58 protein-coding genes, 1 pseudogene and 1 CRISPR repeat array (1 of these 60 running past the window's edge) are annotated in these 57,671 nt (G+C 44.5%); of the genes and pseudogenes, 51 read left to right on the top strand and 8 right to left on the bottom strand.

Annotated features, from left to right (window positions below):
* On the top strand, positions 1 to 112 hold the final stretch of the coding sequence (locus BUA78_RS12715; protein WP_072915136.1) for a PolC-type DNA polymerase III. Its footprint begins 4,175 nt before the window's first position; the window shows 112 of its 4,287 coding nt (coding positions 4,176-4,287); its start codon lies beyond the left edge, outside the window; its stop codon occupies positions 110 to 112.
* Between the two features lie 119 nt (positions 113 to 231).
* Here BUA78_RS12715 and BUA78_RS12710 read toward each other — a convergent pair whose 3' ends face one another.
* Complete coding sequence (locus BUA78_RS12710; RefSeq protein WP_072915133.1) at positions 232 to 1,488, bottom strand: hypothetical protein; 1,257 nt, start codon at positions 1,486 to 1,488, stop codon at positions 232 to 234.
* Positions 1,489 to 1,642: 154 nt separating this feature from the next.
* On the opposite strand from BUA78_RS12710, the gene pdaA reads away from it, so the two are divergent.
* The 37 genes from pdaA (at position 1,643) to BUA78_RS12525 (ending at position 39,331) form a co-directional block, all read left to right on the top strand.
* Positions 1,643 to 2,602: a delta-lactam-biosynthetic de-N-acetylase gene (gene pdaA / locus BUA78_RS12705; RefSeq protein WP_072915131.1), complete on the top strand. Its 960-nt coding sequence runs from the start codon at positions 1,643 to 1,645 to the stop codon at positions 2,600 to 2,602.
* A 537-nt stretch (positions 2,603 to 3,139) separates the two neighbouring features.
* On the top strand, positions 3,140 to 4,171 hold the full coding sequence (locus BUA78_RS12700) for a CehA/McbA family metallohydrolase (RefSeq protein WP_072915128.1): 1,032 nt from the start codon (positions 3,140 to 3,142) through the stop codon (positions 4,169 to 4,171).
* 178 nt (positions 4,172 to 4,349) lie between these two features.
* On the top strand, positions 4,350 to 4,637 hold the full coding sequence (locus BUA78_RS12695) for a LapA family protein (RefSeq protein ID WP_072915126.1): 288 nt from the start codon (positions 4,350 to 4,352) through the stop codon (positions 4,635 to 4,637).
* Positions 4,638 to 4,872: 235 nt separating this feature from the next.
* On the top strand, positions 4,873 to 5,334 hold the full coding sequence (gene rimP, locus BUA78_RS12690) for a ribosome maturation factor RimP (RefSeq protein WP_072915124.1): 462 nt from the start codon (positions 4,873 to 4,875) through the stop codon (positions 5,332 to 5,334).
* Between the two features lie 23 nt (positions 5,335 to 5,357).
* Complete coding sequence (nusA, locus tag BUA78_RS12685) at positions 5,358 to 6,506, top strand: transcription termination factor NusA (protein ID WP_072915120.1); 1,149 nt, start codon at positions 5,358 to 5,360, stop codon at positions 6,504 to 6,506.
* A 14-nt stretch (positions 6,507 to 6,520) separates the two neighbouring features.
* Complete coding sequence (gene rnpM, locus BUA78_RS12680) at positions 6,521 to 6,787, top strand: RNase P modulator RnpM (RefSeq protein WP_072915119.1); 267 nt, start codon at positions 6,521 to 6,523, stop codon at positions 6,785 to 6,787.
* Between the two features lies 1 nt (position 6,788).
* The gene (locus BUA78_RS12675; RefSeq protein WP_072915116.1) at positions 6,789 to 7,100 is read left to right on the top strand and encodes a L7Ae/L30e/S12e/Gadd45 family ribosomal protein; all 312 of its coding nucleotides are present in this window, start codon (positions 6,789 to 6,791) and stop codon (positions 7,098 to 7,100) included.
* A 38-nt stretch (positions 7,101 to 7,138) separates the two neighbouring features.
* On the top strand, positions 7,139 to 9,982 hold the full coding sequence (gene infB / locus BUA78_RS12670) for a translation initiation factor IF-2 (protein ID WP_072915114.1): 2,844 nt from the start codon (positions 7,139 to 7,141) through the stop codon (positions 9,980 to 9,982).
* A gap of 26 nt (positions 9,983 to 10,008) precedes the next feature.
* Positions 10,009 to 10,365, top strand: coding sequence for a 30S ribosome-binding factor RbfA (rbfA, locus tag BUA78_RS12665; RefSeq protein WP_072915111.1), 357 nt, complete (start codon positions 10,009 to 10,011; stop codon positions 10,363 to 10,365).
* Entirely contained in the window at positions 10,365 to 11,336 is a 972-nt protein-coding gene (locus BUA78_RS12660; RefSeq protein WP_072915109.1) for a DHH family phosphoesterase, read from the top strand. Before rbfA ends, BUA78_RS12660 begins: the two co-directional genes overlap by 1 nt.
* Position 11,337: 1 nt before the next feature.
* Positions 11,338 to 12,270, top strand: a complete 933-nt coding sequence (gene truB, locus BUA78_RS12655; protein WP_072915106.1) for a tRNA pseudouridine(55) synthase TruB — start codon at positions 11,338 to 11,340, stop codon at positions 12,268 to 12,270.
* 82 nt (positions 12,271 to 12,352) lie between these two features.
* A complete protein-coding gene (locus BUA78_RS12650; protein ID WP_072915105.1) occupies positions 12,353 to 13,285 on the top strand; it encodes a bifunctional riboflavin kinase/FAD synthetase in 933 nt (310 codons plus the stop codon).
* A gap of 121 nt (positions 13,286 to 13,406) precedes the next feature.
* Positions 13,407 to 13,637 carry a hypothetical protein gene (locus BUA78_RS12645; protein WP_072915103.1) on the top strand — a complete coding sequence of 77 codons (231 nt, stop codon included), beginning with the start codon at positions 13,407 to 13,409 and terminating at the stop codon, positions 13,635 to 13,637.
* 12 nt (positions 13,638 to 13,649) lie between these two features.
* Positions 13,650 to 13,871 carry a hypothetical protein gene (locus tag BUA78_RS12640; protein WP_072915100.1) on the top strand — a complete coding sequence of 74 codons (222 nt, stop codon included), beginning with the start codon at positions 13,650 to 13,652 and terminating at the stop codon, positions 13,869 to 13,871.
* Positions 13,872 to 13,960: 89 nt separating this feature from the next.
* Positions 13,961 to 14,230 carry a 30S ribosomal protein S15 gene (gene rpsO, locus BUA78_RS12635; RefSeq protein ID WP_072915097.1) on the top strand — a complete coding sequence of 90 codons (270 nt, stop codon included), beginning with the start codon at positions 13,961 to 13,963 and terminating at the stop codon, positions 14,228 to 14,230.
* Between the two features lie 152 nt (positions 14,231 to 14,382).
* The gene (locus BUA78_RS12630) at positions 14,383 to 16,605 is read left to right on the top strand and encodes a polyribonucleotide nucleotidyltransferase (RefSeq protein ID WP_072915094.1); all 2,223 of its coding nucleotides are present in this window, start codon (positions 14,383 to 14,385) and stop codon (positions 16,603 to 16,605) included.
* Between the two features lie 188 nt (positions 16,606 to 16,793).
* Positions 16,794 to 17,516 carry a spore cortex-lytic enzyme gene (gene sleB / locus BUA78_RS12625; protein ID WP_072915093.1) on the top strand — a complete coding sequence of 241 codons (723 nt, stop codon included), beginning with the start codon at positions 16,794 to 16,796 and terminating at the stop codon, positions 17,514 to 17,516.
* 115 nt (positions 17,517 to 17,631) lie between these two features.
* The gene (locus BUA78_RS12620) at positions 17,632 to 18,372 is read left to right on the top strand and encodes a polysaccharide deacetylase family protein (RefSeq protein ID WP_072915092.1); all 741 of its coding nucleotides are present in this window, start codon (positions 17,632 to 17,634) and stop codon (positions 18,370 to 18,372) included.
* A 183-nt stretch (positions 18,373 to 18,555) separates the two neighbouring features.
* Positions 18,556 to 19,824, top strand: coding sequence for a M16 family metallopeptidase (locus tag BUA78_RS12615; RefSeq protein WP_072915089.1), 1,269 nt, complete (start codon positions 18,556 to 18,558; stop codon positions 19,822 to 19,824).
* Between the two features lie 119 nt (positions 19,825 to 19,943).
* The gene (locus tag BUA78_RS12610) at positions 19,944 to 20,291 is read left to right on the top strand and encodes a hypothetical protein (RefSeq protein WP_072915088.1); all 348 of its coding nucleotides are present in this window, start codon (positions 19,944 to 19,946) and stop codon (positions 20,289 to 20,291) included.
* 11 nt (positions 20,292 to 20,302) lie between these two features.
* Complete coding sequence (locus BUA78_RS12605; protein ID WP_072915086.1) at positions 20,303 to 20,572, top strand: YlmC/YmxH family sporulation protein; 270 nt, start codon at positions 20,303 to 20,305, stop codon at positions 20,570 to 20,572.
* A gap of 140 nt (positions 20,573 to 20,712) precedes the next feature.
* Positions 20,713 to 21,510 (top strand): 4-hydroxy-tetrahydrodipicolinate reductase, encoded by a 798-nt coding sequence (gene dapB, locus BUA78_RS12600; protein WP_072915084.1) that lies wholly within the window; start codon positions 20,713 to 20,715, stop codon positions 21,508 to 21,510.
* Positions 21,511 to 21,623: 113 nt separating this feature from the next.
* On the top strand, positions 21,624 to 22,526 hold the full coding sequence (dpsA, locus tag BUA78_RS12595; protein WP_072915082.1) for a dipicolinate synthase subunit DpsA: 903 nt from the start codon (positions 21,624 to 21,626) through the stop codon (positions 22,524 to 22,526).
* A gap of 24 nt (positions 22,527 to 22,550) precedes the next feature.
* Positions 22,551 to 23,135, top strand: a complete 585-nt coding sequence (locus tag BUA78_RS12590; RefSeq protein ID WP_072915080.1) for a dipicolinate synthase subunit B — start codon at positions 22,551 to 22,553, stop codon at positions 23,133 to 23,135.
* A 141-nt stretch (positions 23,136 to 23,276) separates the two neighbouring features.
* Complete coding sequence (locus BUA78_RS12585; RefSeq protein WP_072915078.1) at positions 23,277 to 24,299, top strand: aspartate-semialdehyde dehydrogenase; 1,023 nt, start codon at positions 23,277 to 23,279, stop codon at positions 24,297 to 24,299.
* Between the two features lie 2 nt (positions 24,300 to 24,301).
* On the top strand, positions 24,302 to 25,537 hold the full coding sequence (gene dapG / locus BUA78_RS12580) for an aspartate kinase (RefSeq protein ID WP_072915075.1): 1,236 nt from the start codon (positions 24,302 to 24,304) through the stop codon (positions 25,535 to 25,537).
* A gap of 41 nt (positions 25,538 to 25,578) precedes the next feature.
* Positions 25,579 to 26,469, top strand: coding sequence for a 4-hydroxy-tetrahydrodipicolinate synthase (gene dapA, locus BUA78_RS12575; protein WP_072915073.1), 891 nt, complete (start codon positions 25,579 to 25,581; stop codon positions 26,467 to 26,469).
* 252 nt (positions 26,470 to 26,721) lie between these two features.
* On the top strand, positions 26,722 to 28,386 hold the full coding sequence (locus tag BUA78_RS12570; protein WP_072915070.1) for a ribonuclease J: 1,665 nt from the start codon (positions 26,722 to 26,724) through the stop codon (positions 28,384 to 28,386).
* 172 nt (positions 28,387 to 28,558) lie between these two features.
* A complete protein-coding gene (locus BUA78_RS12565) occupies positions 28,559 to 30,340 on the top strand; it encodes a sigma-54 interaction domain-containing protein (RefSeq protein ID WP_072915068.1) in 1,782 nt (593 codons plus the stop codon).
* A 243-nt stretch (positions 30,341 to 30,583) separates the two neighbouring features.
* On the top strand, positions 30,584 to 31,786 hold the full coding sequence (dpaL, locus tag BUA78_RS12560) for a diaminopropionate ammonia-lyase (protein ID WP_072915065.1): 1,203 nt from the start codon (positions 30,584 to 30,586) through the stop codon (positions 31,784 to 31,786).
* A gap of 35 nt (positions 31,787 to 31,821) precedes the next feature.
* The gene (locus BUA78_RS12555; RefSeq protein WP_072915062.1) at positions 31,822 to 33,006 is read left to right on the top strand and encodes a YgeY family selenium metabolism-linked hydrolase; all 1,185 of its coding nucleotides are present in this window, start codon (positions 31,822 to 31,824) and stop codon (positions 33,004 to 33,006) included.
* Between the two features lie 28 nt (positions 33,007 to 33,034).
* Complete coding sequence (gene hydA / locus BUA78_RS12550; RefSeq protein WP_072915060.1) at positions 33,035 to 34,459, top strand: dihydropyrimidinase; 1,425 nt, start codon at positions 33,035 to 33,037, stop codon at positions 34,457 to 34,459.
* 29 nt (positions 34,460 to 34,488) lie between these two features.
* Positions 34,489 to 35,895, top strand: coding sequence for a cytosine permease (locus BUA78_RS12545; protein ID WP_072915057.1), 1,407 nt, complete (start codon positions 34,489 to 34,491; stop codon positions 35,893 to 35,895).
* A gap of 32 nt (positions 35,896 to 35,927) precedes the next feature.
* The gene (locus BUA78_RS12540) at positions 35,928 to 37,529 is read left to right on the top strand and encodes an N-acyl-D-amino-acid deacylase family protein (RefSeq protein WP_072915056.1); all 1,602 of its coding nucleotides are present in this window, start codon (positions 35,928 to 35,930) and stop codon (positions 37,527 to 37,529) included.
* A gap of 64 nt (positions 37,530 to 37,593) precedes the next feature.
* Positions 37,594 to 37,962: a RidA family protein gene (locus BUA78_RS12535; protein WP_072915053.1), complete on the top strand. Its 369-nt coding sequence runs from the start codon at positions 37,594 to 37,596 to the stop codon at positions 37,960 to 37,962.
* A gap of 335 nt (positions 37,963 to 38,297) precedes the next feature.
* On the top strand, positions 38,298 to 39,128 hold the full coding sequence (locus tag BUA78_RS12530) for a ClpP family protease (protein ID WP_072915052.1): 831 nt from the start codon (positions 38,298 to 38,300) through the stop codon (positions 39,126 to 39,128).
* The gene (locus tag BUA78_RS12525) at positions 39,125 to 39,331 is read left to right on the top strand and encodes a YlzJ-like family protein (RefSeq protein WP_072915051.1); all 207 of its coding nucleotides are present in this window, start codon (positions 39,125 to 39,127) and stop codon (positions 39,329 to 39,331) included. The genes BUA78_RS12530 and BUA78_RS12525 overlap by 4 nt, the downstream gene beginning before the upstream one ends.
* Before the next feature lie 167 nt (positions 39,332 to 39,498).
* Here BUA78_RS12525 and BUA78_RS12520 read toward each other — a convergent pair whose 3' ends face one another.
* Together BUA78_RS12520 and BUA78_RS12515 are read right to left on the bottom strand one after the other, a co-directional pair.
* A complete protein-coding gene (locus tag BUA78_RS12520; protein WP_072915049.1) occupies positions 39,499 to 39,921 on the bottom strand; it encodes a spore coat protein in 423 nt (140 codons plus the stop codon).
* A gap of 21 nt (positions 39,922 to 39,942) precedes the next feature.
* On the bottom strand, positions 39,943 to 40,155 hold the full coding sequence (locus BUA78_RS12515) for a hypothetical protein (protein WP_072915046.1): 213 nt from the start codon (positions 40,153 to 40,155) through the stop codon (positions 39,943 to 39,945).
* Positions 40,156 to 40,287: 132 nt separating this feature from the next.
* Here BUA78_RS12515 and BUA78_RS12510 point away from each other — a divergent pair, with 132 nt between their 5' ends.
* From BUA78_RS12510 to BUA78_RS12500, 3 genes are all read left to right on the top strand, one after another.
* Positions 40,288 to 42,576 carry an FtsK/SpoIIIE family DNA translocase gene (locus BUA78_RS12510; protein WP_072915044.1) on the top strand — a complete coding sequence of 763 codons (2,289 nt, stop codon included), beginning with the start codon at positions 40,288 to 40,290 and terminating at the stop codon, positions 42,574 to 42,576.
* Positions 42,577 to 42,802: 226 nt separating this feature from the next.
* Positions 42,803 to 43,930, top strand: coding sequence for a tRNA 2-selenouridine(34) synthase MnmH (gene mnmH / locus BUA78_RS12505; RefSeq protein WP_072915041.1), 1,128 nt, complete (start codon positions 42,803 to 42,805; stop codon positions 43,928 to 43,930).
* The gene (locus tag BUA78_RS12500; protein WP_072915038.1) at positions 43,875 to 44,627 is read left to right on the top strand and encodes a helix-turn-helix domain-containing protein; all 753 of its coding nucleotides are present in this window, start codon (positions 43,875 to 43,877) and stop codon (positions 44,625 to 44,627) included. Before mnmH ends, BUA78_RS12500 begins: the two co-directional genes overlap by 56 nt.
* A gap of 34 nt (positions 44,628 to 44,661) precedes the next feature.
* Here BUA78_RS12500 and BUA78_RS12495 read toward each other — a convergent pair whose 3' ends face one another.
* The 5 genes from BUA78_RS12495 to BUA78_RS12480 form a co-directional block, all read right to left on the bottom strand.
* Positions 44,662 to 44,967, bottom strand: coding sequence for a hypothetical protein (locus tag BUA78_RS12495; RefSeq protein WP_072915036.1), 306 nt, complete (start codon positions 44,965 to 44,967; stop codon positions 44,662 to 44,664).
* Between the two features lie 119 nt (positions 44,968 to 45,086).
* Positions 45,087 to 45,269 (bottom strand): hypothetical protein, encoded by a 183-nt coding sequence (locus BUA78_RS12490; RefSeq protein WP_072915033.1) that lies wholly within the window; start codon positions 45,267 to 45,269, stop codon positions 45,087 to 45,089.
* Positions 45,270 to 45,395: 126 nt separating this feature from the next.
* Positions 45,396 to 45,551, bottom strand: a complete 156-nt coding sequence (locus tag BUA78_RS20260) for a hypothetical protein (protein WP_175549016.1) — start codon at positions 45,549 to 45,551, stop codon at positions 45,396 to 45,398.
* Positions 45,552 to 45,642: 91 nt separating this feature from the next.
* Complete coding sequence (locus BUA78_RS12485; protein WP_072915031.1) at positions 45,643 to 45,903, bottom strand: hypothetical protein; 261 nt, start codon at positions 45,901 to 45,903, stop codon at positions 45,643 to 45,645.
* Positions 45,904 to 46,055: 152 nt separating this feature from the next.
* On the bottom strand, positions 46,056 to 46,637 hold the full coding sequence (locus BUA78_RS12480) for a DNA-processing protein DprA (protein ID WP_072915028.1): 582 nt from the start codon (positions 46,635 to 46,637) through the stop codon (positions 46,056 to 46,058).
* Between the two features lie 111 nt (positions 46,638 to 46,748).
* On the opposite strand from BUA78_RS12480, the gene BUA78_RS12475 reads away from it, so the two are divergent.
* The 10 genes and pseudogenes from BUA78_RS12475 to BUA78_RS12430 all read left to right on the top strand — a co-directional run.
* Positions 46,749 to 47,249 carry a YajQ family cyclic di-GMP-binding protein gene (locus BUA78_RS12475; protein ID WP_072915025.1) on the top strand — a complete coding sequence of 167 codons (501 nt, stop codon included), beginning with the start codon at positions 46,749 to 46,751 and terminating at the stop codon, positions 47,247 to 47,249.
* Positions 47,250 to 47,360: 111 nt separating this feature from the next.
* Positions 47,361 to 48,695 carry a 30S ribosomal protein S12 methylthiotransferase RimO gene (rimO, locus tag BUA78_RS12470; RefSeq protein WP_072915022.1) on the top strand — a complete coding sequence of 445 codons (1,335 nt, stop codon included), beginning with the start codon at positions 47,361 to 47,363 and terminating at the stop codon, positions 48,693 to 48,695.
* Positions 48,692 to 49,237, top strand: coding sequence for a CDP-diacylglycerol--glycerol-3-phosphate 3-phosphatidyltransferase (pgsA, locus tag BUA78_RS12465; protein ID WP_072915020.1), 546 nt, complete (start codon positions 48,692 to 48,694; stop codon positions 49,235 to 49,237). The genes rimO and pgsA overlap by 4 nt, the downstream gene beginning before the upstream one ends.
* 200 nt (positions 49,238 to 49,437) lie before the next feature.
* Positions 49,438 to 50,004 (top strand): hypothetical protein, encoded by a 567-nt coding sequence (locus tag BUA78_RS12460; protein ID WP_072915017.1) that lies wholly within the window; start codon positions 49,438 to 49,440, stop codon positions 50,002 to 50,004.
* Entirely contained in the window at positions 49,988 to 51,472 is a 1,485-nt protein-coding gene (locus tag BUA78_RS12455) for an AAA family ATPase (protein WP_072915013.1), read from the top strand. Before BUA78_RS12460 ends, BUA78_RS12455 begins: the two co-directional genes overlap by 17 nt.
* Positions 51,473 to 51,604: 132 nt before the next feature.
* On the top strand, positions 51,605 to 52,840 hold the full coding sequence (locus BUA78_RS12450; RefSeq protein WP_072915010.1) for a competence/damage-inducible protein A: 1,236 nt from the start codon (positions 51,605 to 51,607) through the stop codon (positions 52,838 to 52,840).
* Between the two features lie 26 nt (positions 52,841 to 52,866).
* On the top strand, positions 52,867 to 54,468 hold the full coding sequence (locus tag BUA78_RS12445; protein WP_072915008.1) for a DEAD/DEAH box helicase: 1,602 nt from the start codon (positions 52,867 to 52,869) through the stop codon (positions 54,466 to 54,468).
* 157 nt (positions 54,469 to 54,625) lie between these two features.
* A complete protein-coding gene (recA, locus tag BUA78_RS12440; protein WP_072915005.1) occupies positions 54,626 to 55,687 on the top strand; it encodes a recombinase RecA in 1,062 nt (353 codons plus the stop codon).
* Positions 55,688 to 55,916: 229 nt separating this feature from the next.
* Positions 55,917 to 56,748: a CRISPR direct-repeat array (repeat unit 32 nt; unit sequence GTCGCACTCTGCAGGAGTGCGTGGATTTAAAT).
* Positions 56,749 to 56,990: 242 nt separating this feature from the next.
* Positions 56,991 to 57,077: pseudogene (locus tag BUA78_RS21080) on the top strand (phosphoribosylaminoimidazolesuccinocarboxamide synthase); the annotation flags it as partial.
* A gap of 317 nt (positions 57,078 to 57,394) precedes the next feature.
* Positions 57,395 to 57,671: transposase (locus BUA78_RS12430; protein ID WP_139257370.1), on the top strand; the 277-nt coding region annotated here is incomplete at its 3' end.

Raw genomic sequence — 57,671 nt, 5'->3', positions numbered from 1 at the left:
CATTGATGATCTGCGCAGTCGGGCGAAGGTATCCAAGACGGTAATCGAAGTATTGCAAAATCATGGTTCACTACGAAATCTACAAGAATCCGATCAGATGGCTTTATTTTAAAAGAATGCCCTACAGTTCATCCTCATGAGCTGTAGGGCATTTGTTGATTTATGTGTTTTTATGTTACGATGTGGCGGTTTTTCCTGTATACTGGTAATGTAGGTTTGTCTCGAACCTTCTTAACGGGAAGTAAACATGAACCCCGCTGGTAAAGCCTGGAGAAGATCTGTTAAGTCCTGCTCCTTGAGGTAGATGCAGCTATAGGTAGTGGGAAGTCCCAGACTTTTATGATTGTCTACCTTTCCTTCCGGTAAGGCGTGCAACAGAATGTCGGCATTAAGCCTGATCCAGCCAGTATTTCGGTTTTGCTCGTAGAGGGTACCGCTGGGGATTTTTCGTCCGCTTTTCACGGTTACTTTCATTTCTTTCAGTGTTTTGTTACCTTCCATCAGCCATAGAGTAGGGGAAGGAGCTAGCTGAAATTCTAACCATCGGTTATGTCCCAGGTTGGTGGTGGAGAAAGAATACTCGTAATCGAGAGTTTCATTACTAATTGAAACCAGGTGAGCCTTTAGTCGATACGTCTTACCTGGTAGGAGCATGCGTTGGGGTAGGTATTGAATTTTGTTACCTTTAATAACCGACTTACCGGGTAAATCGTTACTAATTAAGGAGCCGTTTTTTAGGGGCTGATTCGTTTCCAAAACAATATCTCTGGAAAGCCATACACCGGTAGAACCTGGGCGGGGATAAACATTCTCAAGTAAGAATTCCGGTGTTGTCTTGAACTGTATCTTAACAGATTTTGTAAGCTTACCCCCATATTGGCCAGGCAATCCTTTTAAGAGCTCGATCTCGTAAGTGCTAAGATTTTTTAATTTTTCCGTAGGCCAATAACGCCAGCGGCTCAGGTCCTTATTGATTGGTTCTAATCTTCCGGGTACGGGCACTTTAAGGTATTTGTTGAGTTCATTAGCCTTCACATGAGTATTAAATTGCAGAATCACCGGGCCTTTGGAAGGTACTGTATTCCCTGCTTCAATGCCAATAAATCTTATTGGCACCTTTGCTTGAAAATTGCCCCCGGCCCAGACGAAAAAGGGCCAGAACATAGAGGGAGCACATTTAAAACGATACTGATAAAGGTTTCCCCGGGGATAATTCTTTTCAGCAATCCTAATTTGCAAGGTATTGGCGGTTTGCCAGGTATATGTAAAAGGAACTTTTTTCTCCTGATTGATCTGATGAATCTCTAGATCTTGGATAGCCGAGGGCTTCATGGGTGCCAGAAAGGTAAAGGTAACTACCACCATACCCTCTTGGCTGTTCTCTACCCGTTCTATTACCAGGCAACCGATGATGAGCCAAAGGGAAAGTAAACAGGTAATTATTACACCACACAAAATGAGACGAGCCCGGCTGATTTGTAGAATCATTTATTCTATCCTCCGGTTTATAGTATAAGAAAGACGGAGCAGTGAAGTGGCTTCGTATGTTATATATTGCCAAAACAGGAGGGATATGACTACCATTTGGCAGTTAGGTAATAATACTAAAAAGATACTATTCTGATGAAGGGAAGCTGGCTCTATGAATAAAAAGCTAATGATTGGTTTAATAGTTATCGTTGTAGTATTTACAACGGGTGTGGGTATGTTGATAGCCAAAAATAAGAGTGGGCTGGAACAGACCGCCCAAACCCCACCCCCTGTGCTAGAGGTACCAAAACAGCCTCAGGTGGAAGCTGAAAGGCCTCAAGAAGAGGAGACCATTTCAACAGAGCAACCCGCTGCCAAGCCTCAAGAGAACCAAGAGAATAAGACTCCCGCCCCAGCTACCAGCACACCAGCAAATGTACAAGCCCCTGCCGGTGAGAAGTTAAGCTGGTATTATAAACCCAATCAGCAGCATACCTTACCGGAAGTAAATGCTAAAGGGAAGGCTTGGTTGGAGAAATATCGTGGTATTTATCATGGGGATGTTAGTGGTAAAAACCTTTATCTAACCTTTGATGAAGGATATGAGAATGGTTATACACCTCAGATTTTAGATACATTAAAAGAAAATAATGTGAAGGTAGCTTTCTTTATCACCGGAGATTACCTGCGCCGGAATTCCGAGTTGGTCAAGCGGATGATTCAGGAAGGCCATATTGTAGGAAATCATACGGATAACCATCCTAGTTTACCGCAGATTAGTGAGGAAAAAATTCGTAAAGAAATCAACACCCTTAGTGAAGCCTATCAAAACACCACCGGCGGCAGTATGACCTATCTGAGACCTCCCATGGGAGAATACAGTGAAAAATCTTTGAAAATCACCAATGAGATGGGTTATCGCAATGTTTTCTGGTCTGTAGCCATCGTAGACTGGCGCCCGGAAGCAGGGACTCCTGAGGAAAATAAAAACAAAGTCATGGAGCGTTTGCATAGTGGTGCTGTTATCCTGCTGCATGCAGTGAATAAGGCGAATGCTGAGATGCTGGGGGATTTTATTAAGGAATGCAGGGAACAGGGGTATCAATTCAGAACATTGGATGAAATTAAATAAGGAAGCCCCAGAAAGAAAATGGTGAAATTCTGATAAATTAACCCCTTGAAAGGATTTAAAAGGGGTTAATTTTTTTGCTGTTTTGTTAAAATTTCAAACATGTAGCTGTCAAGGGGACGGTTCTCTTGACACCCCTCCAAGGGGCACTGGCCGGCAAGTCGCATAGCAGTACTTCCGGAAAATTGCAGTGCCTATCTCAATTGGAGCTACGCACATTAAAAGCTAATTTTTTTACTTTTATTAGCCAAATTATTAAATTTTTTGGGAAATCCTAGGCAGTTTAATTTTATTTGTTGGGGCAATGTATTTCTGCAAACGATTCTTAACCTGCTTTTATTGCAGTTGAAGGATTAAAGGTCAATACTACTTCCGTAGTTTCGGCAGTTCTGGGAAAATTCCCAGGGTGGGTGTCAAGGGAACCGTCCCCTTGACACCCGTGATACTAATAATTTCCTTTATACATATACAATGGTTTGATTTAAAATTAAGCTGTTGTGAACTAATAAACATCAATCAAATTAACTAGCAGAGGTACTTATGCTATACAATTATTCGGGAGTCTTACACATTCATACTAAATATTCCGATGGCTCCGCAGACTTTAAGGGAATAGCTCGGGCAGCTCGGAGGTCCGGAGCGAAATTTATTATCATTAACGATCATGATACTTTACAGGGTTTATATAAGGAAGGTGAGCAATACTTAAACGGGGTCCTGTTTTTGATTGGTTCAGAAGTAACTCCCAAGCGAAATCACTTTCTTTGCTATGACATTCGTTCCGTTCCCGACAAGCACCTGCAGCCTAGTGAATATGCTAAGGATGTGTATAACCAAGGGGGATTTGGCTTTTTGGCCCATCCAGATCAAAAAGAAAATCCTTTATTTCCGGCTAAAATGCATTGGGAAAACTGGGACTTGGATGTGCCTTATGGTGTAGAGTTGTGGAATTATTTTTCCCAATGGATGGGTAGTTTTAGAACAAGAAGAGGCTTATTAAAGAGTTTTCTATTTCCCAAATTTTGTCTTACGCCCCCTGAGTCTCAAACCCTTCTGCGATGGGATGAGCTGGGAAAAACTCGGACAGTTCCGGCTATTGCCGGTGTGGATGCACACGGAGGACGGCAGTTAGGTTGGCTGCCCAATACTTTATGTAGTTATCTTTATCAATTTAAAACTCTGCGTACCCATGTGGTTTGTGAAAATCCCTTAAAAGGAATTTTGAACGAAGATAGAAACACGATTCTCTCGGCCTTAAAAAAGGGCTGTTGTTACCTAGTCAATCATTTAGCAGGGAAGGTAGAGTACTTTTCATTTTATTTGCAAGATAATGAACGTCATTGGCAAATGGGAGATGAGGTATCCCACAAACCCGGTCTGACTTTAAAGGTTAAGCTGCCGGTGAAAGCTCATTTAAAAATCATTAAAGATGGCCGGATAATTAGCCAAAGCACCTCCCGAACTCTCCAATTGACAAATCCCGGACCAGGTGTTTATCGAGTAGAAGTCTATAAAGGTAAATTCTGGCCCCGTCCCTGGATCTTTTCCAACCATATCTACCTGAGAGCATAATAGCTTAGGTAAATCCTTATCGTTTAAGATACACAAGTGCTTACCAAAATTACCATTAGACATGAATATTTAAGGCTAAGGCTACCGGCAATTAGATAATCAACAATCCATTCTAATGTTACCTTTAAATTAAAGGTTTTTCCTGTATTTTCTAGAATAGAAAAGAGGGGGTGTTACTATGCGGCTATATTTTGGGATAGCCACTGTCTTTTCTATTTTAGTAGCCGTCTTTGCTATCCAAAATTCGGAATTAATCAGCATCAAATTTTTACTCTGGCAATTGCCCGGGTTTCCTTTGGCTTTTGTAATTCTGGGGGCTGCTTTAAGTGGCATGGTGGTAGCCTGGCTGTTTAGCATCGCCCGCCAATACAAAATATCCAAGCAATATGGAGAGCTTAAAAATTATACCCATTCTTTGGAACAAGAATTACTAAAATACCGTCCTAATCGCCAAGAGAAGGGATAAATTGGCTTAATCAAAGGTGGGAAAATTTATTTCTTAGGGTATATTTTACTTACCTGGTGATACTATATTGCTAAGTGGTGCTTCAAATGAGGGACCCTTGTCAAGAAATGGTTTACATGGTATACTATTTATGCTTTTAGTGATTTTGCGCTTTTTTCAACTTTTTTGCCGTGAAAGGAGTGGGTATTTCCCACTCTTTCCTATTAGTTTGAGCAAAAAGGCAAGGAGGATACCTTTGACTAAAAAGAACGTTACGGAAAACATTGCAGTTGCAGTTAAGCCAATTGTTGAGGCTGAGAATTTAGAATTGGTTGATGTAGAATATGTCAAAGAAGGCGGTAACTGGTATTTACGGATTTTCATTGATAAGCTTGGGGGGGTTGATCTGGACGACTGCCAGGCGGTGTCTGAGAAAATAGACACCCTGTTGGACGAGTTGGATCCCATTTCCCAAGCCTATTTTTTAGAGGTTTCTTCACCGGGCCTGGAAAGGCCCTTAAAAACACCCGAAGACTTTCAAAGGTTTAAAGGCCATTTGGTGAATATAACCACCTTTGCCCCAGTTGATGGGGCCAAATCCTTTACTGGTACTCTTATGGATTATACAGAAGAGGGTATCCAAGTGGAAGTAAAGGGTAAGTCTGTATTGGTTCCGCATAAGCAGGTGGCGAGTTCACGACTGGCAGTGGAATTTTGATTTAAACATGGGAGGAGCAAAAAGTGAATACTGAGTTTCTAGAAGCCTTAAGGGACTTGGAGAAAGAAAAAGGAATAGCGGTTGACGTATTGTTGGAAGCTATTGAGGCAGCACTGCTGTCTGCCTATAAACGAAATTTTGGCTCACTGCAAAATGCCCGAGTGCATATTGATAGGGAAACCGGCGACTATAAAGTGTATTCTCAGCGCACGGTGGTAGCAGAGGTAGAAGATGATAGGATAGAAATTTCTTTGGCCGATGCACAAAAAATTGATCCTCGTTTTAATCTAGAAGATATTGTGGAGGATGAAGTAACACCACGTAATTTCGGACGTATTGCAGCCCAAACGGCCAAACAAGTGGTAGTACAACGTATTCGCGAAGCGGAACGCAATATTATCTTTGAGGAATTTGCCAACCGGGAAGGAGATATTTTAACCGGTATTGTTCAGCGTGTAGAAAATAAAAATGTCTTTATCGAACTTGGCAAAACCGAGGCTATTCTAACACCCTCTGAACAAATGCCCAGTGAAAGTTATCGCCATGGTGAGCGTCTTAAGACCTACATTGTTGAGGTAAAGAAAACAACTAAGGGTCCCCAGATTCTGGTCTCCCGTACACATCCCGGTTTATTGAAACGTCTATTTGAGATGGAGGTACCCGAATTACAGGAGGGCGTGGTTGAGCTTAAATCCATTGCCCGAGAGGCCGGTTACCGTTCCAAAATTGCTGTTTATTCTAAGGATGAAAACGTAGATCCGGTCGGTGCCTGTGTGGGACCTAAAGGTATGCGGGTACAAAATATTGTTACTGAATTAAACGGTGAAAAAATAGATATTGTCAAATGGAATCAAGACCCTTCAAAATATGTGGCGTCATCCTTAAGTCCGGCCAAGGTTGTGGCTGTGGAGGTTTGGGAAGATGAGAAGGTGGCCAGAGTTATTGTACCGGATTATCAGTTGTCTTTGGCCATTGGCAAAGAGGGTCAAAATGCCCGCTTAGCTGCCAAATTAACCGGCTGGAAAATTGACATTAAGAGTGAGTCGCAGATGGCTGATTTGTATCCAGAATACACTGAGGAAGGCCAGGCAGATCTTGAAGAGTATTCCTATGAAGAGGAGCTAAATCAAATCACGGCCGAGGATTTATCCTTAGATGAGGATAAGAAGTAAGGGGGAGGAGAGCCATGCCCAAAGTCAAAAAGGTTCCGCTCAGGATGTGTATCGGATGTCAGGAAATGAAACCAAAGCGTGAACTGACAAGAGTGGTACGGACCCCCGAAGATACCGTTGAAATTGACCCTACTGGTAAAAAGTCCGGCAGGGGGGCGTATATTTGTCCTGACGCCGAGTGTCTGCAAAAGGCAATAAAAGGCAAAAGATTAGAGCGGTCATTGGAATGCAAGGTTTCACCGGAGTTAGTAGATACCTTGAAGCAGGGAATGGTGAAATAGGGTGCAAAGATCGTTTTTTCATCTGTTAGGTTTATGTCAACGAGCAGGTAAACTGGTTTCCGGAGATTTTGCGGTTCGAGAAAATATGAGTCGGGGTAAAGTTAAATTGCTCCTGATAGCCATGAATACTTCGGAAAGAATTAAAAAAGATTATCTTCGTGCAGCGGAGTTAAGAAGTGTTCCAGTTTCACTGGTCTTTACCAAGGAAGAATTGGGTCAGGCTATGGGTAAATCCCCCCGTGCATCAGTGGCAATATTGGATGATAACTTTGCCCGGGGTATTGCAGGCTTGCTGGAGAAGGGGGAGATGTAGTTTTTGACGGTGGTTTCTGATTTTATGGAGGTGAACATATGGCAAAAAAACGAGTCCATGAGTTGGCTAAAGAGCTTAACATAGATAATAAGGAACTTATTAACAAACTTACTGAAATGGGTATCACCGTTAAGTCACATATGAGTGCTCTAGAAGATAAGGATGTCCAAAACATACAGAAGACATACGGAAAAAAGATAAGTCAGCCGGCAGTTGAACCGGTAGAAGTAGACAAACCGAATGAGCGAGGTAGGGGGCAAGTAATGGAAGGCAAAAAAGAAAAAGATCAGTTTTTTAGGCCCGATAGCACAAAGGGTCCAGGCTTGGTAGACAGAGTTCCGAATCGTCCCCCTGATAGGAGATATGAAGATAAAGCCAAACCACCCCAGCGATTTCCCCAGGAAGCCAGAGGCTCTAAGCCGGCTCCTATAAATAAAGAGACTGCTACTCCCATAAATAATGAAGCAGCAGAACAACCTACCAATGTTCAAAACAGGCAGGGAGGAGGAAACCGTCCTCCCAGAAACAATAATCAAGGCAGACCTCCTTACGGAGATCGTCAAGGCGGCCAAGGTGGTCAAGGTAGACCTCCTTATGGCGGTCAGGGCGGCCAAGGTGGTCAAGGCAGACCTCCTTATGGTGGTCAGGGCGGCCAAGGTGGTCAAGGCAGACCTCCTTACGGTGGTCAGGGCGGCCAAGGTGGCCAGGGCAGACCTCCTTATGGTGGTCAAGGCGGCCAAGGTGGTCAAGGCAGACCTCCTTATGGAGGTCAGGGCGGCCAAGGTGGCCAAGGCAGACCCCCTTATGGAGGTCAAGGCGGCCAAGGTGGTCAAGGCAGACCTCCTTATGGAGGTCAGGGCGGCCAAGGCAGACCGCCACAAGGTGGTCGCGGTCCCGGTGGCCCCAGGGGTTCTGCACCTGTAATTCCGAAGCCACCGGAACAGGTTGCCCAACCCAAACCAACCAAGGCTCCGGATAAAACCAAGGGCGATCGTCGTAAGAGTTACGAAAAAGATGGTAAATGGGCAGACGGTCAAACTGAAAAAACTAAGTTCAATAAACATCGGCAGCCAAAGAACCGGAGAAGACCGGAACCACCGGCACCAGCTCCGGTGGTCATGGATAAAAGACCGGTACCTATTGGGGAAACTGTTACCGTTCAAGAATTGGCCGAAAAATTAAAGAAAACTGCAGCCGAAGTTATTAAAAAGCTTTTGGGTCTGGGTACTCTTGCTACCATCAACCAAGAAGTTGATTATGATACCGCTACTTTAATCGCCGGTGAATTTGGCATAGAAACAGAGCTAAAAGTAGCTGTAGATAAAGAAGCCATTATCATGGCTGAACCGGAAGATGACCTTGATCAAATGATCACTCGTCCACCGGTAGTAACCATTATGGGTCACGTGGATCACGGGAAGACCTCTTTGTTGGATGCCATTCGGGAAGCCAATGTTACAGCCGGTGAGGCTGGAGGTATTACCCAACACATTGGTGCCTATCAGATAGAACACAATGGAAAGAAAATTACCTTTGTGGATACCCCAGGTCACGCAGCTTTTACTGCTATGCGGGCCCGTGGAGCGCAGATCACCGATATTGCCATCTTGGTGGTTGCTGCAGATGACGGCGTCATGCCTCAGACTGTGGAGGCTATTAACCACGCTAAAGCAGCTAATGTGCCCATTATCGTAGCCATTAACAAAATGGATAAACCTGCCGCTAACCCGGATAAAGTGAAACAGGAGCTTACCCAACATGAATTAGTGGTAGAAGATTGGGGCGGCGATGTTATTGCTGTACCGGTCTCTGCCAAAGCACGGATTGGTTTAGAGAACCTGTTGGAAATGATTCTCTTAGTGGCAGAGGTTCATGAATTAAAGGCTAATCCTGACCGCCCTGCCAGAGGTACTGTGGTAGAGGCAGAATTGGATAAGGGAAGAGGTCCCGTGGCCACCGTTTTAGTACAGAATGGAACTCTTCATATAGGAGATACTATTGTAGTGGGTCACGTCATGGGCCGGGTTAGAGCCATGATTGATGACAAAGGCCGCCGTGTGAAAAAGGCGTTGCCGTGTACACCGGTTGAAATCCTTGGACTCTCCGATGTACCGGAGGCTGGAGATATTCTGGTTGCCGTTGAGGATGAAAAACTGGCTAGAGATGTAGCAGAAAAAAGACAGCAGCGGAAAAAGGAAGAGGCTCTTAAGTCCAATAACAAGATTTCACTGGATGATTTATTTAAACACATCCAAGAGGGACAGATTAAAGAACTACCTATCATTGTTAAGGCAGACGTACAGGGTTCTATCGAAGCTTTAGGCCAGGCGCTGGAAAAACTGTCTAATGATGAAGTGAAAGTAAACATGATTCACAGCGGGGTTGGTGCTATCAATGAAACAGATGTTATGCTGGCTTCCGCTTCCAATGCCATCGTTATTGGCTTTAACGTCAGACCCGATAATAATGCCCGTAAGATAGCAGAGACTGAGAATATTGATATTAATCTTTACCGCGTTATCTATGAAGTGATAGATGATGTTAAGAAAGCCATGAGTGGCCTGTTGGATCCTGAATTTAAGGAAGTTATCATTGGCCATGTAGAGGTTCGTAAAACCTTTAAGGCATCCAAGATTGGAACCATTGCCGGTGGTTACATCACCGAAGGTAAAATTACCAGAGACGCTGGTATCAGAGTGATCCGTGACGGCATTGTAGTCCATGAGGGTAAACTGGATTCCTTAAAACGTTTCAAAGATGATGCCAAGGAAGTAGCCCAAGGTTACGAATGTGGGATCACCCTTGAACGGTACAACGATGTTCAGGAAGGCGATATTATTGAAGCCTACATCGTTGAGACCATTAAGAGGGAGCTTAAATAATATAACCCTTTTAGGAGGTGTGTAGTATGTCACACCGACCGGAACGTATGGCGGAAGCAATTAAAAAAGAAATTGCCGACTTGCTAAGAAACGAGATAAAAGATCCCCGAGTGGGGTTTGTTACCATTACCGGAGTAGAAGTGACCAGAGACTTATCCTATGCCAAGGTATTTGTCAGTGTCATGGGAAAAGAAGAGCAGCGAAAGGAAACCCTAGAGGTTCTTCAGAAGGCTGCTGGATATATGCGTTCAGAAATTGGACGCAGAATCAAGGTTCGCCATGCTCCAGAGTTGATTTTTAAACTGGATGTATCCTTAGATCACGGTAGTCGAATCATGGAACTGTTGCATGAGATCAACGACCAGGAGGATAAATCTCCTTGATGAACGATCTAAGTGTAGTAGCTGAAAGTATTAAAAGGTGTCAGCGTCCTATCATTTGTGGACACGTTATGCCCGACGGGGATAGCCTGGGTTCAGTGCTGGCTTTGGGCCTGGGTTTACACCTGTTAGGTAAACAGGTTACCATGGCTAGCTCTGACCCACTACCGGAGCTTTATAGTTTTCTCCCTGGCATTAACGAAATGATTGTTGGTGAAGTATCCCCGGAGGCTTTTGACTTGCTTATTGTGGTAGACTGCTCAGTGCCGGATCGTTTAGGTTCGGCTCTGTTGCCTTTATATGAAAGCGGTTTAACCACCGTGGTGCTTGACCACCATGTGAATGACCAACCCTTTGGAGATTTTAATTATGTGCGGTCATCTGCTGCGGCCACCGGTGAGATTATTATGGATTTGCTGGAAGCCTTGGGGATTCCATTAAATACTGATTTGGCTATCAATCTTTACACAGCCATTGTTACCGATACCGGATCTTTCCGTTACGAAAATACTACCTCAGAAACTCATCGGAGAGTCGCTAGGCTGCTGGAATATGACATTCCTGTGGCCCGGTTATCTAATTTGATTTTTAGTGAGCAGCCGATATCTCAAATTCGTTTATTGGAAGCCGTATTGAGCACTTTAGAAGTCAGTGAGAATGGTCAGCTAGCCACTATCAGCCTTTCCCGACAAACGCAGGAAAGTGTTGGTGCTAATGACCAGCAGATTGAAGGTATGATCAACTATGCCCGCAATATTCAAAATGTGGAAGTTGCTATGTTCTTCCGCGAGCTAGATGAGCAACGGATTAAGATAAGCTTTCGCTCAAAATATTATATTGATGTCAACCTTTTCGCCAAAAAATTTGGCGGTGGGGGCCATGTAAGGGCTTCGGGTTGTACTGTGGAGGGTACGCTGTCAGAGGTAAAGGATAGAGTGGTTAAAGAGGCCCAAGGCCTTTTTAGGGGGTGTTAATTTGGACGGTATTATTACGATCTTAAAACCCCCCGGCATGACATCCCATGACGTCGTTTCCTATGTAAAGCGGTTAAGCGGTGTTAAGAAATGTGGACACACCGGTACCCTCGATCCTGGAGCTGCCGGTGTACTGCCCATCTGTCTGGGAAAAGCGACTAAATTGGCAAGCTTTGTGACGGAAGGGAATAAAACCTACCGAGCCGAGCTAACCTTGGGGATGGCTACTAGCTCTCAGGATAGCTTTGGTGATATTCTTGAACAAGTAGGTGCATCTTCTGTTACCTTGGAACAGTTCCAAGAGGTTTTTCGTTCCTTCCGGGGCGAGATTAGGCAAACTCCGCCGATGTCTTCAGCCATTAAGGTGGGCGGCAAAAAATTGTACGAATTGGAGAGAGCGGGCAAGGTTGTAGATGTTCCGAGTCGTCAAATAACTATTTTTGATTTAAAAGTGATAAACAGTTGGGACTGGTCAACACCTTATCCAAGAGTATTGTTTGATGTAACCTGCTCAAAGGGGACATATGTGCGTACCCTGTGCTCGGATATAGGTAAGGCATTGGGGTGTGGCGCTTATATGTCTTTTTTGTTACGCACCTGTGTAGGAAGTTTTACTTTGGAACGGGCTATTACGCTGGAGAAACTGGCTGAGTTGATAACGAATCACCAAATAGGCCAAGTAGTTATCCCGATGGTTCAGGCGGTGACGCATTTACCCATGGTAGAAATCCATTCTTCTGCGCTAAAATCAATATCCTCTGGAGGTATCCTGTACCCTTCCGGTGTTCGGGAAGTGTCAACGAAGATATTTCCAGAGGATTTGGTACGGATTCAATGCAACAATCAGTTGCTAGGAATTTTTATAGCCAAACAGGAGAATTACGAAGAATCGGTAAGGATGATCTTTAAACCTAAAGTAGTGTTTCCGGCCTAAAGACAAAGAAATTTTAAACAATTCATTAAAAGTGTATGATAGAATAAAAGGCGGATGTTCTCTGGCAGGGGGGTAATTTTAATTGCGAGTATATGAAAATCTGTCGGGGCTAAAAGACAGATATGCTGATATCACCTTAGCTCTGGGAAATTTTGATGGTATTCATCTAGGTCACCAGAGGCTGATAGGGGAGGCGGTGGAAATTGCCCGCAGGTCGAACGGGACAGCTGCGGTTTTAACCTTTGACCCACATCCAATGATGATATTAAAACCAGAGCTTGCTCCTCCTATGCTCTTAGACCGAGATGCTAAAAGGCATAAGATGGCAAAATCGGGAGTAGATGTATTGCTCTTATTACCCTTTACACGGGAATTTGCTAGATTAAGTCCAGAAGAATTTATTAAAAAAATACTGGTAGAGCAATTAAACGTAAAGGGAATTGTGGTTGGTTATAATTATACATTTGGGCATAAAGGCCAAGGTACCCCGGAGACACTGTGGAAATATGCTGCTGAGTATGACTATGCCTTACACGTAATACCACCTGTGAAGCTAGGCAATCAAGTGGTGAGCAGTACATTAATTCGGCATCAATTGGCTGAAGGGAATGTGAGTACAGCCCAAAAATTGTTGGGCTATTATCCTTTTACCGAAGGAATCGTTGTCATGGGGGACCGTCGAGGAAATACCTTAGGTTTTCCCACAGCTAATATAGACTGTCCGGAGGGCATGATGGTTCCGGCCAAGGGAGTTTATAGAGTTCAAGTAGACCTAGATGGAGAAACCTTCTTAGGTGTGGCTAATGTAGGAACGAAGCCTACCTTTCATCATAATAACCTGCAGGCCAACATAGAAGTGCATCTGTTGGACTTTTGCGGGGATATTTATGGAAAAAAAATTAAAATAAATTATCTGCGCAGATTACGAGATGAAAGAAAATTTTCTTCTATTACCGAATTGGTAAATCAAATACATTTGGATGTACAAAGTGCCAGATTTGACCACCTGGAGTAAAATCGAATAAATAGCGGATGCCCTTAATATATTTATAATGTCTACATTTACTTCTTGTACTAGTTATGCTACAATAAATCCGGCATACGTCCCAAGACCACAAAGAAAGGAGACGTTGTCCGTGGGGTATCCAAGATTTGATACTCCTGAAGAGGAGGTTAAACGCTGGCTTAACCATATTGCCTTGATTTGCCTCAGTGAGGATTTTCAACACCTTAAACGGGAGTTGGAATCCCTTTATGTTCAATCCAATATGGACAATGTAAGAATTACTGCTTTCCAAGATGCTCTCTATGCCTTTTTGGCACAAGAAGAGGATAATGGACAGACCTATCGCTTTCATAGTTGTTAGCCAGGGTGCAGTATGCGGATCATTATTACAGAGCATGCTCGTAAAAGGTTAAAGGATCTGCGTCAGGACAAGATTAATGCTAATGACATCATCACTGCTGCCAGGGGGATTCCTGGTCGTGTACCGACTGCCACCCGATTTCGAGGTTTCTTTGCCAAATCAGGCCGTATGTTTGATATTGTTGCTAAAGATATTGAAAACGGTCGTTTGGTGATAACCATAATAGGGAAATAATATTTCCCAAGAACTGTTATCTAGGGAATTTGTTCACTCCGACGGTTGTCTTGGATAACAGGGATCATTAATACAAGGAGGTGAACTACGTGGCATTATCTATTGAAAAGAAGAATGAAATCATTCAGAATTTCAAAACCCATGAAAACGATACTGGTTCTCCCGAGGTGCAGATTGCTCTGTTAACTGAGCGTATCAATCAATTAACTTTGCACCTGAAGTCTTTCAAAAAAGATCACCACTCTCGTCGTGGCCTATTAAAAATGGTTGGTCAACGCCGTGCCTTACTAAATTATTTACGTGATCGTGACTTCGACCGTTATCGTAAAATTTTAGAAAGACTTGGTCTTCGTAAGTAGTAAAAGTGGGCTTAATTGCCCACTTTTTTTATTTATATAGTAATCCGGCATAAATAGTTTGTATTTTTCTTATCCTAAGAAGGAAATACTATTAAAAATGTCGAATTGCTAAGATTTGTAAATACGTTGGAGATTATGGAGGTAAGAGAAGAGTGTCAGAGAATTCCGTTTTAATCAGGGAGTTGTCCCTAGGAGGGAGAACGATAACCCTGGAGACCGGCAGGATGGCTAAACAGGCCAGTGGAGCCGTACTAGTAACCTATGGCGGAACAGTAGTTTTAGTAACCGCTACCGTGGCTAAAAATACCAGGGATATAGATTTTTTCCCTCTCACTGTTGATTATGAAGAAAGACTTTATGCGGTAGGAAAAATTCCAGGTGGTTTTATAAAAAGGGAAGGGCGACCCAGTGAAAAGGCAATCTTGTCCGGTCGTTTAATTGACCGCCCCATTCGTCCTTTATTCCCTAAACATATGAGAAACGAAGTTCAAGTAGTAGCTACTGTTTTATCTGTAGATCAGGATAATGCTCCGGAAATTGCAGCGATGATTGGAGCTTCCGCTGCGCTGCATATTTCTAAAATTCCTTTGAAGAAGCCTATTGGTGGTGTTATTGTAGGCCGGGTTGATGGACAATTTGTCATTAACCCTGTGGTTCGTCAGGCTGAAGGCAGTGATATGCACCTAGTGGTAGCCGGTACAGACGATGCAGTTATGATGGTAGAAGCAGGGGCTAAAGAAGTTCCCGAAAATGAAATGCTGGAAGCCATTATGTTTGGACATCGTACCGTGCAGGAGATTGTTCAATTCATTGAAAAATTCAGAGCAGATGCCCTAGCCATGGGGTTAGCCTTCGAAAAGATGGAAATTGCCGAACAGGAAGTGGATCCGACCCTGACAGAGGCCATCCTAGCCAATGCTGAAGATGCCATTCGTCAGGCTGTGTTGCATTGCTCTTCGGAAAAGCTCACCAAGAAGGAAAGAGAAGCTTACCTGGATGAGGTTATGGCCAACCTCAAAACTACCTACTTGGAGCAATTCCCTGATAACCCCAAAGAAGTTTTACTACTGATTGAAAAAGCAGAAAAGAAAGTCGTTCGCAGAATTATTACCCATGATAAACTGAGAATTGACGGTAGAGCGATTGATGAGATTCGGCCTATTGCCGTGGAAGTGGGTGTACTACCCCGTACCCATGGTACTGGTTTATTTACCAGAGGTCAGACCCAAATTCTCTCTGTGGCTACCTTGGGTTCTGTCAGTGAAGAACAGATCCTGGATGGTCTCGGTGTAGAAGAAACCAAACGTTATATGCACCACTACAACTTCCCTCCCTTTAGTACAGGAGAAACCAAACCCATGCGTTCTCCTGGTCGTCGGGAAATTGGGCACGGTGCACTGGCTGAACGTGCTTTAGAACCGATGATTCCGGCGGAAGAAGCATTCCCTTACACCATTCGGGTGGTGTCCGAGGCTATTGAATCAAATGGCTCTACTTCCATGGGAAGCGTTTGTGGCAGTACCTTGGCACTGATGGACGCTGGTGTACCTCTAAAGGCACCGGTGGCTGGTGTGGCCATGGGATTGATTATGGAAGAAGATAAGTTTACTGTGCTAACAGATATCCAAGGTCTGGAAGACCATTTGGGAGATATGGATTTTAAAGTGGCTGGTTCTGCTAAGGGTATTACCGCTTTACAAATGGATATCAAAATTGGCGGGATTACCCGAGACGTTTTTGAGCAGGCTTTGGCGCAGGCCCATCAGGGTCGGATGTTTATTTTAGGAAAAATGCTGGAAATTTTGCCCGCTCCTAGACCGGAGATTTCCCAGTTTGCCCCCAGCATTATCCGGACGAGTATTCATCCCGATAAAATTAGGGATGTTATTGGACCCGGTGGCAAGATTATTAAAAAGCTGGTTGAGGAAACCGGTGCTAATATCGATATTGAAGACGATGGCAGGGTATTCATTGCCGCCGTTGACCGTGAAAAGGGTAAGAGAGCGCTGGAAATTATCCAAGCTATTACTGCCGAAGTAGAGGTTGGTAAACTGTATAATGGTAAAGTTACCAGAGTAACAGATTTTGGTTGCTTTGTCGAGGTAATCCCTGGTGCTATGGGCTTACAGGGCAAAGAGGGTCTGGTACACATCTCCCAGTTGGACTTCCAAAGAGTTGAAAAAACCGAGGATGTTGTCAAAGAAGGAGAAACTATTATGGTTAAAGCCATTGGCTATGACCCGCAGGGCCGCCTCAAACTTTCCAAGAAGGAAGCTATGCGGGATCTGGGTATGGCACCGCCGGAATCTGCCAATGAGAAGGAAAAAGAGAGAGAAAGAAGGCCCTTTAGTCGCCCAAGGGTTCCCAAGGAATAAAATCACAGTAGCCGGTAAATGGGAGCAAGACCTCGATTTAAATCCCATTTACCGGCTATGTTTTTTCTATAAAAAGTGAAACTATATTTTCAATAACATGAAGCTTATACACACTTTGCCAAATACCTCAGAGAATAGTTACAATAAACATTGTATTATTCTGTGTCTTGTTATTTTGATATGAGGTGATGGTAATTTACAAAAGAAAATTTATGGTATTATTTGTAGTTTTTTCAGTTGTAGCAATACTAACAGTACCCGTTCTGAGTGCCGAGGCATACTTGGGAGATCGTACACTAAAGGTAGGCATCTCTGGTTATGATGTATTACAACTGCAAAAAAATTTAGGGTATCTTGGTTACCCGGTAGGAACAGCTGATAGTATCTATGGTTGGCAAACCCAGCAAGCTGTCAAGAGTTTTCAAATGCGAAATGGTTTAACGGTAGATGGCATAGTGGGGAGCCAAACAGCTTCCCTGTTGATTCAACAGGTGAGTGGCGGCGGTCAGGTAGAGCGCCCTCGTACTACTACGGCATCCAGAGGGAATTTACAGTTTTCGAGACAGGATATTTACGATTTAGCCAGGGTGGTACATGGTGAGGCACGGGGAGAATCCTTTGCGGGTCAGGTTGCGGTGGCAGCAGTGGTACTGAACCGTCTGCAATCGGGAAAGTTTGGCAATACCGTACAGGATGTCATTTTTCAGCCCTGGGCCTTTACAGCGGTAAATGACAAGCAGTTTTACCTGGAACCGAATGATTCTTCCTACAGAGCTGTTCAGGAAGCATTAGGAGGCTCAGATCCTTCCGGTGGTGCTTTATATTACTGGAATCCACGCACGGCCACTAGCCAGTGGATTTGGAGCCGGCCTATTATTAATAAAATCGGACAACATGTCTTTGCTACTTAATAGGAATAATGACATAAAACTCCTCTATTTGAGGGGTTTTTCCTTTTTTGAGAAATAAACCTTCCTCCCGTGGCATAAAGATGGGAAAAGAAGACAATTTTAAAGGGGGGATGACATGCGTATATTGTTTATTCGCAGGGGGCCGCTGTATAAATGTATTCTTTATGCTATGATTGCTGCTTTCCTCATTGGGTTGGGTATTATGGCTACCAATGAAAAACATGAACGGGTTTTAGCTCCCATTTACCAGGGAAGTGACAAGGAGAAAAAAATTGCTTTAGCTTGTAATGTCTTTTGGGGTGAGGAGTACATTCCAAAAATGTTGGAAATATTACAGGAGAACAATGTTAAAATCACGTTTTTTGCCGGTGGCACCTGGGTAGAGGATTTTCCTGATCTATTAAAAAAAATGGATGCAGCCGGTCATGAGATTGGTTCCCATGGCTATTCCCACCCACATCCAGACCAATTATCCCAAAGTGGTAACCTGAAAGATATGCAAAAGGCAGAGAAACTTATTTTTGATTGCCTTCAAAAACGGCCAAAGCTGTATGCTCCTCCCTATGGCGAAAGGGGTCCCGCTGTTTTAAAAGCGGCTGAAGAACAGAATTATTCGTTTATTTTATGGAGTATAGATACCATCGACTGGCAAAGACCATCACCGGAAGTCATCATTCAACGGGTAGTTAACAAAGCACACAACGGTGCCATTGTCTTAATGCATCCTACCGCCCCTACGGCAACAGCACTACCACAAATAATCAAACAATTAAAGGAAAAAGGATATCAATTTGTTACCGTGGGTGAATTAACTAGCAGCCTTCCGGTAGAAGAAATAAAAAATAAAGAAAATTAATAGAGAGCGGGGATTGGGGCATACTTACATTAATTTAGCTGATCTAAGCAGCTCAGGAAAGATAACCTTTCCGATCTGCATCAGGGCAAACTTAGTAAGATCATGATAAATTAGCGTTTTTTTAAAGGATTTTGTCTTTTCTTTGGAGAAACATAGCTTATTGCGCTTCCAGGGGGTGTTGTAATGTTTTACCAAAAAGAAGTACTAGCAAATGGAGTAAGAATCCTTACACAACAAGTTTCCCATGTACGTTCCGTAGCCCTTGGCATTTGGGTGGATGTAGGTTCCCGCGATGAGAGTGATACAACCGCGGGAATTTCTCACTACATAGAACATATGATGTTTAAGGGTACAGAAAACAGAACTGCCAAACAAATTGCCGAAGAATTAGATGCTGTTGGCGGTCAACTCAATGCCTTTACCACCAAAGAGTATACCTGTTACTATGCCAAGGTGTTGGATGAACATTTTGATTTGGCAGTGGAAGTGCTTACAGATATGCTGTTTCACTCTAAAATTGCCGAGCAGGATGTAGAAAGAGAAAAGAATGTTATTCTGGAAGAAATAAAAATGTACGAAGATGCTCCAGATGAACTGGTGCATGATATGTTTGCCAAAACAATTTGGTCCGGGCATCCTCTAGGCAGACCTATTATTGGTACCACAGAAACAGTCAGCAGTTTTAATCATCAGGATCTCCGAGATTATATGAAGCATCATTATACGCCCAATCGTTTAGTGATCTCGGTTGCGGGGAATATTACGCATCAACAGGTGGTAGAAAAATTAACACCGTTGTTAGAGAATTTATCCGGTAATCAAGTAAATCGACGTTTGGAACTTCCCAATCCTGCTGCTCAAGTGAATTGTCGAAGCAAAGAAACAGAACAAGTACATATGGTCATTGGTGCTCCTGGTTTATGTCTCGGCCATGACGATGTTTACATTGCTCAAGTGGTTAATACCATACTGGGTGGCGGGTTATCCTCCCGGTTGTTCCAGGAAATTAGGGAACAGCGTGGTCTTGTTTATACGGTTTATTCCTATCACAGTTCCTATTACGATACCGGTATCTTTGGTGTCTATGCGGGTTTAAGCAAACAAAATGTAAATCAGGCCATGGAACTTATTTTTAAAGAAATAAATGACTTAAAGAGAAATGGTGTCAGTAAAGAAGAACTGCAGCGAGCCAAGGATCAGCTTAAGGGCAACCTATTGCTGTCCATGGAGAGTGTCAACACCCACATGAGTCGTCTGGGTAAGTCAGAACTTTACTTGGGAAAGGTATACAGTCCAGAAGAAATTGTGGAGAAATTAAACCGGGTAACCGTGGAAGATACCGTACGGGTGTCTACTCAGTTATTCCAGCCTGATAAATTTTCCATGGCTGCTATCGGACCATGGACGGACTGTGGAGACTTACAGAAGGTTCTAGAAACCTTAAAGGATTAGAACTGGCCATTAGTCAAACGGATCTAAACGCATTGCAAAATCCCCCGACCTGCTCAGGGGATTTTTTCATGAATATTTGTCCACCTTGCTCATAAGATGTAGCAGGGGGGTGGTTAAAAATGGTAGGCAGTATTATCATGGGTGTCGTGGTGGCCCTGCTGATATTTTTTTCCTTGAGCGAACGAGTCAAACTGAAAAGATACAGGAAGGAATGGGATGTCATCGGAGAGAGCAAGATGTCACCCCTTTCCGAATCCCTAGCTGGATTAATAGGAACCGCCGGGGGCATCTATTTATCTTTGGTGATGCTCAAAACCTTTTTAGAGGTGGAGATTCCCGCCCGAGTAAACGTATCGACAGTTAGTGTGGAACCCATGGCAGCAATTTCTTTTGTTCTGGCTATCGTCAGTCCTTATCTAAATCGACTTAGTAAAGGATTAAAACGATTAAAATTTAGATTCAGATAGGAGGGGTTTCCGTGCGTTTAGGAGAATTGGTTGGTAAAGAGATTGTTAATATTAATAACGGGGCCCGCCTCGGAGTGGTTGGGGAGTCTGATGTAACCATTGACCTGGAAACAGGGACCATTCGATCTATTATACTGCCGCGACGTAGTAATTTTATCAATATGTGGATGGATAAACAACAAATGGTAATCCCTTGGGATAGCATTCGGAAAATTGGTGAGGAAGTAATTATTGTAGAAATGGATCAATGCAATCCGGTGCTGCATAGGTATTCCTACTAACCCCATCACCTGGGGTTTTTGTTTTTACAGCATGGACAGATATCTCTACTAACTTGACAAGAATAAATAAGGTAATGGATAATATGCATAAATTCTACAAAAAAATATTTTCAGATAAATGAGTAAAGGATGGTGGGAAAGTGATTAAAGTAGTAGTAGCAGGGGCCCTTGGCAGAATGGGACAGGAGTCTTGCAAAGCGGTACTGAAGGCAGAGGGCATGGAGCTGGTAGGGGCGGTAGATACCAGGGAGATTGGTAGTCCTCTGGGTATTCACCTGGGAATAGCAGACCTAGATGTTACGATATCCGACAACCTGGAAAAGACCTTTCAGGAACTGAAACCAGATGTGGTAATCGATTTTACCCGGCCTGGTGTGGTGCAGGGTAACATTGAATTGGCTCTTACATATGGCGTGAGACCTGTAGTAGGCACCACCGGGATGTCTTCAACTGAAATTCAACATTTTCAGGAAATAGCTGCGGGGAAGCAGACAGGTGCTCTCATTGTTCCTAATTTTGCTATTGGAGCTTTGCTTATGATTAAATTTGCAGCGGAGGCTGCCAAGTATTTTCCTCATGTGGAGATTATTGAACTGCATCATGATCAAAAGATGGATGCCCCCTCAGGCACCGCCATTAAAACAGCAGAGGCCATTACCGCCGTAAGGGGCAACATGGCCCAGGGTATGCCCAGTGAATTAGAAAAGATTGAAGGATCGCGGGGCGGTAACTATGAAGGTATGCGTATTCATAGTGTTCGCTTACCCGGTTTTGTGGCGCACCAGGAGGTTATTCTCGGTGGTATTGGACAAACCTTAACGATTCGACATGATTCTATTTCCCGGGAATCCTTTATGCCTGGTTTACTGCTAGCGGTTCGCAAAGTAATGTCCTTGCAGCATTTGGTCTACGGACTGGAAAATCTACTCTTTGAATAACTAAATATGGCAATTTCCGCACCTCTGTTAAGCCATCCAGTACAAGCACCACCCCCTCTGCCAACTCATATCATGTAATGTGTCAGTGAAGGGTTGGAGAGGAGGAAAACAAGATGCAGCCTGATCTAAAGGGCGTTAAAGTGGCTGTCCTCGGTGGTGATGCCAGAGAAATAGAATTGGTTTCAACCTTATCTCGTCTTGGTGCTCATGTTCGGGTAGTAGGTTTACCGGTCAAGCATGACCCACCGCATGTAATCCTCTACCAAAGCCTGGAAGAGGCTTTGGCTGATGTGAAAGCAGTTATTCTACCTGTACCCGGTATTTTAGAGGATGGCAACCTCTATTGTGTCTATGAAGAGAAGCCCTTTTTATTGTCAGAAACTTTATTGGTAAAATTGCCTCCCGAGACGCCGGTCTTTTGTGGTTATGCACGGGGAAAACTTAAGGAAATTGTTCAGCGCAGTAGTGTTAACCTTATTACACTACTAGATTTGGACGAAGTGGCAATTCTTAACTCCATCCCTTCAGCGGAAGGAGCTATTCAGATGGCGATGGAGAATACAGCCATTACCATTCACAATAGTAACTCCTTCGTCTTGGGGTTTGGACGTACCGGGGCCAGCATTGCCAGACTGCTAAAGGGTATGGGTGCGAAGGTTACAGTGGTAGCTAGAAAAGCTGCTGATCGGGCCAGAGTTTACGAGATGGGTATGAACTCTATCACCTATGAAGAATTACAGGAACAAATTGGTCAGGCGGAAATTATTTTTAATACCGTCCCGGCCATGGTGTTGTCTAGCTGTATAGTAAGCAAAGCTAGGGAAGATGCCGTGATTATTGATGTGGCTTCCCCACCCGGAGGTACTGATTTTGAAGCGGCCGCCAGACTGGGTATCAAGGCCCTTTTGGCACCGGGATTGCCGGGCAAAGTAGCTCCCAAAACAGCAGGACAGATTCTGTCTAAGGTGATACCTACTCTATTAGCCAATGCACTGGCAAAGAATAACGGACAATAGGAATGGCTAACGGAGGTGCGGCATATGCGTTTACAAGGAATAAAAATTGGTTTTGCCCTCACAGGCTCCCATTGTACATTAGATGAAGTAATGCTTAAAATACAAGAGTTGGTGGATTCAGGTGCAGAGGTGTTTCCCATTGTCAGCCATTCAGTAGATACCATGGATACCTATTTTGGTACTGCTGAGAAATGGCGAGAACAATTAACCCAAATTACAGGTAAAAAACCTATTAATACCATCCCCGGAGCGGAACCGGTAGGGCCTAAAAAATTAGTGGATGTAGTAGTGATTGCCCCTTGCACGGGCAATACTTTGGCTAAATTGACCAATGGTATCACTGATTCGCCGGTATTAATGGCCGCCAAGGCCCATCTAAGAAACCAAAGACCAGTCATTTTAGCGCTCTCTACGAATGATGGATTAGGTATGAATGCAAAAAATATTGGATTACTGCTTAACACCAAGAATGTTTATATGGTACCATTTGGTCAGGATAGTCCCATCGGGAAGCCAAATTCTTTAAAGAGTCGTATGGATCTGATCATAGACACCATTTTACAGGCGTTACAAGGTAAGCAAATCCAGCCCATTTTAGTACAACTATAAAGGATTCTTTGGCATAGACGAAAGTGTGAAACCTTCTAACATGCATAAGGGATAAGGGCAAACTAGCTGCCACCAGCTTATGCCCTATAGGTTTGACTTTTCTAAGCCGGGGGGTAAAAAAGATCTTGGAGGGGAAGAAAGTTGAAAAAAGCAAATGTTGTTATCGTCGGTGCTACCGGAGCAGTAGGTCAGGAACTTTTAAATATACTAAGTGAGCGCAATTTCCCCATCAATGAATTGAAATTGTGTGCTACTTCCCGGTCTGCAGGAACTGAAATAGAATTTCAGGGACGTACGTATATTGTAGAGGAAACCACTGCTACTTCCTTTAAGGGTATGGATATCGCACTGTTTGCAGGTGGTAAGGCTAGCTTAGAGTTTAGTCAGGCTGCAGTGGAAAGTGGTTGTGTAGTCATTGACAACAGCAGCAATTATCGGATGGACCCGGCGGTTCCCTTGGTGGTACCGGAGGTTAATCCTGAGGATGTTAAGTGGCACAAAGGTATTATCGCCAATCCCAATTGTTCTACTATTATCATGGTGGTGGCTTTAAAGCCTATCTATGATGTGGCAGGTATTAAACGTGTGATTGTTTCAACCTACCAGGCTGTTTCTGGTGCGGGTAAAGAAGGCATCGAAGAACTGACAGGCCAAGTGAAGGCAGTTTTAAATGGTCAGGAGTATCCTCCCAATAAGTTTTCCCACCAAATTGCCTTTAACCTGATCCCCCACATTGATATCTTCCAGGATATGGATTATACTAAGGAAGAATGGAAGATGGTTAAAGAAACTCAGAAAATAATGCGTGATGAGCAAGTGAAGATTACTGCCACCACGGTACGGGTACCTGTCTACCGTAGTCACTCAGAATCTATCAACATTGAAACTGACCGTAAACTATCTGCAGCTGAGGCCAAGGAAGTATTAGCCAAAGCTCCCGGACTGATTGTCCAGGATGATGTAGCCAATAAAGTGTATCCTATGCCATTGTTTACCTCCGATAAAGACGAGGTTTTTGTGGGACGGATACGGGAAGACAATACCATCGAGAATGGTCTCAACTTGTGGGTAGTGGGCGATCAAATTCGTAAGGGAGCGGCAACCAATACTGTGCAAATAGCGGAATTGTTGCTTAAGTATGATTGTCTAATGGAGAAAAGATAATTATGAAATTTCTGATTCAGAAATTTGGTGGCACTTCACTGGTGACACAGGAATCAAGGGATCATGTGGCCCATAGGATTATCACCGCGGCAGATGAAGGTTATGTGCCGGTGGTGGTGGTATCGGCTATGGGACGAGTGGGCGAACCCTACGCTACGGATACTCTGATTAATTTTGCTTTAGCTATTAACCGGGATTTACCGGCCAGAGAGATGGATTTACTAATGTCCTGCGGCGAGGTTATCTCCGGTGTAGCGATGATTAACACCCTGCAGCGTATGGGGCGTCAAGCGGTGCTGCTAACAGGAGCACAGGCAGGTATTATTACCGACAGTAATCACAGTGACGCAAGAATTATCCGAGTGGACCCCAAGAACATTATTACCCAAGCTGAACAAGGAAAAATTGTAGTAGTCACGGGCTTTCAAGGAATTAGTGAAAACGGAGAAGTCACCACCCTGGGGCGGGGCGGTAGTGATACGACCGCATCTGCCCTGGGAGTTGCTTTAAATGCGGATTGCATTGACATCTATACAGATGTAGAAGGGGTTATGACTGCTGACCCCCGGATTGTGGAGGATGCACGGATACTAGATACCGTCACCTACAATGAGATTTGCCAATTGGCTCACGAAGGTGCCAAGGTAATTCATCCTCGGGCTGTGGAAATTGCCATGCAGAGTAATATCCCCCTCCGGGTGCGTTCTACCTTCTCCGAGACAACGGGTACCCTGGTTACCAGTCATCATGGGGTGTATGGCACCATTGATATTACCAGAGACCGGCTGGCCTGTGGAGTTACCCATGTGGCGGGAGTAACCCAGCTAAAAATTCTGGTCAAAGATATCAATGTAGAACATCCAGCTCTACGAATTTTCCGTTCACTGGCTTTGGCAGACATTAGTATCGACTTTATCAATGTCAGTCCTGAATTAATCATGATTACGGTTAAAGATGAACTGGCTAAGAAGGCACTGGACGTTCTTGAAAATTTGGGGATTACGCCTCAGGTAAGATCCAACTGTGCCAAGGTTTCTACAGTGGGTGCGGGTATTACAGGGGTGCCTGGTGTGATGGCACGCATCGTTCAGGCTCTGACTGAAGAAGGAGTAGAAATACTACAGTCTTCTGACTCCCATACCACCATCTGGGTGCTGGTGGAGAGAGATGATATGAAAAAAGCCATCCGTGCCCTGCACCGGAAGTTTGAACTGGGTTATCGTAATAAAGCCCAATAAATATACACGGTGGAATAAATGTAAAAGGATGGTGAAAGTCAATGGCAGCGATTGATTTTGGACGTGTACTAACTGCCATGGTTACCCCGTTTAATACCGACTTATCCGTTAATTACGCCCAGGCAAAAAAACTAGCTCGGTATTTAGTAGAAAACGGCTCTGATGGCCTGGTGGTCTGTGGCACCACTGGAGAATCGCCAACTTTGGCCAAGGATGAAAAGCTTGCGTTATTTGCGGCTGTGGTGGAAGAAGTGGGGGGCAAAGCAGCGGTAGTGGCTGGTACTGGTAGTTATGATACTGCCAGCAGTATCGCCATAACCAAAGAAGCCGAGAAAGTAGGCTGCGATGGGGTTATGTTGGTGGCACCTTATTATAACAAGCCTTCCCAAGAGGGGCTTTACCGGCATTTCAAAGCGATTGCAGAAAGTACCACTTTACCGATAATTCTTTATAACATTCCCGGTCGTACCGGCATCAATGTTTTACCTGCAACGGTAAAAAGACTGGCTGAAGACGTCCCCAATATTGTAGCCATTAAGGAAGCGGCAGGCAGTATTGATCAGGTTTCAGAACTAAAGAAAGTATTACCCGAGGATTTTGCTATTTACAGTGGTGATGATTCCATGACGCTCCCGATGTTATCTCTGGGGGCTAAGGGAATTATCAGCGTGGCAGCCCATGTAGCTGGTAAGCAGATCCAAGAGATGATCGATGCTTTTTCCTCAGGCAATACCACGTTGGCTGCTAACCTGCATAAGAAGCTGTTTCCGTTATTTAAAGGATTATTTATTACTACCAATCCTGTTCCTGTCAAGACAGCCTTGACCTTAAAGGGCATAGCAGTAGGCGGTGTACGGCTGCCCTTGGTGGATGCCACCGCCAGTGAGATTGATTCGGTAAAAGGTTTGTTGCAAAACCTTGAACTTTTATAGATTTGATCTAATAATACCTATACAAACAGGGTAATAGCCCTGTTTGTATTATTTTGGCACTTATGGGCAATTATATTGCCGTTAGAGCTATTTTTTTAGTATAATTGTTTGCGTAGGTTACTGGAACGGTTTTCCACATTTCGGACAATTTCATATTTTCCCCGCCTTCTCCTAGTTTCTCACCGTAATTTTAGTAACTACTGACTTATTTAGCGAAGCGATTTTACTATATAGATAATAGGAGGTGCGGTTTTGGCCAAGGAACCAAAATTAGCTGTAATTCCCCTGGGGGGATTAGGCGAGATCGGTAAAAACATGACCGCGGTGAGATTTGGGGAAAATATTGTTCTGATCGATTGTGGTTTAATGTTTCCTGAAGAGGAAATGTTAGGGATTGATATTGTAATTCCTGATATAACGTATCTTCTGGAACATAAGGAACAAGTATTAGGTATACTCCTCACGCATGGCCATGAAGATCACATTGGAGCGTTACCCTACGTTTTACGGCAAATTAATGTCCCGGTGTATGGTTCGAAGCTTACCTTGGGTCTGGTGCAGGGAAAATTAAAAGAGCACAATATGCTGGAACAGGTTAAGCTTACTACCGTGAAACCCCGAGATATCATATCCGTAGGACCCTTTAAAGTAGAATTTATTCGAGTCTCCCATAGTATTCCTGATTCTATGGCTATCGCCATCCATACACCAGTGGGAACTCTTCTGCACACGGGAGATTTTAAAATTGACCAAACTCCTGTGGATGGTGAGGTAATCGATTTGCCTCGGTTTGCTGCTCTGGGAGAAAAGGGTGTATTGGTAATGCTCTCGGATAGTACAAATGTTGAGCGGTCTGGCTACACAATGTCCGAGCGGGTAGTAGGTAATACCTTTGATGAGACCTTCCGACATGCTCAGGAAAGAATTCTTATTGCAACCTTTGCTTCCAATGTACATCGGTTGCAGCAGGCTATTACAGTAGCACACAAATACGAACGACACGTAGCTGTAGTGGGGCGGAGTATGGCGAATGTTGTGCAGGTGGCAAGTGAACTGGGCTATTTGCATATACCTGAGGGAACCTTAGTGGAACTGGATGAAGCAAATCGACTCCCCAAGAATAAAGTAGTTTTATTAACTACAGGCAGCCAAGGGGAGCCCATGTCTGCGTTAACCCGTATTGCTATGAACGATCACCGTCAGGTGGATATTATGCATGGTGACACCATCATTATTTCCGCCACTCCAATACCTGGTAATGAAAAACTAGTGGCTCGGATTATTGACCAATTGTTTAAACTGGGGGCAAAGGTTATCTATGAAGCGGTTTCTGGTATCCATGTTTCCGGTCACCCTAGCCAGGAAGAATTAAAGCTCATGCTTAACCTGATTCGACCTAAGTTTTTCATTCCTGTTCATGGTGAATACCGTATGTTAAAAAGACATGCAGAACTAGCCAAGGAGTTGGGGATTCCCTCGGAAAATATCTTTGTAGGTGAAAATGGACAAGTTCTGGAATTTAATCGTAAAACCGGCCGGACGCTGGGTAGGGTGACCTCCGGCAGAGTGCTGGTGGACGGCCTTGGTGTCGGCGATGTGGGGAATATTGTTTTACGAGATAGAAAACAATTGTCCCAGGATGGTATTTTGATTGTGGTGGTTACCATGGATAAGGAAAACAATCAAGTACTGGCTGGACCAGATATCGTTTCTAGGGGCTTTGTCTATGTCCGTGAATCAGAGATGTTGATGGAAGAGGCTAAAACAAAGGTGAAGATGGCCTTAGAAAAATGCTGTGTCCGGGGAATTTCAGAATGGGCAGCTATGAAATCTGTAATTAGAGATGATTTAGGAAAGTTTCTTTATGAAAAAACTAGGAGAAGGCCAATGATCTTACCGATCATCATGGAAGTATAATACCAAGAAAACTCCCACTTTTTATGGTGGGAGTTTTAATTTTTTTATAAAATATGGTAAAATAAAAACTATTGTTTTGCAGCGATCTCGATAAGATGATGCATTTTATGCGCTAAATCATAAGTTTGTTCATGAAAGGTAGCCAGTGCGATACTACCCGGAAAGGAGACATATGGCTGGTATTCTGTTAGAGATTCAGGAAACGGTAGAAAAATATGCCTCCATTATGGCCAAAATTTCAAACGTTGACGTTGAGGTAGTGGATGCCGACCTGTTCCGCGTAGCTGGGACAGGAATTTTTGCCCCTTTTGTTAACATGGACATGTCGGCAGAAGGATACACTTACCGTCAGGTTCTAAAAACCGGCAAACTGCAGATTATCTATACGCCGGGCTGTGATCCTATCTGTCAGGACTGTCCTAAACAAAACAACTGCACCGAGGAAATTGAAATCGCCATGCCCATTCTTGCCCGAGGAAAAACCATCGGGATAATCGGCTTGGTAGGTTCCAGCGAGTGGCAGAGAAACACTATTTTGCGGGACGAGGGAACCTACCTTGGCCTCATTGAGCAGATTGCCAATTTTATTGCAGCGAAAGCCACCGAACGAATTGACCAAAAGAAACAAGAGTCAATGCTGTCAGCATTATCCTGTACCATCGACCATATGGAGCAAGGCATTTTGATTTTGGGCAGCGACCGCACAATTACCCTGGCAAATAATGAAGCCCGCAAGCAACTGAAGATGGAAATAGTAGAAAGAAGCCCGGTAAAATTAATCTCCACCCGGGATAAAATAAATGGCCAAAGTGAGTACCTGCTCTCTGTGGCGGAGAAGAAAACATCTATATTAGGTGAAATTTATATCCCCTTCAAGGTGGATGAAAGCTATGCGGAAGTTCTGGTATTTACCCGTTCTAAAAATCTGCATCAAAAGATGTATGCCTTGACGGCTGCAATTTCCACCGGCAACATAATAGGCAGCAGCAAAGAAACCGATGCTTTACGTACGGAAATTCAAAAGGTAGCCAACAGTACTTCTACCGTATTGATCACCGGGGAAAGCGGCACCGGCAAAGAGGTGGCAGCCACTGCTATTTGGCGGGCCGGCAACCGCCGTGACCAGCAGTTTGTTGCACTCAACTGCGCGGCAATCCCAGAAAGCCTGTTGGAGTCGGAGCTGTTTGGGTATGTGAAAGGCGCCTTTACCGGGGCAGATCCCAACGGAAGAATCGGCAAGTTTGAATTGGCCAACCAAGGCATCATCTTTTTAGACGAAATTGGGGACATGCCGCTGTATCTGCAGGCAAAGCTGCTGCGTATTCTACAGGATAGAAAAATCGTTCGTATCGGCTCAAACCAACTCATCCCTGTGGATGTAAGGGTGATTGCCGCCACTAATAAAGATCTGAAATCAATGATTGCCGACGGCAAATTCCGTGAAGACCTGTATTATCGCCTGAATGTCATTCCTTTACATATTCTGCCTTTACGGCAGCGGCAAAAGGATATTCCGGATCTCGCTAATCTGTTTGCACAGAGGTATGCAGCCCTTTTTGGTAAATCCCAGTGCAGAATTCCACCTCAAACGATGGATGCATTGTTGGCATATCCATGGTACGGGAATGTACGGGAATTGGAAAACACGATTGAATTTATGGTCAACATGAGCGATAAAGAAGGAATTTTGGATTTGGATACCCTGCCAAGAGATTTTTTTGAGCACCAGCGGAGAACGGCAGACAAACCTGATTGGAGCGCTAACTCGGTAAAAGGTTCTTCGCCGCCAACCGATGTGCAAACCGTCCTGCCACTAAAAGAAGTGGAGCGCCGCGAAATTCAAAAGGCTTTGCAACTGTTTGGTGAAAGCACCCAAGGCAAAAAGAAGGCTGCCAAAAGCTTGGGTATCAGCCTGGCCACCCTGTACCGAAAGACAGAGGAATTCTCAAAATAATAATCATCTCGATTCCCATTCTGAGAATTTTTCTCAAATCGAGAATTGAGATTTCTTCTTTCATTCACTATATTCGATGGCTATCGAAAAATTATTGTTAGATTTTAAACAAAAATGCGACATTTTTTAGAATATGTCGCATTTTTTATTATTTTGCAACAAAAACAAATTATTGGTACGAAATTTGCTAAATAATAGAAAAACGCTGTTGAGCGAAGAATAACGGAGGGATGAAATCACCTTATGAAAGAGCTATTTAAGTTGGTTTCGTACAAGCGAGACGAACAACAAACAGACGATTTATCATTTTTGAGTTTGGCAGAAGCAAAAAAAGTGCAGAGTTTTCACGCCAGCTTTCCGGTTTATCAAAAAACTCCTTTGGTTGAGTTGAAGAATACTGCACAGGTTTTAGGACTTGGTACCCTTTATGTAAAGGATGAATCTCACCGCTTTGGTCTGAACGCCTTCAAGGTCTTAGGTGGCAGCTTTGCCATCGGTAACTACATAGCCAAAGAACTGGGGATGGACATTGCTGAACTGCCCTATAAAAGAATGGTTTCTGCTGAGATACGGGAAAAACTTGGCGATCTGACCTTTGTTACTGCTACCGATGGAAACCACGGACGTGGCGTAGCCTGGACCGCCAACCAGCTTAAACAGCATGCTGTGGTTTACATGCCCAAGGGCAGTGCCATTGAACGTCTGGAAAACATCCGTGCAGAAGGGGCTGAGGCTTCCATCACTGATCTGAACTATGATGATGCAGTTCGTTTGGCAAATAAGCAGGCCGAAGATAAAGGGTGGATTATGGTTCAGGATACCGCCTGGGATGGGTATGAGGACATTCCCGCCTGGATCATGCAGGGTTATGTCACCATGGGTCTGGAAGCCTATGAGCAACTTCCTGAAAAGCCCACACACATCTTTGTACAGGCTGGTGTAGGCTCTCTGGCTGCTTCCATCGTTGGTTTCTTCTCTGCTCTGTATGGTGACGATCGCCCCATCATGACCGTAGTGGAACCCAACAAAGCAGATTGCTTATACCGCACCGCCGAAGCAAACGATGGCAAACTGCACTTTGTTACCGGGCAAATGGATACCATCATGGCTGGTTTGGCCTGTGGTGAACCCTGTAGCATTGGCTGGGGTATCTTAAAAAACTACACAGATAACTTTGTTTCCTGCCCCGACTATGTTGCCGCCAAGGGCATGCGCATGTTAGGAAACCCAGCCGCCCAGGATGAGCGGGTGATCTCGGGTGAAAGCGGCGCCGCAACCTTAGGTTGTGTAGCCGAAATCATGACCAATTCCGAGTTGAAGCACCTCAAAGAGGCCCTGAAGTTGGACGAAAACTCCCGTGTGCTTTTCTTCAGCACCGAAGGCGATACCGACCGTGAAAATTACCGCGCTGTTGTCTGGGATGGCAGATTTCCCAGTGAAAAGTAGACCCAATTCCATATAAATACTGGAGGGAAAAAACTATGTTGAGCAAAGAACGTGAATCTGCTGTAGTGGAACTGTGCCAAAAACTTATTCGCCAGCGGAGCTACTCCGGCGAAGAGCAGGGGGTAGTTCAGGTTCTGCAGGAGAATATGGAGGCCTTGGGCTTTGACGAAGTCACTGTAGATCGTTATGGCAACATTATTGGCTGTATCAAGGGCAAGCGGCCGGGCAAAAAGCTATTATTTGACGGACACATAGACACCGTGCCTGCCACCAATGCGGCCGAATGGCAGCATCCCCCTTTCGCAGCTGAAATTCACGATGGCAAGATTTATGGGCGCGGTACCAGCGACATGAAGGGCGCTGTTGCCGCCATGATCTGTGCTACCGCCAACTTCGCGCAGGACACCAACAAAGACTTTGCCGGTGAAATCTATGTGGCTGGCGTGGTACATGAAGAATGCTTTGAAGGTGTGGCTGCCCGCGAAATCAGCAAATTGGTGCAGCCCGACTATGTCGTCATCGGCGAAGCCAGCCAGTTGAACCTCAAGATTGGCCAGCGCGGCCGTGCCGAAATTGTCATTGAAACCTTTGGCATTCCTTGCCACAGCGCCAACCCTGAAAAGGGCGTTAATGCAGTGTACAAGATGGCCAAGGTGATCGATGCCATCCGCACTCTTGTGCCGCCCCATCATTCCGTGCTGGGGGACGGTATTTTGGAACTTACCGACATCAAGAGCAGTCCTTACCCCGGTGCTTCAGTTGTTCCGGAATACTGCCGTGCCACCTATGACCGCCGTTTGCTGGTAGGCGAAACCAAGGAGAGTGTTTTGGTTCCTATTCAGCAGCTTCTTAACCAGTTGATGGCACAAGATCCGGAACTGAAGGTAACGGCCAGCTATGCCGTTGGTGTTGAAAAATGTCATACCGGCAACGAGATTGAGGGCGAACGGTTCTTCCCCGGCTGGCTGTATGAAGAAAATTCTGATTTTGTGCAGAGTGTCTTTAACCAACTGAAAGAGATGGGTTACCATCCTTCTATTACCCAGTACAATTTCTGCACTAACGGCAGCCATTATGCAGGTGAAGCGGGCATCAAAACCTTTGGCCTGGGTCCTTCCAAAGAAAATCTGGCGCACACTGTGGACGAACATATCGAAATTGATCAGCTTACCAAGGTGACCGACTGTTACTATGGCATCATGCAGGCACTGCTGAAATAGAATTATAAATTTGAAAGGAGCAAAGGCCATGTTTGATTTAATCATTAAAAATGGCAAGGTTGTGTCTCCCGCATCCACGGTGGCATGCGACGTCGCTATAAAAGACGGCAAAATCGCCGCACTGGGCCATTTTAACGCCAGTGAAGCGGCTTCGGTTGTAGATGCGACAGGCAAGTATGTGATGCCCGGTGTGATTGAGGCGCACATGCATTGTCAGGCACCATTTCAGGGATGTCTTGGCGCCAATACCTTTTTTGAGCAAAGTATTTCAGGGGCATTTGGCGGTGTGACGACCTTTATGGATTTTGCCAACATGAGCCGCGGGCAGTCTCCCTATACACAGGCATTGGCACGGGCGGAGGAAATGAGTGAATCCGCCATTGACTATAGCGTGCATGGCAAATTTGTTGAGTCAACCCCTGAGGCCATTGCGGATATTGAAAAAATGGCTGATGCTGGTATGCCAACCTTTAAGATGTTTATGACGTATAAAAAAGAAGGCGTCATGAGTGACGATGAAACCATGTTGAAGGTATTTCAGAAGGCCAAAGAAGTTGGCGGTCTGCCCATGGTGCATTGTGAGAGCAACGCCATTGCGGAAAGCAACATTGAAAAATGCAGACAAGCCGGCGACATGAGCTGGGTCAATTTTGCCAAATGCAAGCCGGTGCTTTGCGAAGCAGAGGCATTTGCCCGGGCAGTTTATTTTACCGAATATATCGGCAATGGGTTGATTGTTGTTCATACAACTAATGGTGAGGCTTTGGACACTGCGCGGCGTGCCCAAGCTAAGGATCTTCCTCTTTACGTGGAAACCGGCCCGCATTACCTGACCTTGTTTGATGATCTCTACCAAGGCGAAAACGGCCATTTGGCGATTTGCTCGCCGCCGCTGCGCACCCCCGAAGAGGCGGAAGATCTCTGGCAGGGCCTTAAGGACGGTACCATTCTTTTGACCGGCTCAGACGACTGTACCTTTGACATTGATGAAAAATCTATGTTTTTGGAGAAAAACCCAGACGGCACCTGGAAACAGGATTTTACCAAAGTGGTGAACGGTTTAAGCGGGCTGGAAATCCGGCTCCCCATCCTGCTGAGCGAGGGGGTCAACAAGGGCAGGATTTCCATTAATAAGCTTTGTGCTCTTACCAGCACTAACATTGCCAAGGTATATGGCTGCTATCCTCAAAAGGGCATTATCGCCCCCGGTTCGGACGCGGACATTGTGCTGGTTGACTTGGACAAAGAAGTGGTACTAAGCAAAGAGGTTTTGCACAATAACATCAGCTACTGTCTGCATGAAGGCATGAAGGTTATAGGCTACCCGGTAATGACCATTGCCAAGGGTAAGATTATTGTGGAAAATGGTCAGTTCAAAGGTGAAAAGGGCGCCGGCAGGTTCCTTAAGAGAAAGATTGATCCCCAATATCTGGCCCACTATAGCCTGGACTAAGTTGAACGAAGGAACGGGAGGAACTATTTATGACAACAAACAGTAATGAGGCCCTGCGTAACAGCGAGTTGTTGCCTACCACGGACGATCAGCGCACTATGTCTCTGGCAGATTACATTATTCTTTGGGCAGGTATGACGATTAACGTGGTTGCCTTCAGCCTTGGCGCGCAATATTACGACGGCGGACGCGGACTGTCGCCGTGGACCATGATTTTTGTGATGACCATCGGTTACGGTCTGGTTACTGCCTTAACTGCCATGGTGGGCGATATCGGCACTAAATATGGGGTTCCCTTTGCCGCGTATACCCGTGCTCCCTTTGGCTATAAGGGTTCCTATGTGGCAGGACTGATTCGGGCTATCCCCGGCATGTATTGGTTTGGTTTTCTAACCTGGGTTGGGGCGGCAGCGATTAACCAGATGATGGGAATTATTTTCCCCGGGTTTAGCAATTTAACCCTGATGATTATTCTTTTTGCCGCTATCCAGATTTTTAACACCATGTATGGACTCAAAGCGATGGCCAAATTTGATTGGGTCGCCATTCCCTGCTTGGCCATTATGTTTGGTGCTATTCTGGTGGTTTCTCTGCAAAAATATAATATTACACTGCCAGATATTATGGCAACGCCTGCCGAAGGCAGATATTCCTTGGCCTATGCCATTGCGGGTATTGCCGGCGGCTGGATTACCATGTCGCTGAACGGCAGCGACCTTAGTCGTCAGATTAAGCGTGTGGATGGATATGAGAAGAAAGGCTTTTTTGCCCGCAACCAGCGCTCGATCATCGGACAGGTAATAGGCTTGATGCTGGTAGGCATCGGAACCATGCTGGTTGGTGTTGTGACGGGCATTACCTCCGGTTACTGGGATTTGAATCAAGTTGTTCCCGACCTTTTCCAGAGCAAAGTAGTCCTAATTTTCAGCTTTCTGGTCATTATGTTTGCCCAGTGGTCCACCAATACGGCGGCCAACCTTTTGCCCCCCACTCTGGTGCTGCTCAATATCTTCCCGAAGCTTAAATATTGGATGAGCGCGGTAATTTGCGGCGTACTATCTGTGGGCATGATGCCCTGGAAACTGCAAAGCCAGGGAGGTTTCTTGGTCATGGTACAGGCCTGGATTTCCCAGATGCTTGGGCCCATTATCGGTATTTTATTGGTAGACTATTTCCTCATTCGCAAGTGCAAACTGAATGTAAGGGATCTGTATGTGGCAGACGGTCAATACAAGTATACCAACGGGTTTAATATAAGTGCGCTGGTTACCATCGTGGTGTCCTTCGGCGTTGGTCTGCTGTGCGGTGATTATGCCTTCTTTGCGGGTCTGGGCTGCAGCGTGGTTCTGTATTATGTCCTGATGAAGACATTTACCCTCAAAAAATATGATCAGCGTGTTGGTGAGGAAATTCTTTTTGATCCGGCGAAGGATTAAGTTGATAGAAAAGTGGAGGCGTTAACGAATCCATGAAAATTCTCATTCAAAACGGATTGGTTGTAGACGGCAGTGGTGCTGCGGCTTATCAGGCAGACGTACTGCTGGACGGTGACCGCATTGCCGCTATCGGCACAGGCCTTGTAGCGGAAGGTGCCCTGGTTATCGACGCAACCGGTCTGGTGGTGGCCCCCGGCTTTATTGACACACACAGCCACAGCGACTTGCAAATTTTAATTAACCCCGAGGTAGCCCCGAAGGTGCTGCAGGGCATCACCACGGAAATTCTGGGGCAGGACGGTATTTCTCTGGCTCCCCTGCCCGTGGAGTACATCGGCCCTTGGCGCAAAAATCTCGCCGGTTTGGATGGTGACAGCGACGACATCAACTGGGAATTCAAAAACACCGCAGGTTACCTCAAACTGATTGAAGAAGTGGGGCCCGGGTTGAACGAGTGCTATCTGGTCCCACATGGCAATATCCGCATGGAAGCTATGGGTCTGGAAAACCGCCTGCCCAATGATGAAGAATTGGAAAAGATGTGCCAAATCACCCGCCGTGAGATGGAGGCCGGTGCCATCGGCCTTTCCACCGGCCTGATCTACATGCCCTGCGCCTATTCGGAATCCAAAGAGATTATTGAAATGTGTAAGGTCGTTGCGGCATACGATGGTATCTTCGTCATTCACCAGCGCAGTGAAGCCGATACCATTCTGGAGTCAATGGAAGAAGTCATCCAGATTGGACGTAAATCGGGGGTTAAGATTCACTATTCCCACTTCAAGGTTTGTGGCAAGAAAAACTGGGATAAGATTGAAAAGGTTGTTGAATTGCTGGAAAAAGCCCAAAGAGAAGGCATTCGTGTCAGCTTTGACCAGTACCCCTATGTGGCAGGCAGCACCATGCTGGGCGTGATCCTTCCTCCTTGGGTACATGACGGTGGCACCGATAAGGTTCTGGAGCGCCTGGCCGATCCTAAGCTGCGAAAAAAAATGATCCATGATATTGAACATGGCATCCCCGGTTGGGACAACTTCGTAGAATTTGCCGGACTGGACCAGATCTTCATTACCAGTGTAAAAACCGGCAAAAACCAAGACGCAGTCGGGCTTAATCTGGTTCAGCTGGGCCAGTTGCGCGGCAAAGATCCCTATGATGCTACCTTCGATCTGCTGCTGCAAGAGGAAAATGCCGTTGGCATGGTAGACTTCTACGGCACCGAAGAGCATGTTCAACTCTTTATGAAGCGCCCCGAAATGAACGCCTGCACCGACGGTCTGTTAGGAGGCAAGCCTCATCCCCGTGTATTTGGCGCCTTCCCCCGCATTCTTGGCAAGTATGTACGGGAAGAAAAGACCTTCAGCTTAGAAGAAGCCGTTTACAAGATGACCAAGAAGCCTGCCACTACCTTTACGATTGTAAACCGTGGCGAGCTTCGTGAAGGTTACTTTGCCGATATCACCATCTTTAACCCGGAAACGGTCATTGACAAGGGTACCTATACCGAACCGGTGCAGTATCCTGAAGGCATTGAATATGTAATCATCAATGGCTCATTGACCGTAGCTCAAGGTAAGCATACGGGCAACCGCAGCGGCAAGGTGCTTCGCAAAAAGGGTACAGAGGTCAGATAGAAAACCGTTCCTGTGCTCCGGACAAGTTTGGAGTACAGAGTAAGAAGTGATGGAGGAGATAACTATGAAGGAGATTAAAACGTCTAATGCCCCCGGCGCCATTGGCCCCTATTCGCAAGGGTTCATCAGCAATGGTATGGTGTATACCTCCGGCCAGATCCCGGTAAATCCCGCCAACGGCGAAGTACCTGAAGGCATTTCAGCGCAAGCAGAACAGAGCTGCCAAAACGTGGGTGCTCTGTTGGAGGCTGCTGGCAGCGGCTTTGCAAACGTCGTCAAAACAACCTGCTTTTTGGCGGATATGGCCGACTTTGCAGCCTTTAACGAAGTATACGCGCGGTATTTTATCTCGAAGCCTGCCCGCAGCTGCGTTGCTGTAAAGGAGTTGCCCAAAGGCGTACTTTGCGAAATTGAAGCAATTGCCGAGCTGTAAGAAATCATCATTGCTTACTAGATAATCCCTTACTGCAGGGTACTTGTTCCTATAACCTTTAGCTTTGTCAACAACCTAAGGGGAGTGGTGTAAAACTATTTTTACATCTCTCCCTTTTTGCCATTTGCCAGGGAAAAGATAACCATAACCATTGGCCGTCGGCCTTCGGTCAATTCACAACATCGATTAATGGGAACGCCCCCTTTTTATATAGATCGCCCTAGGAAGTATTGTATACCCCACAAGCCTAGACAGTTTTTAAATTTCATACATTATGGTAATGCTATCAATGCATACTAATGATAGTGTTTAAATAATACCAAGGAGTGACTCTGATGAACCCACATTTTTACAATAATGACCCGGGAGTGCCCTATAACCCTAATACGGTAAATCCCAACCCGCTGCAACCACCGACTTCACCCCCCAACCTGCCCGGAGCCAACCCAAATCCTGCCGCAGCTCCGAAAAGGGTAACGGGTCAGGCCAAAGGAACACTGGAAAATATCAAGGAACTGGGAACCCCTACGATGCCGGAAACGATAAAGAGTAACATTCATTGTGTTACCATTGTTGGGCAAATAGAAGGCCATATTATTCTGCCCCAGCAAAACAAGACCACGAAATATGAGCATATTATTCCACAATTAGTGGGCATTGAGCAGGACGATAGTATAGAAGGGGTATTACTGATCTTAAATACCGTTGGCGGAGATGTGGAGGCCGGTTTGGCCATTGCCGAAGTGGTAGCCACCATGACCAAGCCCACCGTTACCCTGGTGTTAGGTGGTGGACATAGCATTGGTGTACCCATTGCAGTTTCCGGTAATCGTAGTTTCATTGCACCCACAGCTTCCATGACCATTCATCCCATTCGCTTAAATGGATTGGTTATTGGGGTTCCCCAGACCTATGACTATCTGGACAAAATGCAAGATCGTGTTATTCGCTTTGTCACTGAACATTCTAGGGTTTCCGATCAACAATTCCGTGAGTTGATGTTCCGTACCGGGGAACTAGCAAGGGATATTGGCACAGTAGTGATTGGTAAAGATGCCGTTGAATACGGTTTGATCGATGAGGTAGGGGGCATTGGCCAGGCTCTCTGTAAACTGAAGCAACTTATCGAGGAACGTAAAGGTCAAGAGAGGTGTATGCTACAGTGATTTTATGGACACCAATGCTACCGGAACAAGTATTACAAGGCCTGGATGACAATGTATATCCTAATTACGAGGCTGGAGAGGTGGCAGGTATTCCTGTTTTACTGGAAAAGGTGGAGAATGGTCAGAAAAGAGTGGTGCGCATCAATAGTACAGACCCTGCCCATTTCCTAAAACAGGAGGTATATCCGGGGTTACTTACATAATAGAAACAAAAGTGGCTGTTGTACAATTAAACTGATGTTGGCGACCTGTGGTCGTCCGCTATTTTGATACAGCACTTTGTAGCCCTGCAGGTAGTTCATTCGGACAAACGAAGTTCGCCTCTACTACAAAAAAGAGTGTCGCAGTAGTTTTGCGACACTCTCTCTGTTTAGCGGGAATAATAGGGTTGTCCGCCGCCAACATAAATGGACTGACTTTGCAGATTCGGGTTGGTAAAGCTTTGCTGATAGTTATTTAACCCTTGCGGTGTTTGAATACCTTGATACTGTGCCATTTGGTGCATAGGACCCATGCTTTGCTGCTGTTCCATCATAAGTTTTTGCGTGTCACCTTGTACCTGGCCAATCATTTGCTGATCTGCCATCATGGGTTGATACCAGCCACGTTGGTGGGCAAGGTCGAAGGCTTGTTTTTGCTCAGCAAAGGTACGGTTGAGCAATTGCATATAATCCTGTCTAAGTTGTTCATCGGCACACTCTAAAATTTTTCCAGTCAGACAGGTAGCACTCCATTTTAGCTGATTAATAACCGCCAGACATAAATTTTTATCGGTTACTTGATCCTGATACATTTGATGACCTCCTGTCTTAGATTATTGAATGGGGGCAATGTTGGTGTGCTGTGCCAGTTTTTGCAAACAATCCATACGGCTATGGGCTAAATTTTGGCATAATTGACCGAATTGCGGATCTGTGCATTCTCGGGCAAAATGATTGAACTGCCCTACCAAGGTGCTTTCCAACATCAGATGTGACTGTAAGTCGATAAGTTCCCTGGCGGTAATTTTGCCGGTAGCATGTGGCATAAGGTGAAACCTCCTTTTAAATGTGACATTCATAGTTAATATGTTACTATTTCAAGGCTTTATACATGGACAGGTATCCAATAAAAGGATTTTGGAAATTTCTGTAGTATATAGTAAGGGGAGGTGCCCGACTTGGATTTACTAAAAAAATTAAGGGATGATTTAAAATATGAAATATTCGGCATTATTCTTCTCTCCATTGCAGTTCTGGGGCTGATTAGTTTTGCCGATACACCGCTGGGAGCCATTGGTGGTTTTGTAGGACGGGTGCTGAAGAGTTTGTTTGGAACCCTGGGTGGGGTTGTGTTAATGATATTTCTGGGTCTCTTTGGCATAAAACTCATCATAGATCGGAGTAAGACCCCCGTAAATATCAAGGCTTACGGGGCAGTTCTGTTGTTTTTTATTACCCTTATCGTCTTAAGCTTAATGGTTCCATTACAATCAACCTTTCTTGAAATACTAATGACGGTTACAGATCAGGCAACAGCCAGTCGAGGAGGCGGCCTGGTTGGTTCCTTATTAGCCTTTTTGCTTTTGCAATCCTTTGGTAGTGTCGGTACTTATATTTTGTTATGCTCTACCGGAGTGGTGGCAATTTTGTTAATGACCAATGTTTCTATGGCAGTACTGGCACAGAAAACAACCAGTCGAGCTAAAGAATGTTTTTCCGGCACCGGCAAGCGTCTCAACGATTTTTTATTTACGGAAGTGGAGGAACTTGAACTCGACAAATCAAAGAACCTGACTAAAATATCGCCGGTTATTATCAATAGTGATGCGGAAGACCTGCCATTTACTGCTGCGGACACGTCCTTTGATGAGATTCAGGAAAAGAACAATTTAGAGGAAACTGGCCCCATTAATTTAACCTTTAATTTCAAAACTACTAAAAAGGAAAATACCCAGTTGACTTCGACTCAGGATTTTGAAGAAGAGAAATCTACTTCCTACTCACAGTTATCTTTGAATGATGTATCTAATTTTAAATTGCCACCCCTGACATTGCTTGCAAAACCCATAAAAAACACAAAAAATATATCTACGGCTAAAGATATTACAGACAATATTGCTAAATTAGAGGAAACCCTAGAGAATTTTGGTATTAAAGCAAAGGTTACCCAAGTTTCCCGAGGACCCGCTATTACCAGGTATGAAATTCAGCCGCCGGCAGGTGTTAAAGTAAGCCGGATTGTCAGTCTGGCGGATGATATAGCCCTGTCCATGGCAGCACCTGATGTGCGAATTGAAGCTCCGATTCCCGGCAAAGCTGCGGTAGGGATAGAAGTTCCTAACCGGGAAATCTCCATGGTGCATATCCGAGATCTTCTGGAATCGCAAGAGTTTATCTCGGCTCCCTCTCGTTTAACCGTAGCACTGGGAAAAGATATAGCTGGCACACCTATCATGGCAGACCTTACCAAAATGCCACACTTACTCATTGCTGGAGCAACTGGTGCGGGAAAAAGTGTTTGTATTAATACGTTGATTTCTTCGATTCTTTTTAAGTCGACACCGGATGAAGTTAAGTTCTTAATGATTGATCCGAAAATGGTAGAATTAGCTACCTATAATGGTATTCCCCACCTGGTGTCCCCAGTGGTTACCAACCCTAAAAAGGCTGCTACCACCTTGCGGTGGGCAGTGCGGGAAATGGAAAGACGTTACGAATTATTTGCTAAGGCCGGCGTACGAGATATTACCAGGTATAATGGGTTGTTTAATGAAAAGGAACCTGGGGTGGGACAAAGCAAATTGCCGTTAATGGTGGTAATCATCGATGAGTTAGCTGACTTAATGATGGTAGCACCTGCAGATGTGGAGGATGCCATCTGTCGCTTAGCTCAAATGGCCCGGGCGGCAGGAATCCACTTAGTGGTAGCAACCCAGCGACCCTCGGTAGATGTTATCACCGGTTTGATTAAAGCGAACATACCATCAAGGGTTTCCTTTGCAGTATCTTCCCAAGTTGATTCACGAACCATCTTGGATATGGCTGGTGCAGAGAAATTATTAGGGAAAGGGGATATGTTATTCTTTCCCGTAGGCGCTTCTAAGCCGCTCCGGGTACAAGGGGCTTTCCTGTCTGACCGAGAAGTAGAAGATTTGGTAACTTTTTTAAAGAAACAAGCGGAACCTACTTATGATGATACCGTTGCCAAAGAGGAACCCAAGGAACAGGAAGAACAGGAAGCAGAGGATGAACTTTTACCAGAAGCGGTAAGAATCTTGATTGAAACAGGTCATGCGTCTATTTCCATGCTGCAGCGGCGGTTACACATTGGCTATGCCCGAGCTGCCCGCTTAATTGATATTATGGAAAAGAAAGGAATTGTCGGTGGCTATGAAGGAAGTAAGCCCAGAGCAATTTTAATGACTATGGAACAATATTTGCAAACCTTTAAAGGTAAAATGAGTTGATTATTCTACTATATAAATGGTCAAACTTACATAAGTTGACCATTTTTGTCGATTCATGCTATACTGGCGGTGCTATGGGTTTAGTAATATTGAAGAAAAACATAAAATATGCAAGAATTTGACCGTACAAGGCGCGAAATCATAATCATAATGATATCGATTTTGCTCAAAGCCCAGCAGGAAAATGAAGACAAGTCGAGAATAGAAGGCAGCAAGGAAGTCTATTATGGAAAAAATTATATCAATAGAAGATGCATTAAAACTAACAAATGTACGTATTGTGGACGTTCGTTCGGAAGCAGAATTTGCAGAGGGTTCCATACCCGGTGCTGTAAACATACCGCTTTTTAATAACGAAGAGAGAGCCCAAGTAGGTACCACTTATAAACAAATAGGGACCGAAGAAGCAAAATACTTGGGTTTAGAAATCGCTGGTCCTAAATTATCAGCATTATACAATAAAATAAGTAGTCTGGGTCAAGATAAAGATATTGTTCTATACTGTTGGCGTGGTGGGATGCGCAGTAAATATACCACCTCAATTTTAAATATGCTTGGACTTAAGGCTGCAAGAATACAGGGTGGTTATAAAGCCTATCGGCGTCTTATCAATCGTTATCTAGACAAACCAAGTATTCCGCATAAAAGTATTGTGTTACATGGTTTGACCGGAGTCGGGAAGACACTTATCTTGAAAAAACTACAACATCTTGGTTTGCCGGTGCTGGACCTGGAGGGAATTGCCAGGCATCGTGGTTCGGCTTACGGAAAAATTGGTTTGCCAGCCTCTCCCAGTCAAAAGGATTTTGAAGCTAACATTGTCGAAATTTTATCTGGTGCGGAAAGAAAAGGTATTATTCTGGTGGAGTGTGAAAGCCGTCGGGTGGGCAAACTAATTGTGCCTCCAGCGGTTATGGATTCCATGACTAAGGGATATCGTATCTTGCTTTATGCATCTATGCAGAAACGGGTAGAACGTATTATTGAGGATTATACCTCTGGTCCGGACTCCAATATTGAAAGCCTCCAGTATAGTACAAGCTTACTTAAAAAATCACTAGGCAATAAAATGGTGGAAGAATTAAATCAAAAAATAGCAGAAAAAAGATTTACAGAGGTAATTCCGCATTTGTTGGTTCATTACTATGATCCCCTTTATAAGTATCCAGACGAACCTAGTGATAATTATAACCTATCTGTAAATTGTGATGACCTGGATAGGGCAACTGCGACGATAAATGAGTGGATAAGGTTATTGCCGGAATATGGTAAACCTGTGGACAATGGAGGTGAAGATGATGCCAATAGGGGAAACTCTGAAGAATGCGCGGATGAAGAAAGAGTATACTTTTGAGTACTTGGAAGAAGCCACAAAGATTAGAGCTAAGTACCTCAAGGCGTTAGAAGAGGATCAATTTGATGTCTTGCCGGGTCCGGTTTATGCTAAGGCTTTCCTAAGAACCTATGCTAAGTATCTGGAACTGGACACAGAAGACATTATGATGGAATATAATTTGATGGCTAATAATGCCCCGCCGCCGGTTGTTGTTGAGAGCAAGGAGATTGAACGGGAGCCCGTGGCAGGAGGCGGCAAGAAGTGGCGGTATCTGGCAGCAGGTGCTGCAGTGGTAGCCCTACTGGCCTTTAATGCCCTTTATAATACTGATAAGCGAGCGGAAGATAACAAACCGGATATTCCTCAAACGGTGCAACAGGAACCGGCAGGGCAATCGTCCACGCCGGAAAATAATAATACTCCAAAGGACACAGTACCTCAGCCAGTGCAAGGAGTACGAGTGGTGTTGAAGGTTAGTGACGATCCAAGCTGGATGCGAGTTGAGGCTGATGGCAATACAATCTTTAGCGGTACGTTAGAACCGGGACAAATGAAGGATTTTCAAGCAGAACAAAGGATCTTTTTGCATGTAGGAAATGCCGGAGCGGTGGAAGTAAGTGTAAATGGTAAGGATTTAGGACGCTTGGGAGCAGTGGGTAAGGTAGAGAAAAAAACCTTTACTGTGGGTGAGGAGCCTAATCTGACCCAAGGGTAGATAAAAAAGAGCCAGTGTGAAATGCACTGGCTTCTTAGTCTTGTTTAAGTTCTTTTTTACAATGCGGACAGTGTTCGGGATTTCCCTGGTAGAATTCACCGCACCAAGGACACTTTAGAGAAATGTTTGAGGTGACATCTCTGGGACCAGTGGGGTGAGAGCGACGGAATTTGTTTCTAAGGGTGCTTTGCATTAAATAAAAAGGGATTACTGCAGCGGGTACCAGGAATGTACCGATAGCCCAGCGAACACTGGATTCCCTGGTGTAGCCCTGTTTACGTGTATCCCAAAAGACCCAAATAGCCCCTAAAAGGCCCATAATAAGCCAAAGAATATGCATTATGAATCACCTCGGTAATTATTTTAACCCTATTATACCTGAAAAACCCGACCGGATGTTGGTCGGGTTTTTTCTAATAAATTTAAAAGTATAAAACCTTCTGATCTGCTTAAGGCAAACTAAAAATGATCCGACTGCGGTTCTTTCATTTGGGACATTTTGTCAGCCAAAGCGTGGTTTTCCGGGTAAGTATTACATTTGCCATCCATTGCCTTAAAAGCAAAAAAGCCTAGGGCTGCTAGGGAAGCAGCATGGACTACCCAAAAGCCTGTATTTGGATACCGCCAAGTGTTGTTTCGCATGATAATCGCCTACCTTTAGATGTGATTTGATGTTAGTTTACCTTAATTTAATTTTTTTACTCATAAGATTAAGTATCACTAAAATAAAAATACCCGGTACCCCGAGTATTTGCGAAAGCCATACAATTAACCTTTGCGTTTTTTCGGTTTTCGAATCATGCCAATGGCAAAAACAATAGCCCCCAAAATAATGAGCCAGGATTGTTGGGGGAAAAATATACTAAGACCAATCATTAGGAAGCCAGCACTACTTGCGTAGAACCGCCAGTTGAGATTTTTCATGCCAAACCACAACCCATCTTTTTTGGCTCAGTATATCATATTTACCTGGACAGGCCAAGATGCTTACCCTAAAGAGACTAAAGCAACAGCTTTAAACGGCGTCTTCCTCCGTGTCCATTGATACTCTATATTGATATTGGAAATTGATTGCCTCGGGGGAGAGATAGTCCACGATGTAACTGGCGATGGTTTCAAGGTCCAGGGAACCGTTAACGGCTAATTGGATCATTTTTACGTGTTTTTCCTCTAAGGGAACGGAATAATGATTATGCTCTAAAACCTGGTCTACCAGCATAGCCAACCATTCCAGGTTGATGATTTCTTCCAATGATAGTCTACGTACGGATAGCATCGGCATTCTCCTTTCACATTTTTGCTATCATATAAAAGATTGATTATAATTGCAATAATATTCACAAAAAACTTTTAAACGTTATTATTATCTCTCAGGTCTAAAAATAATAAACCCACTTCAATGGAAGCGGGCTTTTCAGGTGGGAAAGATTACCTAAAAGAATCTATAAAAACCTCTTCATTTTGAAAAACAAGGTATTTTCCGGCTACTTCTCGATAGTGGTAGAGCGGTTTGGCCATTTTTCTTGCCCAATAGGCACAGTGTTTAGTGCCGCCGGTAATCAAGCCATGGGGTGGAAAGGTGGCTACGACCAGAACCTTATGGGCTAGCAGAGCTTGTGTTTTATTTCTGGCGACAAAGGACCATTTGACAGCCGATTGATCCGGTTTAAATTGGCTGACAATACAACCTCCACCGTCCAAGATTCTTGTATATAGTGGCAAATTCTCTGGGGGGTAGACAGGTGCTGCCAACCCGAAGGGAACCACGGCAATGGTTAAGCCACCTTCATCGAGGCAGCCTAGATGGGCTGCCGTATCAATTCCAGTGGCTAGGCCGGATAAAACGACGAGCCCCTTTTTTGCCGCTTGTCGGGCCAGTTCATAGGCCATGGTACAGTCCCGCCGGTGCTGCTGCATTTCTTCACTGCTATCATCACAGCTGGGCCGACGTGGACCAATAATAGCAATAATCTTTTGTTCTATAGGGAATTCGCCAAGATAATGTAACATGTCATTTGCCTCCTAGTTAATTATAGCAAAATGATGTAAAATTTTTGACAACATTAACCATTATGGTATAATTTATTGTTATATGAGTTAATCCAAGGGAGGATTGTGAAAATGGCAAAAGAAAACAGTTTTGATATAGTTAGTCGGGTGGACATGCAGGAGATACTAAATGCTGTGCATCAAGCGGAGAAAGAAATCGAAGGCAGATTCGATTTTAAAGGTAGTAAAAGTAAAATTGTCTTTGATGGGAAACCGGAGATCACTTTACATAGTGATGATGATTTTAAATTAAAAAACGTCATTGATATTTTAGAAGGAAAACTCGTGAAACGTGGGGTAAATTTAAAAGCTCTACGCTATGGTAAAATCGAATCAGCAGCTGGGGATACCGTTCGTCAGGTAGTTACTTTAGTACAAGGTATTGAGCAGGATATTGCCAAAAAAATTGTTAAAGCCATTAAAGATAGTAAAGTGAAAGTTCAGGCTTCGGTACAAGGAGATCAGGTAAGGGTGTCCGGGAAAAACCGAGACGATTTGCAGTCGGCCATGGCTGTAGTAAAAGGAATGGATTTAAATATACCTATAGAATTTACGAATTATAGAACTTTTTAAGGTACGATACACATACGGGTCATGACAAATAATTCCCTTTTATTTTTTCTAGACATGAATCATAGGCTGTTTTATACTAATTAAAAATATTGTTATACGAAAGGGTGCGCCATGCCAACAGTAGGATTGATCAGTTTAGGCTGCCCGAAAAACCTGGTAGATTCCGAAGTTATGCTGGGCATGCTACGGGATGCCAATTTTCAGATAACCCATCAGGAAGCTGATGCAGAGATACTAATTGTTAATACTTGTGGTTTTATTGAATCAGCCAAGGAAGAATCCATTCGGCACATCTTTGAACTGGCTCAACAAAAGGAAACCGGTAAATGCCAGGCTTTAATTGTCACTGGTTGTTTAGCCCAACGTTACCACAAAGAGTTGCTGGAGGAAATACCGGAAATTGATGCCTTGGTGGGACCGGGCCAAATCAGCAGTATCGTGGAGATTATTCAAAGCTCTCTGGTTGATAAGCAAAGAAAGTCTCACATTAATGAACCCCTTTACATTTATGATGAACATGCACCACGACTTTTGAGTACTCCTTCTTATACCGCTTACGTAAAAATTGCGGAAGGCTGCGACAATCGTTGTGCTTATTGTGCCATCCCTGATATCCGAGGTGCTTTTCGCAGTAGACCACTGGAATCGGTGGAAGCAGAAGTTAGGAAACTAGTTGGACAGGGTGTCAAGGAAATTATCTTAATAGCCCAGGATACCACTCGATATGGCCTGGACTTGTATGGTGAATATCGATTAGCGGAACTTCTCAAAAGACTTGGTCCCATTGAAGGACTAAAGTGGATACGCCTGTTGTATTGCTACCCGAATCGTTTTACCAAGGAGCTTATTGAAGTAATTTCTCAAACGCCTAATGTTTGCAGATATATTGATTTGCCTATGCAGCACGGGGCAGATGGGATATTAAAAGCCATGAAACGTCCGGTAAATCAGCAGCAAGCCCGGGAGCTAATAGAAGAATTACGACGTGAGATACCGGGTATTGTTATCCGCACTTCCTTTATTGTAGGTTTTCCCGGAGAAACCGAACAGGAATTTGCTGAGCTCTTAAAGTTTATGGAAGAAGTCCAATTTGATCGGGCCGGGGTGTTTACCTATTCTCAGGAAGAGGGAACCCCTGCTGCAGAAATGGCAGATCAGATTCCTGAGGAAATTAAGAAGGAACGTTATCATCGCGCCATGGTTTTGCAAAGGGAGATTTCTCTTCGGCGTAATCAACAGCGTATTGGTGAAAAGGTAGAAGTTTTAGTAGAAGAAGTAATCGATGCTGCTAAGATGGTTTATGCCGGCCGTTCCGTCTATGACGCCCCCGAAATCGATGGCACTGTGGAATTTACCAGCCCAAGAAATCTGCAGCCGGGTGACTTGGTTATTGTAAAAATTAACAGGGCCTTGGAGTATGATTTGATGGGAGAGTTGGCCCAATGAACTTGCCCAACCGGTTGACATTGGCCAGGATGTTTTTAATACCTGTTTTTCTGGCAGTTGTCACATTAAAAATTAAATATGGAGATATTATTGCTGCGGGTGTGTTTGTGTTAGCTGCCAGTACTGATGGCTTGGATGGCTATTTTGCCAGGAAGAATAAACAAGTAACTACCTTGGGCAAGTTTATGGATCCCCTGGCAGATAAGCTATTGGTATCCTCTGCTCTGATTGTTTTGGTAGAGTTAGGAAAAATTTCTGCTTGGGTGGCAGTTATTATTATTGGCCGGGAGTTTATGGTTACGGGGTTAAGAGCCATTGCTGCCACTGAAGGAGTAGTGATATCTGCCAGCACCCTAGGTAAATGGAAAACGGTAACACAAATTGTAGCCATTGTGGCGATGTTTTTACATAATCTTACCTTTCAACTGCTTGGTGTTGAGATAGGCAGGGCGGCCATGGCCGTGGCTGTATTCTTTACCATCTGGTCCGGTGCAGACTATATCTCTAAAGGTTGGCATTTATTAAAAAAAGGTGAGTATTAAAAATCAGGAAGTCGTTTCGACATCCTGATTTTTTTTGTATTTGCATTCTTAGGTCATAACCTAAAGGTCACAAGCAAGCAGGTAAGTAAGCCAAGTTTTTCTATTTTTTATTTCCATTTGTTTCATAAAGAATCGTATATACGATCATGGTATAATGATATAGCGTTTGATCAGTACTAAACCTGGAAAGGATGATGGCCATGCAGTGGAGCGGCCTTAAGCTGCCAATTGTTTTGTTAGCTTTTGTTTTTGGACTGGCTATTGCCTTTGGGGGCCAGTGGGCCTATCAAGAATATAACTTTCAACAGCCGTTAAACAAAGCTTTGGCCGAAGACAAACTGGTGGAAGAGTTTAAAATTGACCAGGGTAAACCTGTGGCAATGGTTAAAATTAAATTAGTGAAAGACACAAAAAACTTAATGTCAGCCTATCAAGAACTGCAAGAGCTAATCAATCAAGTAATGGGTAAAAAACTCTTTCAATTGGAATTGATTAGCCAATCAGATGCTTCTTTGGAAGAGGTTTTTTATGATAGTCACCACGTAATTTATCAGGCTCAGGTTACGGGCAATTTTCCCGAGGTTGCCGCAAGGGTAGAGCAAGCCGCCCATAAACAAGGGGCCGAGAGCAAGGTCTATGTGGATCAAAATAATATCTATATTCAGTTAACGAAAAAAGATGGTCATTACCTGCATAAAGTAATTCCCAGACAGGATTTTGCTGAGTTGACTTCCCAAGGAGGTGGCAAAATTGCTCAAGGAAATTAGTTTGGGTTTACTGGCAGCATTACTGGTCTTTGGTCTTGTGGCAGGGTATGATTTAACACCACTTCTCTTCTTGGCCATCTTTGGTGGAGCCCTTTATTATCTGGCCAACACGAAAGGTATGGTGAAGTCTGGTTTTGGTAATTCATCCCCTATACCGAGAAAACAAGAAATTAACTTTGACGATATTGGTGGACAAGGTTCTGCTATTAAAGAACTGAAAGAAGCATTGGATTTTATCAGGAACCATCAAAAAATTCAAAACTTAGGTATTCGCCCTTTAAAAGGAATTCTCATGACGGGGCCTCCAGGTACCGGAAAAACCTTAATGGCTAGGGCTGCTGCCAGCTATACTGATTCGGTATTTGTATCCGCCAGCGGTTCTGATTTCGTGGAAATGTACGCGGGTGTTGGTGCCCAGCGGGTACGTAAGTTGTTTCAAAGTGCACGAGAAACTGCCAATAAACAAAAGAAAAGAAGTGCCATTATCTTTATTGATGAGATTGAGGTATTGGCTACTAAACGAGGCTCTAACTCCAGCCATATGGAGTATGACCAAACTCTCAATGCTTTGTTGGTGGAGATGGATGGATTGAAAGTGGATGATAATGTCCGACTTTTAATTATGGCGGCTACCAACCGTGTGGATATGATGGACCCAGCATTGTTGCGACCGGGACGTTTTGACCGTCAGGTAAAGGTGGATTTACCTGATAAAGTGGGTCGTTTTGAAATTTTAAAACTCCATACAAGAAATAAACCTTTGGCTGAAGATGTGGATCTTACGCAAATTGCTAAAGAAACCTTTGGCTTTTCTGGAGCTCATCTGGAAAGTTTAGCCAATGAAGCGGCTATTTTGGCTATGCGGGAAGAAGAAAAACAAATCTATTATCGCCATTTTCATGAGGCCATTGATAAAGTAATTATGGGTGAAAAGCTGGATCGCCGCCCCAACCCGGAAGAATTGAAGCGGGTGGCAGTTCACGAAATTGGTCATGCTCTGATTAGTGAATTGGTTCGGCCAGGATCAGTATCTACTTTAACAGTTACATCCAGGGGTGGTGCCCTTGGCTATATGAGGCAGAACCCGGAAGATGACATCTATTTATACACCAGAGACTATTTGGAAAACCAGATTTCCATCATGCTGGCCGGAGCGGTGGCTGAAGAGGTGGTATATAGCAATCGTAGTACGGGTGCTTCCAATGACTACGAAAAGGCTTTGCAAACCGCAGAAACCATCATTAAATCCGGTATGTCCAGACTAGGGGTGGTAAGTTTGGAGCATCTCCCCGGGGAGATGAAGCATACGGTGGTTTCGGAAATTATCAATGGACAAGAAGAGCGTGTTGTAGAGTATATGAACAACCATAAAGAATTCTTGACTGTTACGATGGCCGTCTTGCTAGAAAAAGAAAAAATCTCTGGTGAAGAATTTAGAGCCTTACTGTCTGGTCAAAACGCTGCATAATTTGTGAAATAATGGAAATTATAAAAGAGACTAGTTAAATGGTCTCTTTTTTCTATTTTATGAAAGGGAAAACAATGGTATCGGCGAATAAAAATATATGGTAGCTATAAACCAGAAGTGAGGGTATTTATTGTGCAGGCAGAAATTATCTTTACAGGTACCGAATTGCTGGTTGGAGAGGTATTAAATTCCCATGCCCAATATTTAGGAAGGCGTCTAACGGATATGGGCATCGAAGTTATACAGCACACTACAGTGGGAGATTATTGGGGCCGTATGGGTCTGGTTCTGCTGCAGGCACTGGAACGAGCTGACCTTATCTTTATTACCGGTGGTTTGGGACCGACAATTGATGACTTAACAAAAGAAACAGTGGCAGAGGTATTAGAACTGGACATGAAGCTGGATGAAGCTTCATTGGTAGCCATTCGAGATCATTTTGCCAACCGGGGCATGGAAATGCCTGACAACAATACCAAACAGGCTTACTTTCCAGAAGGGGCCAGAATATTGCCCAACACCAGAGGAACTGCTCCGGGGGCAATTGTTGAGGAAGATAAAAAAGCGATCATTATCTTACCGGGACCCCCTTGGGAATTGGAAACCATGTTTGAAAAATCAGTGGTTTCTTACCTAAACAGCTTGCCTCACCGGGGAACCCTCTGTACTTCCAAGACATTTTACCTAACAGGCATTGGTGAAAGTACAGTCCAGGAAGTGATAGATGACCTATGTGGGATGGCCAATCCCGAAATTGCTTTCCTGGTACAACCGGGTGTTGTAGAAGTGCGGATAACCGGCCAGGGTGCTACCCTGGAAGAAGCGACTAATTTGGTGCATAATCTGTCAGACCAGGTGCGCCGCCGACTGTTTCAGTATATTTTTGCTGAAGACGATGAAAAGATTGAGCAAGTGGTAGGTCAACTCTTGCTGGATGCCGGTTTAACCATCGGTGTTGCTGAGTCCTGTACCGGTGGACTTCTAGAGGCCAGATTATCCGAAATACCCGGTGCTTCTCGTTACTTGATGGGTGGGATTGTAGCTTACAACAATCAGGTGAAGGAGAAGCTGTTACGAGTGCCCGCCGATATGTTGGCTCAATTTGGTGCAGTAAGTCGCCAAACAGCCATTGCTATGGCAGAGGGGGTACGTCGGGAATTGGGTTGCAGTATTGGTTTAGCTGTAACCGGTGTAGCTGGTCCCACTGTCAGTGAAGGGAAACCCGTAGGTTTGGTTTATATTGCTCTATCATCCCCAACGGGGATATGTTTTAGGGAATATCGCTTTCCCGGCGAACGAAAAGCCATTCGTAACGGCACTGTCAATGCCGCTTTGAAAATGGCGAAGCATTTTTTACAGGGAAAATAATTTTATATGGTGAAAGAAGGAACTGGATGAACCACGTTAAAACAACAAAATTATTTGGTGAACTAGAACTTAATCGCAGAATTGTCGAAGGACTCGTAGAAATGGGCTTTGAAGAGCCTACCCCCATTCAGCAGTTGGCTGTGCCGCAGGTATTAGAAGGGCATGATATTATTGGTCAGGCTCAGACTGGTACGGGTAAAACCGCGGCCTTTAGTATTCCCATAATTGAGAAATTGGATTTTAGGAACAGGGATGTTCAAACCCTAATTATTACCCCTACCAGGGAACTGGCTATTCAAGTCGCCGAAGAGATTGGTAAAATTGGCCGGTACTGTCGTATCAGGGTAGTGCCTATTTACGGCGGACAATCCATCGATCGCCAAATTAGAACCCTTCGTCAGGGAGTCCAGGTGGTGGTGGGAACTCCCGGCCGTCTGTTAGACCATTTGAGACGACATACTTTGAAAGTGGATCGGGTCAATATAGTGGTGCTGGATGAAGCCGATGAAATGCTAGATATGGGCTTTGTGGAGGATATTGAAGAGATTCTTCGCCATACTCCTTCGGAACGCCAGACGCTGCTTTTCTCTGCTACCATGCCTGAGGAGATAGTTAGATTATCTCGCCAATATATGACCAGTCCAAAATATGTAACGGTAAGTAAAACCAATCTAACATTACCCCAAATAGAGCAGGTATATTATGAAGTACCTGAAAAGTTTAAATTAGAGGCGCTGTGCAGGTTGTTGGACGTAACCGATATTAGCCAGGGAATTGTATTCTGCCGTACCAAGCGTGGTGTGGATGAATTGGTAGCAGGATTACAAACCAGGGGTTATACCGCTGCTCCCCTGCATGGTGATCTCAGTCAGCAGCAAAGAAATAGTGTGATGCGCCAGTTCCGTTCGGGGGATGCAGAACTGTTGGTAGCCACAGATGTGGCAGCCCGAGGGCTGGATATTGAGGGCGTTTCCCACGTAATCAACTATGATATTCCCCAAGACCCCGAATTTTACGTTCACCGGATAGGACGCACCGGACGGGCGGGCAGATCTGGGGTAGCTATTACCATTATCAATCCTCGGGAGTATCGCCAGCTTAGGTTGATTGAAAACATTACGAAAAGCAGAATTAAAAGAGAACATTTGCCCAGCGCAGCTGACGTAGTGGAGCGGCAAAAGGAAGGAATCAAAGATCGCTTGCTTAATCTTATGGAAGAAGGGAAATTAAGCTACTACCGTTCTATTGTGGATTCCTTGATCGATGAGTATGATGCCATGGATATTGCCGCCGCTGCCCTTAAGCTATCCCTGGATTTAGAACCCGAAAGAGATGAAGTGGAACTTAATAATGCTGTTGATTTTGGCAATACCGGAGCGAGACCGGGAATGGTTCGACTCTTCTTTACCCTGGGACGTAAGGATGGTACTTCTGTTACCGAAATTATTAAGTTGATGGCAGATGAATCCGGTATTCCCGGTAATAAGATTGGCAGTATTAATATTTATGATAATTTCAGTTTTGTGGAAGTACCCCAAGACTGGGCTAATTGCGTTATGAGCTGTCTGCATAGACAGCAGTTTAAAGGTCGCAGGCTGTTTGTAGAACCTGCCAGGGCCAGAAAATAATTCATCATGCAAATTAAAGGAATGGCGCAAAACTGTTATTTGCGCCATTCCCTTTTGTATCAGCTTTTTGGTATTTTTTAATTGACTGGTTGACCAAATGTGCCGTATAATGGTAGCAAATCGAACATATGTTTACCTTTGTGGAAGGAGTTTTTTCATGTCCGATAAACAACCCGATAAACAAAAAGCCCTTGAATTAGCCCTGGCAAACATTGAGAAAAGTTTTGGTAAAGGGTCTATTATGAAATTAGGGGAATCAACGAAACTGAACATCGAGGTCATTTCAACCGGCGCTTTATCGTTGGACATTGCCTTGGGAGTAGGTGGCCTGCCTCAGGGGCGGGTGATAGAGGTCTACGGACCGGAATCTTCGGGTAAAACCACCGTGGCTTTGCATGTAATTGCTGAGGCTCAGAAAAAAAACGGCATGGCCGCCTTTATTGATGCAGAACACGCCCTAGACCCAGTTTATGCCCGGCGGTTAGGTGTAGATACCGCAAACCTGTTAGTTTCACAACCGGACACAGGGGAGCAGGCCCTGGAAATATGCGAGGCACTGGTTCGCAGTGGCGCTCTTGATGTGGTGGTAGTGGATTCGGTGGCTGCGCTGGTTCCTCGGGCCGAAATTGAGGGGGAAATGGGTGACAGCCATGTGGGATTGCACGCCAGGCTGATGTCTCAGGCTCTGCGTAAGCTCACAGGTGTTGTTAGTAAGTCTAAAACCATCGTTATTTTCATTAACCAAATCCGGGAAAAAGTAGGAGTTATCTATGGGTCACCGGAAGTAACCACCGGGGGACGTGCTTTAAAGTTCTATGCTTCCGTTCGTATGGAGGTTCGTAAGAGTGAGAATATAAAGCAGGGTACCGATATTATCGGTAGCCGAACCAAAGTGAAAATTGTCAAAAACAAAGTGGCCCCTCCTTTTAAACTGGCAGAGTTTGACATTATGTATGGTACAGGTATTTCGAAAGAAGGAAGCCTCTTAGATGTAGCTACTGAATTAAAGATTGTCAATAAGAGTGGAGCCTGGTATTCCTATGGCGAGGAGAGATTGGGACAGGGCCGGGAGAATGCTAAAGAATTATTTAAAGAGCGGCCCGAGCTAGCTCAAGAAATTGAACGTCTAGTGCGGGAAAAACTAGCGCTTGGTAATGTTGAGCTGCCCTTCACCGAAGGATCTTCTGTAGAAAACGAGATCGAAGAAGATAGTATGTAGTACATCCAAAAAGCACTACGGCGCTAAAGAAACTTATAATTCTGGCGGCGTCTGATTACTGGTGCGAACCTTTAGTGCACATCAATTTCCTAGGAGGTTCGCACCGCAGGAATATAAAGGCCTGAGCGCTTTTATTTCCCGAATGTGTCTATAAAAGACCCCTTAAAAAATAGGGTTCGCAAAACAAAGCTGTAAAACGCTTTGTTATCAGGCATTCCAATATGCCGCTGTCGCACTCTGCAGGAGTGCGTGGATTTAAATAGGTGAACCTAGATGACTTATATGAGATTGCTCACGTCGCACTCTGCAGGAGTGCGTGGATTTAAATCTCGTCGATGATATCAGCCATATCGCCTAACACGAGTCGCACTCTGCAGGAGTGCGTGGATTTAAATTGAATAATACCTCCAGGAAAATCCCGTGAGTTCGGTCGCACTCTGCAGGAGTGCGTGGATTTAAATTTTTTGACATCGTAAACCGAAGGAAGGTGGTGATGTCGCACTCTGCAGGAGTGCGTGGATTTAAATGGGCTTACATGGAGCTTAGAGCTGTACCAACAAGGTCGCACTCTGCAGGAGTGCGTGGATTTAAATAAAGAAGAAGAACGCCAGCGAGTCAGAAGAACCCGTCGCACTCTGCAGGAGTGCGTGGATTTAAATCGAGGGTTAAGGGTAGGACGCTGGTTAACTTGCTTGTCGCACTCTGCAGGAGTGCGTGGATTTAAATTGGCTGGATAGATGCTATAATTCCTACAGCAAACGGTCGCACTCTGCAGGAGTGCGTGGATTTAAATTCTGTTAGTACCAGCAGTCATTACTTCATCTAACGTCGCACTCTGCAGGAGTGCGTGGATTTAAATCATATGGCATCATACAAGTCTTGCTTATATCTGTGTCGCACTCTGCAGGAGTGCGTGGATTTAAATTGTATTTTTGGAGAGACTGGGACGATTCGATCTTTACCGTCGCACTCTGCAGGAGTGCGTGGATTTAAATCCTCCGTAACCATATATTACTTCATGATGTTGTCGTCGCACTCTGCAGGAGTGCGTGGATTTAAATTTATTAACCTTAGATGGCATTCACTACATAAAGGTGTCGCACTCTGCAGGAGTGGACCACCTTTTGAGGACAAAACATTCTGGATGACACAAAAGGCGATGGCAGAATTATTTGACGTTCAAGTTCCGGCAATTGCAAAGAACTTAAAAAACATCTATGACGGAAGAACTTGATTGCGAATCAACTGTTTCCAAAAAGGAAATATTTCAAAGTGAAGGAAGCCATAATTTAAGCGCAAGGTTGATTTTTTCAACCTTGATGTCACCATTACAGTTGGCTATCGGGTCAATTCCAAGAAGGCTACCCACTTTCACCAGAGGGCGACATAGAGCTTTCCCGCCTAAATCGCATCGTAACAATGTTCATCGACTACACTGGGTTGATGGTTGAGGATGAGGTTCTGATGAGCATGGCAGATTGGCTGAAGGAAACTGACATTTCTTGCAAGCAACCGCCTCAAGGTGCTTGAGGGAAAAGGAGGGTTTCCCACAAAGATGCTATCAAGAAAGAGAAGGTATTTACGAGTACTTCCGTAATAAGTTAAAAGCCTAGAAAGCCTTTAAAAATTGTAGTGAACCAGGAAAAATAGACATTGAAAGAAAAAGCCTCCAGTCGTAGGATAGAAACTACGATTGGAGGTTTTAGCGTGTCAGGAAAAAAAGGGATGCCACGATACAGCGAGGAAACAAAGGAAACCGTGATTAGGGCATATAGACAAGGAGTTAGCATTAATTCTCTGAGTAAAACTTATGGAATCAGCAGATATGCGATTCAAAGCTGGTGTGGATTGCGCAAAGAGGTGGAACTTCGTCATGCAGCTCCGCTGCCGAAAGGTCGTCCTAAAATGAAGCCGGAAACGCAGGCGCAAATCATAAAGCGCTTGACCATGGAAAATGAATTACTGCGAAATTTTCTCTCAGCCG

It is taken from the genome of Desulforamulus aeronauticus DSM 10349, from assembly GCF_900142375.1.
Lineage (GTDB): Bacteria > Bacillota > Desulfotomaculia > Desulfotomaculales > Desulfotomaculaceae > Desulfotomaculum > Desulfotomaculum aeronauticum.
Note: the sequence above shows the minus strand (reverse complement) of the source record. Positions and strands in the feature narration are given on the sequence as shown.

Coding starts and splice junctions, on each gene's coding strand:
- BUA78_RS12660 (WP_072915109.1), top strand. CDS start 10,365: ATGAACGATCTAAGTGTAGTAGCTGAAAGTATTAAAAGGTGTCAGCGT.
- BUA78_RS12540 (WP_072915056.1), top strand. CDS start 35,928: ATGAAAATTCTCATTCAAAACGGATTGGTTGTAGACGGCAGTGGTGCT.
- BUA78_RS12460 (WP_072915017.1), top strand. CDS start 49,438: ATGCAGTGGAGCGGCCTTAAGCTGCCAATTGTTTTGTTAGCTTTTGTT.
- rimO (WP_072915022.1), top strand. CDS start 47,361: ATGCCAACAGTAGGATTGATCAGTTTAGGCTGCCCGAAAAACCTGGTA.
- BUA78_RS12565 (WP_072915068.1), top strand. CDS start 28,559: ATGGCTGGTATTCTGTTAGAGATTCAGGAAACGGTAGAAAAATATGCC.
- dpsA (WP_072915082.1), top strand. CDS start 21,624: ATGCAGCCTGATCTAAAGGGCGTTAAAGTGGCTGTCCTCGGTGGTGAT.
- dapA (WP_072915073.1), top strand. CDS start 25,579: ATGGCAGCGATTGATTTTGGACGTGTACTAACTGCCATGGTTACCCCG.
- BUA78_RS12555 (WP_072915062.1), top strand. CDS start 31,822: ATGTTGAGCAAAGAACGTGAATCTGCTGTAGTGGAACTGTGCCAAAAA.
- BUA78_RS12530 (WP_072915052.1), top strand. CDS start 38,298: ATGAACCCACATTTTTACAATAATGACCCGGGAGTGCCCTATAACCCT.
- BUA78_RS12695 (WP_072915126.1), top strand. CDS start 4,350: ATGCGGCTATATTTTGGGATAGCCACTGTCTTTTCTATTTTAGTAGCC.
- BUA78_RS12475 (WP_072915025.1), top strand. CDS start 46,749: ATGGCAAAAGAAAACAGTTTTGATATAGTTAGTCGGGTGGACATGCAG.
- BUA78_RS12700 (WP_072915128.1), top strand. CDS start 3,140: ATGCTATACAATTATTCGGGAGTCTTACACATTCATACTAAATATTCC.
- infB (WP_072915114.1), top strand. CDS start 7,139: ATGGCAAAAAAACGAGTCCATGAGTTGGCTAAAGAGCTTAACATAGAT.
- BUA78_RS12500 (WP_072915038.1), top strand. CDS start 43,875: ATGCCAATAGGGGAAACTCTGAAGAATGCGCGGATGAAGAAAGAGTAT.
- dpaL (WP_072915065.1), top strand. CDS start 30,584: ATGAAAGAGCTATTTAAGTTGGTTTCGTACAAGCGAGACGAACAACAA.
- BUA78_RS12610 (WP_072915088.1), top strand. CDS start 19,944: ATGGTAGGCAGTATTATCATGGGTGTCGTGGTGGCCCTGCTGATATTT.
- BUA78_RS12520 (WP_072915049.1), bottom strand. CDS start 39,921: ATGTATCAGGATCAAGTAACCGATAAAAATTTATGTCTGGCGGTTATT.
- mnmH (WP_072915041.1), top strand. CDS start 42,803: ATGGAAAAAATTATATCAATAGAAGATGCATTAAAACTAACAAATGTA.
- BUA78_RS20260 (WP_175549016.1), bottom strand. CDS start 45,551: ATGAAAAATCTCAACTGGCGGTTCTACGCAAGTAGTGCTGGCTTCCTA.
- BUA78_RS12535 (WP_072915053.1), top strand. CDS start 37,594: ATGAAGGAGATTAAAACGTCTAATGCCCCCGGCGCCATTGGCCCCTAT.
- BUA78_RS12590 (WP_072915080.1), top strand. CDS start 22,551: ATGCGTTTACAAGGAATAAAAATTGGTTTTGCCCTCACAGGCTCCCAT.
- BUA78_RS12620 (WP_072915092.1), top strand. CDS start 17,632: ATGCGTATATTGTTTATTCGCAGGGGGCCGCTGTATAAATGTATTCTT.
- rnpM (WP_072915119.1), top strand. CDS start 6,521: ATGCCCAAAGTCAAAAAGGTTCCGCTCAGGATGTGTATCGGATGTCAG.
- recA (WP_072915005.1), top strand. CDS start 54,626: ATGTCCGATAAACAACCCGATAAACAAAAAGCCCTTGAATTAGCCCTG.
- pgsA (WP_072915020.1), top strand. CDS start 48,692: ATGAACTTGCCCAACCGGTTGACATTGGCCAGGATGTTTTTAATACCT.
- BUA78_RS12490 (WP_072915033.1), bottom strand. CDS start 45,269: ATGCGAAACAACACTTGGCGGTATCCAAATACAGGCTTTTGGGTAGTC.
- pdaA (WP_072915131.1), top strand. CDS start 1,643: ATGAATAAAAAGCTAATGATTGGTTTAATAGTTATCGTTGTAGTATTT.
- BUA78_RS12615 (WP_072915089.1), top strand. CDS start 18,556: ATGTTTTACCAAAAAGAAGTACTAGCAAATGGAGTAAGAATCCTTACA.
- BUA78_RS12480 (WP_072915028.1), bottom strand. CDS start 46,637: ATGTTACATTATCTTGGCGAATTCCCTATAGAACAAAAGATTATTGCT.
- BUA78_RS12485 (WP_072915031.1), bottom strand. CDS start 45,903: ATGCTATCCGTACGTAGACTATCATTGGAAGAAATCATCAACCTGGAA.
- BUA78_RS12545 (WP_072915057.1), top strand. CDS start 34,489: ATGACAACAAACAGTAATGAGGCCCTGCGTAACAGCGAGTTGTTGCCT.
- BUA78_RS12515 (WP_072915046.1), bottom strand. CDS start 40,155: ATGCCACATGCTACCGGCAAAATTACCGCCAGGGAACTTATCGACTTA.
- dapG (WP_072915075.1), top strand. CDS start 24,302: ATGAAATTTCTGATTCAGAAATTTGGTGGCACTTCACTGGTGACACAG.
- BUA78_RS12640 (WP_072915100.1), top strand. CDS start 13,650: ATGCGGATCATTATTACAGAGCATGCTCGTAAAAGGTTAAAGGATCTG.
- sleB (WP_072915093.1), top strand. CDS start 16,794: ATGGTAATTTACAAAAGAAAATTTATGGTATTATTTGTAGTTTTTTCA.
- hydA (WP_072915060.1), top strand. CDS start 33,035: ATGTTTGATTTAATCATTAAAAATGGCAAGGTTGTGTCTCCCGCATCC.
- BUA78_RS12710 (WP_072915133.1), bottom strand. CDS start 1,488: ATGATTCTACAAATCAGCCGGGCTCGTCTCATTTTGTGTGGTGTAATA.
- rbfA (WP_072915111.1), top strand. CDS start 10,009: ATGTCACACCGACCGGAACGTATGGCGGAAGCAATTAAAAAAGAAATT.
- BUA78_RS12495 (WP_072915036.1), bottom strand. CDS start 44,967: ATGCATATTCTTTGGCTTATTATGGGCCTTTTAGGGGCTATTTGGGTC.
- BUA78_RS12445 (WP_072915008.1), top strand. CDS start 52,867: ATGAACCACGTTAAAACAACAAAATTATTTGGTGAACTAGAACTTAAT.